Genomic DNA, 57,671 nt, shown 5'->3' with positions numbered 1-57,671 from the left:
CGCGCCGGCCGGCGCGTTCTCCAGCACCTCAAGGAAGGTCGGGCCCGCGTACCAGTCCATGTGGGTGGAGGGCCGTACGACGTTGTCGCCCGACAGCGCGGACACCGGGACGGACGTCACGCGCGCCGCGCCGAGGTCGGCGGCGTACGCGGCGAAGGTCCGCGCGACGGAGGCGAAGACCTCCTCCGAATAGCCCACCAGGTCCATCTTGTTGACGGCCAGCACGATGTGCGGCACCCGCAGCAGCGCGGCGATGGCGGTGTGGCGGCGGGTCTGCTCCACCACCCCGTGGCGGGCGTCCACGAGGACCACGGCCAGGTCGGCTGTCGACGCCCCCGTGACCATGTTCCGGGTGTACTGCACGTGCCCGGGGGTGTCGGCGAGGATGAAGCGCCGCTTCGGCGTGGCGAAGTAGCGGTAGGCCACGTCGATGGTGATGCCCTGTTCCCGCTCGGCCCGCAGCCCGTCGGTCAGCAGCGCGAGGTCGGTGAGCGGCCGTCCGGACTGCCGGGAGGCGCGCTCGACGGCCTCCAGCTGATCGGTGAAGACCGACTTCGAGTCGTGGAGCAGCCGCCCCACCAGAGTGGACTTGCCGTCGTCCACGGAGCCGGCGGTGGCGAACCTGAGCAGCCCGGTCGGCTGGACGGACACGGTCTGGGTCACGGTCTGGGTCACGGTCATGGCTAGAAATACCCCTCGCGTTTGCGGTCCTCCATGGCGGCCTCCGACGCACGGTCGTCGGCGCGGGTCGCTCCCCGTTCGGTGATCCGGCTGCGAGCCACCTCGGCGACCACCTCGGCGACCGTCCGGGCGTCCGAATCCACCGCGCCGGTGCACGACATGTCGCCCACCGTCCGGTAGCGCACCAGCCGCCGCTCCACCGGCTCACCCGATACCGGGCCGCTGCCCCACGCGCCCGCCGTCAGCCACATGCCGTCCCGGCGGAACACCTCCCGCTCATGGGCGAAGTAGATGCCCGGCAGCTCCACGCCCTCTCGCTCGATGTACTGCCAGATGTCGAGCTCGGTCCAGTTCGACAGCGGGAACACCCGGTGGTGCTCGCCCGGCGCCTGCCGGCCGTTGTACAGCTGCCACAGCTCCGGACGCTGCCGGCGCGGGTCCCACTGGCCGAACTCGTCGCGCAGGCTGAACACCCGCTCCTTGGCCCGGGCCTTCTCCTCGTCGCGGCGCGCCCCGCCGAGCACGGCGTCGAAGCCGCCCGCGCCGATGGCGTCCAGCAGCGGGACGGTCTGCAGCTGGTTGCGGACGCCGTCGGCGCGCTCGCGCAGCCGACCCGACGCCAGGTACTCCTCCACCGACGCGACGACCAGTTCGAGACCCGACGCGGCCACCGCCCGGTCCCGGTACTCCAGCACCTCGGGGAAGTTGTGGCCGGTGTCCACGTGCAGCAGCGTCAGCGGCGGCCGGGCGGGCCAGAACGCCTTGCGGGCCAGGTGCAGCATGACGATGGAGTCCTTGCCGCCGGAGAACAGCAGCACCGGCCGCCGGAACTCCCCGGCCACCTCGCGCATGATGTGCGCCGACTCGGCCTCCAGGACGTCCAGGTGCGACAGCGGCTCCACCGCGCCGGCCGCGCCGGACCGCTGCCGCGCCGCGACGGTCGTCGTCATATCAGCCCCCTCGTCGTGAGCAGTCCGCACAGTGCGGCGACGGACTCGTCGACGCTCTGGCAGTGGGTGTCCAGCACGAGGTCGGGCGCCTCGGGCACCTCGTACGGGTCGTCGGCCCCCGTGAGGCCGCGCACCTTGCCCGCGCGCTGCCCGGCGTACAGGCCCTTGACGTCCCGTCCGGCGCAGACCTCCACCGGCGCGGCGACATGGACCTCCAGATAGGGGGTTCCGCTGCGCTCGTGGCGCTCGCGCACCGCCGTCCGGGCGTCCGCGTACGGCGCGATGACCGGGACCAGGGTGAGGACGCCGTGCCGGGAGAGCAGGTCGGCGACCAGGCCGACGCGCTGCACGTTGGCGTGCCGGTCCTGGCGGGAGAAGCCGAGGCCCGGGGAGAGGACCGGGCGCAGTTCGTCGCCGTCGAGGATCTGGACACGGCGGCCGGCCAGGCGTCGCTCCAGGGCGGTGGCGACGGTGGTCTTGCCCGAGCTGGGGAGGCCGGTCAACCAGACGGTGGCTCCCTCCTGCCGGGGCGTGGTCGGTGGGCGGGGGGCTGTTTTCGGCATGCGCTGGTTCTCCGTTCAGGTGTGGGGTGGCTGTTCGGGGCGGCTGCGGAGGGTGCCGTCGGGCGGCGGTTTCGCGGTGGTTCAGCCCACGAGTTCCATGACGTGCAGGGCCGCGCCGTCCTGCCGGGTGGTGCGGTAGTGGTCGGCGTACCGGGCGAAGGTCTCGGGGCCGACCGGGGGGCGGCCGAGGCCGGCGGCCGCGGCGAGGCGGTCCGCGTTGGCGCGGGCGGCCGGCAGCGGCTCGTACCTCTGCAGCGCGGCGATCCGTTTCCCGTCCTGGGCCGCGTCGCCCGACGGTTCGGGCAGCAGGGCCAGGAGAGCGGCGGCGTCGCGGTCGCCGTCGACGGCCGCAGACGCCTCGACCGCGGTCCAGAAGGCCTCGTACGACACCTCCGTGAGGCCCAGTTCGCGCCGGAAGGCCAGGAGCAGTTCGTCCAGCCGGGTCGGCCGCGGGCGCATGGGATGGAAGTAGCCGTACGCGCGGCGCAGGACGGCGGCCGTCACCAGGGCGCCGGCGTGGTCCACGGGCAGGTAGTCCATGACCGCCGGGCTGCCGAAGCTCAGTCCGGTCCGGGCGCAGGCGCGGACCAGGAGGTCGGGCAGGCCCCAGCGGCTCGGGATGCCGTGCCGGGAGTGCGGCATCACGTCGCCGAACCGGTGGACTGTCAGCGGCAGTCCGTGCTCGGCCGCCCGCTGGAGCAGGAGTTCGCCCACCCACTTCGACCGGCTGTAGCCGTCGGTCGGCGGCAGGTCCGCCGCTGCGGGCTCTTCGAGCGGGCGGCTCTGGGGCAGGACGCTCAGGGTGGAGAGGAAGTGGAACGGCTTGAGCCGGGATCGCGCCGCGAGCCGGATCAGTTCCAGGGTGCCGCCGACGTTGACGGCCCGGTGCGCCGCGTAGTCCCGGGTGAAGTTCACCGTCGCACCGCAGTGGACGACGGTGTCGGTCACCTCGGCCAGCCGGTCGAACTCCGCCCCGCTGAGCCCCAGTCGAGGCTCACCGAGATCGCCGGGCACCGCCACGATCCGCCGTGACCACGCCTCGTCCCACAGCCGGTACCCGGCGAGCTGCGCGGTCAGCCGCCAGCGCGCGGACGGGGCGTCCTCGGCGCGGACGAGACAGTGAACCGTCGCCGGGGTGGATGCCAGGAGGTCGTGCAGGAGCTGGGCGCCGATGAAGCCGGTCGCGCCGGTGAGCAGGATGTTCTGGGGCGGCGGCGCCGTTTCTGTCGCCGTCTCCCCCAGCCGCTCCAGGCCGGCGAGCCGCTCCAGGCCGGCGCCGATCCCGGCCGGCAACTCCGTGTCATTGCCGGCCAGTTCGAGGAACGACTTGACTTCCAGCTCCGGCGCCGCAGCCGCGGCCGACGTCCCCCGCCCGGCGATCCGGGCGAGCTGCGCCCCCAGCGTCGGGTGGAGGAACACATCGCGGGCCGACCACTTCATAGTGGTGATCTCCTTCAGCCGGACGGCCAGCCGCTGGGCGCTGAGAGAGTCGCCGCCGCAGGCGAAGAAGTCGTCGTCGAGGCGTATCTCGGAGCGGGGCAACAGCCGCAGCCAGGCCGCGCGCACCGACTCGCCGGTCTCGTCCGCCGCCTCACCCCGGGCTCCCGGTACGGGCGCGCGCCGCGCGGGGGCGAGCAGCGCCGCCAGTTGCCGCCGGTCGGTCTTGCCGTTGGGCGTCAGCGGCATATGGTCGAGCACCACGAAACGGCGCGGCACGAGGGCCGGCGGCAGGATCTGTCCGACGTGCTCCCGGAGCCCGGCGTCCCCCACCCCCGCGCCCCGCAGCACCACGAACGCCGTCAGCAGCGGATTGCCCTGGTTGTCGTCCACCAGCGCCTTGGCGTCCCGGACCAGCGGATGCGTGAGGACGGCGGCCTCGACCTCGGTGAGTTCGATGCGAACCCCGCCGATCTTGACCTGGTTGTCCCGCCGGCCGCAGAACTGAAGCACCCCGTCGGGCCGGTGGAAGCCCAGGTCACCGGTCCGGTAGAGGCGGGTGCCGGGGATCTCGGGGAAGGGGTTGGCGACGAACGCGGCGTTCGTCTTCTCGGGGTCCTTGAGGTAGCCGAGCCCCAGGCACTCGCCGCCGATGCAGATCTCGCCGATCTCCCCGGGCGTGACCGGCCGCAGCTCCTCGTCCAGGACCACGGCGTACGTGTTGTCGATGGGCCGGCCGATGGGCATCGGGTCCAGGTCCGTGTCGGACACCTCGTGGAAGACCGAGCCGATCGAAGCCTCGGTCGGGCCGTAGGTGTTCACCACGACCACCCCCGGGACCAGCGCCCGGAAGGTGTGCACGGCGGCCGCGGTCATCTCCTCACCGCCGATGAGTACCGTACGCAGGCTGCGCAGCCGCGTCGCTCGGGCGGGTTCGGACGCGAGCAGTTCGACCAGGGTGGCGAAGACCGAGGGGACGAAGTCCGTCATGGTCACGCCATGCCGGTGGATGACGTCGATCGTCGCGGTGAGGTCGAGGATGCCCGACCGCTTCGGGATGACCACCTGGCTGCCGGTGGTCAGCGGCCAGAGCAGCTGCCACAGGGAGGAGTCGAACTGGTGGCGGCTGTTCTGCAGGACGACCTCGTCGGACCGGTCGCTGAGGTGCGCGGTCATGTGCTGGAAGCGGTTCAGCAGCCCCCGGTGGATGTTCACGGCGCACTTGGGCAGTCCCGTCGAACCCGAGGTGTAGAAGCCGTAGATCGGATCGTCGAGGTCCGAGGGGCCCGTGTCCGGCGCGGGGGCGTCCTCCGGCAGGGCGAGGACGTCCACCGGGAGGACCGGGACGCCGAACGGACGGTCCACGAGGCCGGGGGAGCAGACCACGAGCTTCGCGTCGAGCGTGGCGAGCATCTCGCGCAGCCGGTCCGCGGGCACCTGGTCGTCGACGGGGACGAAGGGCGCGCCCAGCTTCATCGCGGCGACCATGGCGACGGGCAGCTCAAGGCCGCCCTCCACCGCGAGCGGCACGAAGTCGCCCCGGGCGACGCCGAGTTCGGCCAGCCGGCCGGCGAGGGCGGCGGCCCGCCGATCGAGACCGCGGTAGCTGAGCGTGTCCGTGCCGAAGGTGACCGCGGTGGCCTCCGGGGCCGCCCTGACCCAGGACTCGAAGAGCTGGAGCACATTCCGGTCCTTCGAATACCGGACGGACCGGCCCGCGAATTCAGGCGTCAACTGCTGATTCAACACTCTCGACTCCATACGCGCTCCCTGAACGTCCTGCTTCCCGAAGGGCCGGCGGGGCGGCCTCACCGGAGCGAGCATAGGGCACGCCTTTTCCCTCCACACATATTCAGGCGATTACACCGGCGTACGGGAAATGATTACCCGGCGGAATCCAGCGGGTTCTTCCCCGGGTAATTGACAGCCGGAAAAAAACGGCAGTACTGTTGCGCCGAATTTCATGTGTCCGGTATCGAAGTGGAGGGGTCGACGATGGATATCGAAGAACTGTGGGGCAGGAAAGTCGGAATGCTCGTCTCCGGCGGACTGTCCAGCGTGGCCGTCGCGGCCTGGCTGGCCGCGCAGGGCGTGGAGACGATCGCCTACGTCGCCGACATCGGCCAGACGGGTCCGGCCCCCGACGCCGCCCTGTACGAGGCGCTCGGTCGGCTCGGGCTCACCGTCCGGGCCGTCGACCTGCGGGCCGAGATGGCCGAGACCGCGCTGCGGCTCGTCGCCCACGAGGCGTCGTACGACGGCGGCTACTGGAACACCACCGGGGCCTCGCGCGCCGTGCTGGTCAGCGGGCTCGCCGGGGCCCTGCGCGCGGACGGGTGCGAGATCCTCGCCCACGGCTGCGTCGGCGGCGGCAACGACCAGGCCCGGTTCGCCCGCTACGGCGCGGCCCTGGCGCCCGACCTGGAGGTCTTCGCGCCCTGGACGGCACCCTGGATGCGCGAGCGCTTCCCCGACCGCGGGAGCATGGCCGCGTACCTGGACTCGGTCGGCTTCCCCGAGCAGCTGGCCGGCTGGGCGACGTACTCGGTCGAGGGCAATCTGGCCGGCTTCTCGCACGAGAGCGACCTGCTGGAGTCGCTGGCCACGCCGCCGACCGCCGTGTCGCCGCTGATGACGGTCTGGCCCCCGCAGGCCGCCGACGAACCGCAGACGGTCCGCATCCGGTTCGAGCGCAGCAGGCCGGTGGAGATCGACGGCGTGCCGGTGTCGGGGCTGGAGGCCGTGCTGCGGGCGAACGCGAACGGCGGACGGCACGGCATCTCGCTGCGCAGCACCGTGGAGAACCGGGTCAACGGCACCAAGTGCCGCGGCGTCTACGAGGCGCCCGGCCTCGACGTACTCGGGCAGTGCCTCGCGGCGCTGCGGCAGGCGTGCCTGGACAAGCCCGGCACGCTGCTGATGCGCGAGCTGTCCGGCGCGCTCGCGACCGCCGTGTACGAGGGCCGCTGCTTCGACGCCGCGGGCCGCGCCGCCGCCGAGGCCGCGGACATCCTCGCCGCCGAGGTCAGCGGCACGGTGGTGGCCGAGCTGTACCGCGGCACGGTGACGGTCCACACGCTGACGGACCTCCCCGGCAACCGGGGCACCGCCCGCCAGACCCGCTTCACCCAGGGCGGTCACCACTGGCAGCTGGAGGCCGCGAGCTGATCGTGCCGTACGGGGGTGGAGAGAAGGACCCCCTTCTCTCCACCCCCGTACGGCACGATCGGTCACTGGGACCAGGCGGTCGGCACCCGGTCCCAGCGGTGCCCGCGCAACGTCGCCGTCAACTCGTCGGACAGCGGCTCCCGGCCGCTCACGCCCAGATTGGACCGTACATGCCCGAGGCTGCGCATCCCGGGGATGACGGTGCTCACCGCCGGGTGCCGCAGGATGAAGCGCAGCGCCAGCTCGGGGAGCGTCATCCCCGGCGGCAGTACCTCCTTCAGCGCCTCGGCCCGTGCCACGCTCGCCTTCAGGTTCTCCGGGACGAAGTACGAGGTGCGCCAGTCACCGGCCGGCCAGGTCGTGTCCTCGGTCAGCGTCCCCGTGAGCGTGCCCTCGTCGAACGGGACCCGGGCGATGACGGCGATGTCCTTTTCCACGCAGACGTCGAAGAGTTCGTCCTCGGGCGCCTGGTCGAAAATGTTGTAGATCACCTGCACGGAATCGACGAGGCCGGTCTCCAGCGCCTTGAGGACATTCTCCGGCTCCCAGCGGTTGACGCTGATACCGAAACCTTCCACGAGCCCTTGGTCCTTCAGTGCGCGGATCGGTTCCTGCCAGCGTTCGTCGTCGGCCCAGGAATCCTCCCAGACGTGCAGCTGAAGAAGATCGATCGATTCCGTTCCCAGGCCTTCGAGGCTCTTGTGCGCGTATTCCATGATGTGGTCGGCGGGGAATACTTCTTCGAGTTTGGATTCCCGGCCGGACGGCCACACGCGGTTCTTCGGGGGGATTTTCGTCGCCGTGTAGAGGCGGTTCTGCGGTTCGTCGGCCACCAGCCTGCCGAGCAGCTCCTCGCTGTGGCCGCGGCCGTAGATCCAGGCCGTGTCGAAGAAGTTGCAGCCGAGACGCACGCTCTCCCGCAGCGCCGCGTCACCCACCGTGTCGTCGGCGCCGGCCCATCCGCCCTCACCGCCTGCGATGCCCCACATGCCGTAGCCGACTTCGCCGACCTGCCAGCCGAGGCGTCCGAACCGTCGGTACTCCATGACCACTCCGTTTCACGAAAAGGGAAGGGGCGGCGGCCCGGTCGGACCGCCGCCGTGCGATACGTCAGTACGCCGCCGTGTGATCGGCGGTCAGCCGCGCCAGCGCCTCCAGGAACAGGTCCGCCAGCCGCTGCCCGGTCGCGGCGGCCGTCGCCTCCGGGTCGACCCTGACCTGGAGGTCGAACACCTCCTCCTGGAGCGGGCGCCGGTTCACCTCCACCACGACGGGGAAATTGGTGCGGTCGGCGAAGCGCCACCCGTCCGCCTCGACGCCCCGCAGCGTGCCGATGGCGTCGAACGCGTGCAGATCCGTGAAGTTGAACATCGTCTCGAAGGGCGCCCGCCCCAGGTCCCGCTGGATACGGGCGAGCGGGTACGCGCGGTGCGGCAGATGCGCGCGCTCGGCCTCGAAGGCGGCCGTGACCAGCTCGCCCCAGGTCCCGCCGCGCACGACGAGCCGGACCGGCAGCACGTTGATGAACACCCCGAGGACCAGCTCGGCGCCCTCCCGCTCGGGCCGGCTGCTCCCGCAGATCCCGCCGACCACGTCGGGCGCCTGCGACAGGGCGCTCAACGTGTGCAGATACGCCGCGAGATGGACGCTCTTCACCGGCACCCGCAGCTCGTTCGCGACCCGCCGCACACCAGCCGTCAGGTCCGCCGGTATCGTCCGCACGGTCAGCGCCTCCGCCTCCGCCTCGCCGCGCCCCGACCCGTCCGGCGCCGGCAGCGGCAGGACGGCGGCACCGGCCAGCAGCCCGGACCAGAAGTCGCGGGAGTCCGCCGAGGCGACGGCCCGCTGTTCGTGCGCGATGAAGTCGCGGTACCTGACACCGGACAGAGCGGGCAGCGCGGGCGCGGCGTCGTACGGCGTCGGCGTCGGGGCCGTACGGCGCGCGTACTCGGTGAGCAGTTCGGTGACGAGGCGGGCGTAGCTCCAGCCGTCCACCAGGATGTGGTGAACCGAGAGGGAGAGCTGGAAGGAGTGCGGTGAGCGCAGGCCGACGTGAACGCGCAGGAGCGGCGCCGCCGACAGGTCGAAAGGTACGCCGGCCTCCCGCGCCCACCAGCCGGCCAGCGCCTCCTCCTGTCCCGTACGGTCCAGCGCGCTCAGGTCCTCGACCTCGACGGGTACGACGGCCCGCGCGTGCACGAGTTGGAGCGGTTCGGGGAAGTCGGCGAGGTCGAAGGAGGTGCGCAGGACGTCGTGCCGGTCGCACAGGACGGCAAGGGACTCCTCCAGCGCGGCCCGGTCCCAGCGGCCCCGGATCTCACAGCTGGTCAGATCGTGGTAGAGGCCCGTGTCCCCGTCGAGTTCGCAGTGGTAGAGCATGCCCAACTGCACGGCGGACAGTGGGTAGGCGTCCACCACGCCCGCGGGGACCAGCGCCGGGTCGAGGTCGGCGAGCGTCGTCGACAGCCGGGCCTGGTCCTCGGCCGGAGGGGGTCCGGCGGACTCCGGGCCGCCGAGGAAGGCGACCAGGTCGCGGAAGACGGGGTGCAGGAAGACCTGGGCGACCTTCATCTCGACGCCGCCCGCGCGGCAGACGCCCACCAGCCGGATCGCCGTGATCGAGTCGCCGCCCAGGGTGAAGAAGCTGTCGTCGGGCCCGAAGGCGTCGGTGCCCAGCACCTCGGCCCAGGCGGTACGCATGGTCTGTTCGATCCGGTCCCGGGTGCGGTTCTCGATCACCGTGGACATGGCTGGTCTCCTCGTGTGCGCTGGTGAAGGGGGTGGTGCGGGCGGCTCACTCGGCGGCGGAGGCGACCCAGACGTAGTACTCGGAGCCGGGCTCGAAGGGGGACTCGTCGAAACCGCCGTGCTCCCGGTCGATCCGGAAACCGGCCCGGCCGAGCAGCTCGCGGATCTGCTCCGGGGAGCGGTAGTAGTTCGTCCGCAGGCTGTGCCGGCTCTCCAGGACCAAGCCCTCCTCGTCGAGGACCTCGCTCACCCGGCGCCGGGTGATCTTCTGCGCCGCGGTGTCGAAGGTGTTGAAGTCCCACATGGCGATCCGCTGCCCGGTACGGGGGTGGCGGATCTCTCCGGCGAACAACTGACGCCGGTCGTACTCGGCGACGACCTCGTCGCTGAAGATGGGCACACCGGTGGCGAACCTGCCGCCGGGCTGCAGGTGTTCGCGTATCGAGGTGAGGGCGCTGAGCCAGTCCTCGGTGGTCTCCAGGTGGTACATCGGCTGACCGGCCGCGAGGACCAGGGCGAACTTCTCGCCGAGCCGGAAGGTGCGGAAGTCGCCCTCCACCAGTTCGACGCGTCCCTCCGGCAGGTCGGCCGCCGCCAGGGCCGCGCGGCCCTGTTCCAGCATCGACGGCGATATGTCGACGCCCACGGCACGCTCGACCAGTTCGGCGCAGGGCAGCAGCACCCGGCCGGTGCCGCAGGCCAGTTCGAGCAGCGGGCCGCCGAACTCCTCGGTGCGGGCCAGCTGGAACGGCAGGTCGAGGGTATTGAGGTCGGCCCACAGGACGTCGTACAGCTCGGCTTCGTGGCGGTACTCGTCCTCGGCCGTCTCGCTCTGTGCTTCCCCGAAGGACGCTTCGAAGGCTTCGGTGGTGATGTTCTGATCGGTCGTCGGCACGCTCACGGCGTTCACTCCAGGTTTGTCGGGCGGGCTGTGGCCCGGATGTCAGATCGCGGCGAGGGTCGCGGCGACCCGCCGTACCACCGGGTCCCGCAGGACGCCGAAGTGGTCGCCGGGGACGGTGACGACGGCGAGGTCGGGTCCGTCGGCCAGGGCGGCCCATGGTTCGGGGTCGGCCGGTGAGTCCGCGGCGCGGATCATCGTGACCGGGCCGGTGTGCCGCGCCGGGCGGTGGGCCCGCATGACCCGGGTGGCGCGTTCGAACACCCGGTACTTGACGTGCAGATCGGCGGGGGACAGACCCAAGTCCCGCCCGTTCAGGCGCAGTTGGGACACGGTTGAGGCCAGCGCGTCCACCGCCGGGAGCTCCCAGGTCGACGCGGTCAACGCGGGGTGCCCTTCCGTGCCGCTCCAGCCCAGCAGGTCCTCGACGAAGGCCCGCAGGGTCTCGGCCGGCGTCCAGGCCCCGGCCTCCTCGGGCCACGGCGCGGAGTCGATCAGTACGACGGGCGGCGCCGGCCGGTCCGTACCGGCGGACCACTGCCGCGCCATCTCATGGGCGACGACCCCGCCGAACGACCAGCCCGCCACCGCCGCCGGCGTACGCAGCCCCTCGGAGGCCAGCAACTCCCGGTAGTGCCGGGCCAGTTCGGCGAGGGTCGGCTCGGGCCCCGCGCCGTCGAGCAGACCGTCCGCGGCGATCGCCCAGACCGCCCGCCCCGGCGGCAGCCGCCTGCCCAGCTCCGCGTAGCAGAAGACGCCGCCGCCGATGGGGTGGACGAGCACGAGCGGATCACCCGCGCCGGGCTCCCCGTCCCTGAGCACGACCACACCCCCGCCGGCGGCCCGGCGGCTGCGCATCAGCTCCAGCAGCGCCCGCTTCGTCGGCGACAGCGCCTCCGCCCCGGTCGGCGGCGCGGTACGGGCGCCGCTCACGCCTCCACCGCGATCCGGCGCTCGAAAAGGTACGAGTAGAACGGAAGCTGCTCCGCGTGGATCTCGGCCAGGTGGGCGTTGCTCTCCACCGTGTCCGTGTACTGCTTCTCGCGCCGGACGAATCCGGTGCTCTCGCTCGCGTCCACATGCCAGCGCTCGGTCTTGCGCCATTCCGACGGCACACCGGACTGCCAGGTCAGGGCGTCGGCACGGAAAATCAGACCGATACGCGCGCAATAGGAACGGACCGTCGCCTCCGGGTGGTCGAGCAGATCGTCGGAGTCGACGACGACCGGCGGCGCGCCCTGTGCTTTCTCCACGGCCGTGTACAGCTCGTGCAGTCGCGCGAATCCGACATCGGCGCGGTCGAGGTCGGGATTGAGCGCGTAATGGGAGGCGATCACCTCCGCCGGATCACGAATGACGAACGTATGCGCGCCCTCTCGCAGGAACCTCTCGTCGGCCAGCACCTCCGGATAGTGGAAGTCCGTTGTGTCCTTGAAGAACACCGGCTTCTCCCTGCTCAGCTCCCGCATCTTCTCGATGAGTTCGGACGCCGTGCGCACAGTGCGCCCGGCGATCTCGAACTCGCCGAAACCCGCCAGAATGGAGAAGGGCTCATGCAGAACGACCAGGTCGTCGCGCTGCATCATCATCCGCAGGAAAGCGGTGGACCGGGATCTCGGCGCACTCCACAGAGCGATGATCCGCGGCTGCTCTCGGACATCTTCGCTGTCATCAGTCATTTTCGACCCGCTTCCCCGGAAGTCCAGTAGCCGTGATGTACGGCACCCACTGTTCGCCGCACCGGGGTCATGCTAGACGGACGGGGCGAGGAAAAGGAACACCGTACAAATGCTTACCCGGACTTCCCTTACGGGTAAGCGTCATGATTACCCGGGGGGTAATCATGACGTTGAGAAAAGGTCCTCGGACTACGCTTTCCTCATTCTTCTGCGTACCGGGGATTCAGCACGCGAAGGAAGGCGCGGAAGGGTTCGGAAACTATTCTGGAAAACAATTCGCGCCCGTTGGGCGGCAGGCTTTAAGGAGTTCCGCGGTGAGTGAGTTGATCGAAAGGCTGGCGCGCCTTCCGGAGGACCGAAGGACCGAGCTGCTGACCCGGCTGCGTGCGGGCGCCCGGCAGACGTCCGCCGCGCAGCCGGCGCCGCGCCGGACCACCGGACCGGCGCCGCTCTCCCACGGCCAGCAGACCCTCTGGTTCCTCGACCGGCTGGCGCCCGGCCGGGCCACCTACAACGTGGGCACCGCGTTCCGGATCGGCGGCCGGCTCGACGTCCCCGCCCTGCGAGGGGCGCTGGCCTCCGTGGTCGCGCGACACGAGGTGCTCAGAACCGGATTCCGCGAAGAGGCGGGCGAGGCGCGCCAGTTCGTCGTACCCGACCTCGTGGTGGAACTCCCCGTGCGGGACCTGCGGACCGAGGCCGAGCCGGAGGCCGAGGCCGAGCGGATCGCGCGGGCGCTGGCGCGGGCGCCGTTCGACCTGGCGCGGGCACCCCTGTGGCGGGCCGAACTGCTGCGGACGGCCGACGACGAACAGATTCTGCTCCTCGTCGTCCACCACGCCGTCTTCGACGGCTGGTCCAGCGGCGTGTTCGCGGGGGAACTCGCCGCCTACTACGCGGCCGGCACCGGCGACGCCGCCGCGGCCGGCCGGATCGAACCCCTCCCCGTCCAGTACGGCGACTACGCGCAATGGCAGCGCGACCGCCTCACCGGCGACCGCCACCGCCAGCTCACCGACTTCTGGCGGAACACCCTCGCGGGCGCGCCCACCCTGGAACTGCCTGCGGACCGGGCCCGGCCGGCCGAGATCTCCTACCGCGGCGCGTGCCGCACGGCCGCGCTGCCGCCCCGGACCGGCGCGGCCGTCGACGAACTGGCGAGGTCGGCCGGGACCACGCCCTACGTCGTCCACCTGTCGGCCTTCCTCCTGCTGCTGCACCGCTGCACGGCCCAGGACGACCTGGTGATCGGGACCCCGGTCGCCGGCCGCGACACCGTGGAGGCCGAGAACCTCATCGGCTTCTTCGTCAACATGCTCCCCCTGCGCGCGGACCTCTCCGGCGATCCCACCTTCCGGGAACTGCTCGACCGGGTCGCCGCCGTCACCCGGGACGCGCTCGGCCACGCCGAACTGCCCTTCGACGCACTGGTGGAGGCGGTACGCCCGCGCCGCGACCCGTCCCGCTCCCCGGTCTTCCAGGTGGTTTTCGCCTACCAGAACGCCGGCTCCCCACTCACCCTGCCGGGCCTCGACGTCGACCAGCGGCTGATCGATCCGGGGACCTCGCGGTTCGACCTGAGCTGGAGCGTGGTGACGGGAGCCGAAAGCACCGAGGTCGCCGTCGAGTTCAGCACCGACCTCTTCGACCCGGAGACGATCGCCCAGTTCCAGTCGGCCTACCGGGAGCTGCTGGCCACGGTCACCCGCGACCCGGGGTGCCGCGCCTCCCGCGCCGCCCTCATGTCCGCCGAGGAGCGCGAGGAACACCTCACCCGCTGGAACGGCCCCGCCCTCGCCGTACCGCCCCTCTCGGTCCCGGCCGCCTTCGAACGCCACGCCCGCGCCACCCCGGACGCGACCGCCCTGGTCACCGGGGACGAGCAACTGACGTACGGAGAACTCGATGTCCGGGCCAATCGACTGGCCCACCTGCTGCGTGAGCGGGGGGTGAAGCCGGGCGGCCGGGTGGTGCTGTGCCTGCCGCGCGCCGCGGACCTCGTCACCGCCGTCCTCGCCGTACTGAAGGCGGGCGCCGCGTACGTCCCCGTCGACCCGGCCTATCCGGCCGCCCGTATGACGGCGATACTCGACGACGCGGCACCGGATCTGATCGTCACCCATGAGGCCCTGGCGGACCGGCTGCCCGCGGACGGCACCGGGGCGCTGCTCCTCGACCGGTCGGCGGACGTCCTCGCGAGCCGCCCGGCCGACGCACCGGACCGGGGCCCGGATCCGGCCGACCTCGCCTACGTGCTGTACACCTCCGGCACCACCGGCGTCCCCAAGGGCGTCCTCGTCGAACACCACTCGGTGGTCGGCTTCGTCGAGGCGGCACGCGAGCTGTTCGACCTCACCCCGGCGGACCGGGTCCTCGGATACGCCGCCGCGAACTTCGACGTGTCGGTCGGCGAGATGTTCAACGCGCTGCTGACCGGCGCCCGCCTCCACCTCGCCACGGACGCACAACGGCTCGACGTCGACGCGCTCCAGCACCTCATCGAGAGTGCCGGCATCACCGTGACCGACCTGCCCCCGACCGTCATGGCGCTGCTGAAGCCGGAGCGCTTCCCCTCCTTGCGGATCGTGTTCGTCGGCGGCGAGGCGTTCCCCGGTGAACTCGTCAACCGGTGGAACCCCGGCCGGCGCTTCTTCAACGGCTACGGCCCGACCGAGTGCACCGTCACCATGGTCGTGCACGAGTGCGAGGGGCAATGGGCCTCGTCCCCGCCGATCGGCCTGCCCATCGCCGGCCACGTCGCCCACGTCGTCGACCGCCACCTCGAACCCGTCCCGTACGGCGTGGCCGGGGAGCTCCTCATCGGCGGCGAGGGACTGGCCCGCGGCTACCTGGGCGCCCCCGAACTCACCCAGGAGAAGTTCGTGCCCGACCCGTTCGGGTCCGCCCCGGACGGCCGGCTCTACCGCACCGGCGACCTGGTCCGGCGCCGCCGCGACGGCAGCCTGGTCTTCCTCGGCCGGATCGACAAGCAGGTCAAGATCCGCGGACTGCGCATCGAACTCGGCGACGTCGAAGCCGCGCTGGCCGGCGCCACCGGCGTGGACCAGGTCACGGTCGTCCCCTGGACCGACCCGCGCGGGGACCGCCACCTCGTGGCGTACGTCGCGCCCGACTCGGTGGACGTCCCCGGGCTACGGACCGAGGTGGGGCAGCGGCTGCCCCGCTACATGGCTCCCTCGTACTACGTGACCCTGCCCGCGCTGCCCCTGACGGTCAGCGGGAAGGTCGACCACCGGGCCCTGCCCGAACCCGAACTCGACGGGGGCGACCCGACCGCGCACACGGAACCCAGGAACGACACCGAACGCACCCTGGCCGGGGTGTTCGCGGGACTCCTGCGGCGCGAGCGCGTCGGCGTCGACGAGGACTTCTTCGAACTCGGCGGCAACAGCCTCCAGGCCGTGGCGCTGATGTCCCGGATCACCGCGCTGTTCGAGGCGACGGTGTCCCTCTCGGAGTTCTTCCAGGCGCCCACCGTCGCGGGACTCGCCGCGCTCGTCGACACCTCACGCGCCTCGGCCGCGGCCGAGGACGACCTGATGACGAGGATCGAGCAGATGTCCGAGGCCGAGGCGGCCCGCCTGCTCCAGGCGGAGAGCGGAGCGACACGATGACCGTCGGCGAACTCACGTACCCCCTGGCGGCGGGGCCCGCTTCGCCGCGCGCCCAGGTCCAGGAAGCCCTCGCCGACCCCGAGGTCCGCGACCTGCTCGACCGCCTCGCCGACCCCGGCGTGCGCGAGCCCGACGTCCGCCCCCTGTACCGCGCCCTCGGCCGCCGCGGCCTGCTGGCCGTCAACTGGCCCGAGGAGTACGGCGGCCTGGGCCTGGGTCTCGCCGACGCCGCCGCGGTGGCCGAAGAACTCGTACGGGCCGGGGTCCCCGACACTCTGCACGTCAACTCCGTCCAGATCGTCGGCCTGTTCCTGCTCATGGCCGGCACCCCCGAGCAGAAGGCCCGCCACCTGCCCGCGCTCGCCGACGGCAGCGCCTTCGCCAGCGTCCTCTACACCGAGCCGGGCACCGGCTCCGACCTGGCCGCACTGGAGACCGTGGCGACCGTCTGCGACGGCGGCTTCGAGCTGACCGGCACCAAGTCGTACAGCCTCAAGAGCGACATCACCGACATCGCGTTGTGCGCCGCCCGCACCGGCGAGCCCGGGGGCCGCTACCGGGGCATCACCCTCTTCCTCGTCGACCTCCACGCGCCGGGTGTCCGACGCGAGGTGATTCACGGCATCGCCGACGAACAGTTCCATCGGATCAGACTGGACGGGGTCCGGGTGCCGGCCGCCGACGTGATCGGCCCCGTCGGCGGCGGCTGGCCCCTGCTCACCAAGGCGCTCGCCGTCGAACGCACGGGCCTGGACTACTCCCTCAAGGCCGAACGCTGGTACGCCGCCGCCCTCGCCGAACTGCGCGACAGCGCCGCCACCGAGGAGAACCTGGCGGAGATCGGCCGGTTCGGCGCCGAGGTCGAGGCGGGCCGGCTGCTGTCCTGGGACGTGATCGACGCGATCGACGCGAGTGCCGGTGCCCCGGACGATGTCGCGACGGCCACCGCGAAGTATCTGACCAGCGAGACGGCCCAGGGGGTGGCCTGCTGGGCGAACCGACTGACCGGCGGGGCGCGGACTCGCCCCGGCGCCCGGTCGGCGGTCCTCGAAGCGGCCTATCGGGAGGCGCCGGGTCTGACCCTGTCGGCGGGTACCTCCGAGGTGATGCTCCAGATCATCGCCTCGGCGGGTACCCAGGGCGCGCAAGGTGCTCAGGCCGACCGGGCCGGCGCCGATCCGCTGCTGCGGCAGCTGCGCGCGGCGGTCCGCGACCGGCTCGGCGCGGCCGTTCTGGGCCGGGACAGGGACACGGCTCGGGCGGTGCACGGCCCCGCCGCCCTGCCGGGTGCCGCCTGCCCCGGCTGGCCCCAACTGGTCGAACTCGGGGTCCCCGGCTTCGACGCGCCGGCCGTGTCGGGCGGGTTCGATCTCGGGCTGGGGGCTTCGGCAATGGTGTGCGAGGAGCTCGGGCGGCTTGGATTGGGCGGGCCCTACCGGGACGTGGCTCTGGCCGCCGACCTGCTGCGTGCCGTTCCCGGTCTCCAGGAGTGGCCGGCGGGCATCGCCGCGGGAACCGTCACTGCTGCGGCCGGCACCCCTGACGGCGCGGCCGTAGTCCTGTCGACGGACAACGGCTGGAAAATCTCCGGCACTTGGGAGATCGACGACGCGGATGCCGACCTTCTGCTGCTGACGCTGCCGGCCGACGCGGTGACGGGTACGTCGGCGGGCTCGCGTGGGACGCCGCTCACCGGCGCCGGGGACACCGTCGTACCGCTGCCCCGGAACCGCCCCGGCCTGCGGTTCGAGATGACGGCGGACGGCACGGCCCGGCTGTACCTCGACGGCGTGGTCGTGCGCCGGGAGGAGGCTGTGCCCGTCCCGGACGGACTGCTCGCCCGGCGCAGGGTCCGTCAGGCGGCCTATCTGCTGGGCGTCGCGACGGGGGCCCATGAGGAGGCGAGCGCCTACACCACGCGGCGCCGGCAGTTCGGTGTGCCGCTCAGCGACCATCAGGCCGTCGCCTTCGCCCTCGCCGCGCTCAAGGCCAGGCTGATCGCGGCAGGCCTGGTGGTCCGGCGGGCAGCGGCCCTGGCGGACCAGGGCCGCACGGCCGCCCGCGCGGCGGTCGACGCGCTCGCCCTCACCGCCGAACTCGCCCTGGAGACCACCCGGACCGCCGTCCACGTCTGCGGGGTCCACGGCCTCACCGCGGAACTCGGTGTCCAGCGTCACTACCGCCTCGCCCGCGTGGAGGCGGTCCGGCTCGGCCCGCCGCAACGGCTGTGGCGCGAAGCCGCCCGCCTGCGGCTGGAGGGCGCACCCGCCGACCTCGACCTGCTGACGGACCTGAGCTTCACCGCGCGGGGCCCGCACACGGGCTGACCCGACCCGAACCGTCCGACCGACCTCACCGCCCGCCGCTCGTACACCCATTGACCCGACCCGTCCTTTCCGCCCCGGACCAGGAGCCCCCACCATGCCCCCTTCCCCTTCCGTCCCCGATGCCTCCCATCTGGTGGTCGTCAACGCCGAGGAGCAGTACTCGATCTGGCCGGGCAGGCGCCCCCTCCCCGACGGCTGGCGGGCGGAAGGCGGGCCCGGGACCGAGGCCGAGTGTCTCGACCGCATCGCCCGGGCCTGGACGGACACCAGGCCGCTGAGCGCCCGAACCTTCACGGGCACCGCCCGGTGACCGGGAGCCCGTGCCCGGACGTGGCGGACCTGCCGGCCGCGACGGAGGCCGTCGTCGTGGCGTTCCCGCACGCGGGCGGGTCGGGGGCGGCCTACCGGGGCTGGCAGCGAGCGCTGGGACCGCGGATCGCACTCCTCGCCGTGACCCACCCCGGCCACACCGGCCGCTTCACCGAACCCCTGCTGGAGACCTGCGAGGAACTGGCGGACGAGGTGGCACCCCGGCTCACCGCCCGCCCCGGTCTCCCCCTGGTCCTCTTCGGCCACAGCATGGGCTCCCTGGTCGCCTTCGAGGTCGCCCGGCGCCTGGAGCAGCGGTACGGGATCAGCCCCGCGCACCTGTTCGTCTCGGGATCTCCGGGACCGGGGAGACCGGCCCGCGCGACGGCGTCGTACAGGCTCCCCGACGACCGACTCATCGGGTGGCTCGAAGAGATGGGCGGCTGTGACGAGGCGATCGCGCGGGACCGGGAGCTGATGGCCTTCCTGCTGCCGGTGCTGCGGGCGGACCTGCGGGCCGGGGAGAGCTACCGGCCCTGGACCGGCAGCGGCGTGAGCTGTCCGGTCACCGCGCTGACCGGCGCGCAGGACCCCTCCGTCACCCCGGCCGAGAACCTGGCCTGGCAGGAGGCGACCGGCGCGGCCTTCCGCCAGCACATCTTCCCCGGCGGCCACTTCTACCTGCACGAGGACGCGGCCGTCGTCGCCACCGTTCGCCGCACCGCCGAGGACTCGTACCGACTTCCCACCGAGCACAAGGAATTGACGTCATGACTGTTTCAGGTGTGTACGGGGCCTTCGCCCGGGCCGCGAGCCGGTGGCCGGACCGCACGGCGGTGTCGGACGACAGCCGGTCCCTGACCTACGCCGAACTGGAGCGCGCGGCCGAGGAACTGGCCGGGCGGCTGCGCGCGGCCGGAGCGGGCCGGGGCACGCTGGTGGGGCTGTGCGCGGACCGCGGCGTCGGCCTGATCGCCGCGATGCTGGCAGTCCTGCGCACCGGCGCCGCCTATGTGCCGATGGACCCCGGCTACCCCGACGAACGCCTGCGGCTGACCCTGAGCGACGCCGGTTGCGGCATCCTCCTCGGTGGCCCCGGCCTCGACGAACGGCTCGGCGTCCACGACATCCCGTTCCTCACGGTCGACCCGCCCGCCGCCGGGCACGAGCCGGCCGGCGAACCCGAACAGGTCTGCGCGACGGACGCCGCCTACGTCATCTACACCTCCGGCTCGACCGGCCGCCCCAAGGGCGTACGGGTCACCCACGCCAACGTCCTGCGCCTGTTCTCCGTCACCGAGGAGAAGTTCGCCTTCGGCCCCGAGGACGTGTGGACGATGTTCCACTCGGCGGCCTTCGACTTCTCCGTGTGGGAGATCTGGGGCGCGCTGCTGCACGGCGGCCGGCTCGTCGTCGTCCCGTACGCCGTCACCCGGGACCCCGACGCCATGTGGGAACTGCTGCGCGCCGAACGGGTCACCGTCCTGAGCCAGACCCCGACCGCCTTCACCCACCTGATCGCCGCCGCCGGGGCCGCGGGCTTCCCCGGGACATCCCTGCGCACGGTGGTGTTCGGCGGCGAGGCCCTGCACGTCGCGACGCTGCGCCCGTGGATCGACCGGTACGGCACCGACGCGCCGAGTCTGATCAACATGTACGGCATCACCGAGACCACCGTCCACGTCACCCACCGCCCGGTCACCCGAGCCGACCTCGACCGCCCCGGCAGCCCCATCGGCGCCCCGCTGGCCGACCTCACCCTGCACCTGCTGGACGACCGTCTCGAACCGGTGCCGGACGGCGAGACGGGCGAGCTGTTCGTGGGCGGCGCGGGCGTCGCCGACGGCTACCTCAACCGGCCCGACCTCACCGCGCAGCGCTTCCTGCCCGACCCCGCGGGCGGCGGCGGACGGCTCTACCGCACCGGCGACCTCGCGGCCCGCAGGCCCGACGGCGAGCTGGAGTACCGGGGGCGCCGCGACCACCAGGTCAAACTCCGCGGGTTCAGGATCGAACTCGGCGAGATCGAGCGGACGTTGACGAGCCACCCCCTGGTCGCAGCCGCCGCCGTCGTACTGGACGAGACCGACCCCGGGCACCCCCGGCTCGCCTCCTACCTCGTCCTCTCCCCCGACGCCGACCCGGATGCCACCGAGCGGGACCTGCGCGACCACCTCGCCCGGCACCTGCCCCCGCACATGGTGCCCGCCACCTCGACCGTCCTCGCGGCGCTGCCGCTCACCTCAAACGGCAAGCTCGACCGCGCGCAGCTGCCCGCACCCGACCGCGCCCGGACAGCGGCCGAGCCCGAGGACGGGCCGCAGGGCGAGATCGAGACATCCGTCGCCGCGCTCTTCGACGAGGTGCTGGGGTGCGGCCCGGTCGCACGGCACCGCGGCTTCTTCGACCTCGGCGGCGACTCGCTGTTGGCCGTGCGCCTGATGGCCCGGCTGCGCCGCGCCTTCGCCATGGACCTCCCTATCCGGGCCCTGCTCAACGCACCCACCGTCGCCGGGCTCGCCCAGGCCGTCGTCGAAGCGCTCGTGGCCGAGATGGACGAGATGGACGAGGAAAGCCTCGGTGCACTGCTGGCCGCCGAGGAAACGCGGGATCTCGAGCCCGGCAACCCCACCCCGCGCCCCGACGCGCCGGCCGTACAGGCCTGACGAAACTCTCCCCAGAAGGACACCGTGACCACCTCGCGAGAACCGTCGCTGCTGCGGCAGCGCCCCTTCCGGCTGCTGTACGTGGGTCAGACCTCGTCCGTCATCGGCGACGCCATCGTGCCCATCGCCCTCGCCTTCGCCGTGCTCGACCTCACCGACTCGGCGTCGGTGCTGGGCATCGTGCTCGCCGCGCGCATCGTGCCCACCGTCGCCCTCCTGCTGGCGGGCGGGGTGATCGCCGACCGGGTCGGCCGCCGGAGCCTGATGCTCGTCTGCGACGTCGTCAGGTTCTGCTCCCAGCTCCTGCTGGGCACCCTGCTGCTCACCGGCCACGCCTCCATCACCACCATGATCGTGCTCCAGCTGGTCGCCGGCACCGCCGCCGCGTTCTTCCAGCCGGCCTCGACCGGGCTGATCGCCGAGGTCGTCGCACCCGGCGACCTCCAGCGGGCCAACGGCATGATGGGCCTCAGCGAGAACACCGCCTGGACCATCGGCCCCGCCATCGGAGGCATCCTCGTCTCGTTCGTCTCCCCCGGAGCGGCCCTGATCGCCGACGGGCTGACGTACGGCATCAGCGGCATCGCCCTGTACCTGCTGCGCCTGCCGGCCAAGACGCGCGGCGCGGACGGGCCCGCCCCCTCGATGATCCACGAACTGCGCGAGGGCTGGGAGGAGTTCAGGTCCCGCACGTGGCTGTGGACCCTGGTCGCCTGGTGCGCCGGCTTCCATCTCCTCGTCCTGCCCGCCTGGCAGGTGTTCGGCCCCTCGGTCTCCAAGGCCGAACTCGGCGGCGCCTCCGCCTGGGCGGTCATCACCACCTGCGCGGGCCTCGGCTCGATCATCGGCGGCATCGTCGCGCTGCGCATGCGCCCGCGCTTCATCCTGCGCGCCTCGTTCGTCCCGCTCGGCCTCTACGGCCTGCAACTGCTTGCGCTCGCCGCTGCCGCCCCCGTCCCGCTCATCGGCGCCGCCGCCCTGATCAGCAACATCGGCCTGTCCATGTTCAACGTCTTCATGCTGACGGCCATGCAGCAGAACGTGCCGCTCGCGGCGATGAGCCGGGTCAGCTCCTACGAGTGGCTGGGCAGTATCGGACTGCTACCGGTCGGACAGGCGCTGATCGGGCCGGCCGCACTGGTCACCTCACCTACGACGATGCTGATCGCCGGGGCCGTGTGGATGTTCGGCACACCGGCGTTGCTGTACGCGGTGCGCTCGGCGCGGGATCTGCGGGCGGTGAGCGAGAGCGCGCCGGACGCCCAGGTCGCCGCTGTCGGCTGACCCCCCGTATGCCCCTTCCCCCTCGGCCCTGTCCGCGCCACCCGCCGGAGCCGATCACCCCACAGAGATGAGTTGGCACAGATGAACAGCAGTCGGAGCTCTGGACACCAGGACCTGCTCAACACGGTCGCCGAGGCCGCACGCCTGCACGCCCACCGGCCCGCGGTGATCGACCGCGCGGGCACGACCACGTACGCCCACCTGATGATCCGCGCCCGGCAGTGGTCCGAGGACTTCCGGGCCCGGGGGGTGCGCCCGGGGGACCTGGTCGCCCTGCTCCTGCCGCCAGGGCGGGACGCGATCGCCGCCGCGCTTGCCGCGTTCATGACGGGCGCCGCCTACGCGCCGATCGACCCGGCGCAGCCCGCGCGGCGCATCGGCCGGATGCTCCAGGGCTGCCGCCCCGCGCTGTGCCTGTCCGTCGCGGGCGCGGACGTCGACGGCCGCCCGACCGTGGCGCCGGAGCAGCTCGCCGGCGGCTGGGCAAAGGACACCACGACACCCCTGGACCTCACGGACCTCCCTGATGTTCCGACCCGTCCCGCCGATGTCGCGTACGTCATCCACACCTCCGGCTCCACCGGGAACCCGAAGGGCGTGCAGGTCGAGCACCACGGCGTGCTGGAACTGATCGACGACTTCGCGGACCGGGCCCCCGTACCCGAGGTCCACCGCGGCGCCGCCTGGTCCAGCCCCGACTTCGACGCCTCCATCTGGGAGGTCTGGCCGGTGCTGACCCACGGCGGCACCGTCGTTGTCGTCCCTGAGGAGGACCGGCTGGACGCGGCCGACTACCTCGGCTTCCTCGACCGGCACGCGATCCACACCGCGTACATCCCGCCGTCCTTCCTGCCCGACCTGCGCGCCCGTACGGCCGCCGACCCCGCGTTCTGCCGCGAGCTGACCCGCCTCATGGTCGGCGTCGAACCGATCCCGCTCGGCCTCCTGCAAGACCTCATGCGTCACCGCTCGGGACTCACCGTGGTGAACGCCTACGGCACCGCCGAGACCACCGTGATCTGCGCGGTGTTCACCGTTCCGAGGACCGGCGGCGATCCGCTGGCCCGTACGCCCATCGGCACCGCCGTCCGCGGCAGCCGGCTGGCCGTGATCGACGAATCGGGCGCGCTCTCCGCCGACGGGCACGGTGAACTCGTCGCGATCGGCGGGTGCGTGGCCCGCGGTTATCTCGGCGCGAGCGGCGAGGCCGCGGCGCGCTTCTTCACCTGGCCGGACGGCGAACGGGCCTACCGCACCGGTGACTTGGTCAGCACCCTGCCGGACGGCAACATCGTCTTCGGTGGCCGTGCCGACCGGCAGCTCAAGGTCCGGGGGTACCGCATCGAGCCGGGGGAGGTGGAGGCGGCCGTTCACGCGGTGGTGGATGTGCAGGAAGTCGTGGTGGGTGCGCGGGATCTGCCGGGGCATGGGCCGGCGGTCGTCGCATACCTCCGGCCGCGGCCGGGAGAGGGTCTTGACGAGCGGGCGGCGCGGGCGCGGCTGCGGCAGCGGCTGCCGGCGTATGCGGTTCCGGCGGCGTTCGTGCTGGTCGAAGTGGTGCCGTTGACGAAGAACGGTAAGACGGATCATGCGGCGTTGGCGGCGTTGCCGTTGCCGTTGTCCTTGCCAGGTGCGAGCTCGGGTGCGGGTGCGGGGATCTCGCCGGTGGGCGGGTCCGCCGCGGGCGCTTTGTCGCTGTCCGGTTCCGTCACGGGGCCCTCGCCGCTGGGTGCCGGTGCCACCGCCTTGGACCTCGTGATCGACAGCTGGCAGGCCGTGCTGGGTGCCGCCCCGGTGTCGGCACGCGACGGTTTCGTCGACATCGGCGGAACCTCCCTGAGCGCCGTCCGGGTGGCGACCCGGCTGCGGGAGCTGACCGGTCGCCGGGTGAGCGCGGCGGACGTCCTGACCACCGCCGACGCCGAGGGGCTTGCCGCGCGGATCGAAGAGGCGCCCTTCACCGAGACGCAGGCGGTGCCCGCTGCCCCGCAGGGTGCGGTACGGGGACCGCTGAGCCCTGCCCAGCTGGCCATGTGGATGCACGAGACGGTCACCGATAATCCGGAGCTGTACATCGAGAACGCGTGCTTCGAGCTACGGGGATCGCTGGACGCCGGGCTGCTGACTGCCGCGCTGGAGGCGACCTTCGCCGCGCATCCGGTGTTCGGGTCGACGGTGACCGCGGACGGTTCGCTGCCTGTGCAGCAGCTCGGGGTGCACCGGATCGCGGTGCGGCGGGTGTCCGCTGCCGAAGCGGGCGATACGGCGTCGGCAGCCGAGGCGTTCGTCCTGCGCGAGTCGAGGACCGGCATCGACCTGTCCGGTGGCCCGCTCACCCGCTGCCTGCTGATCACGGTGGCCGAGGACCACCACATCCTGCTCTTCGTCTGGCACCACCTGGTCGTGGACGCGGTGTCCTTCCAGGTCTTCCTCGACGACCTGCACCGCCGCTACGCGGACCCGGCCTTTCTTCCCGAGCCGTCCCCGGTCACCGCCTGCGACCTCAACGCGCGCGAGACGGCGGCTCTCGACCATCCGGCCACCCGGGCGAGGGCGGCCGAGGCGGTGACCCGCCTGAAGGGGGTGGAGCTGCTGCCGCTGGCCGGCCGCAGGATCGTCCTCGACGCGGCGGACGCGTGCGGCCTCCCGGTCGAGATCGCCTTCGGCACCGCCCTGCCCGCGCCCACCGCGGTGGGCCGGATCGGTACGACCCTCCCGGCACTGCTCTCGGCGGCGTTCCAACGCGCGGTCGGTGAGACCCTGGGACTCCAGGATTTCCCGCTCGGCCTGGTCACCGCCGGCCGCACCGAGAACCACTCCTCCCGGGCGACCGGCTGCTTCGTCAACACCGTGCTGCTACGCGCCGACGGCGACCCGCACACCGCACCCGAGTCCGCGGTCCTCGCCGCCGCGGAGCAGCTCGCACAGGCGGTCTCGGAACAGGACCTCCCCTTCAGCGCGGTCGCGGCGGAACTCCTGCGTGACGTGAACCCGCGCCCGCGCAGCTTCCCGGAGGTCTGCCTGAGCATGAGCACCGCGATCCGGCTCGAACTGCCGGGGGCCACCTGCGTACGCCGCCGACTGAGGCATCCACAGCCGAAGTTCGACCTGGCGCTCATTGTCGAGTACGCGCAGGGAGGGCTGTCGGGCGAACTGCACTACCGGAGGCAGTTGATCGACGATGCCACCGCCGGGCGGGTGGTGACGGCGTTCGCCGGGCAGCTGGCGGTACTCACGGCGGGTGTTACGGCTGCGGAAGCGGAATTCGTCGGGTGAACGGTCGCCGGTCGCCGCTGGGCCGTTTCCGGTCGCTCGGCGGCCGGCGGCCGGCAGGCATGGCGGTGCCGAAGAGTCACGAACCGCCCTCTCAGAGCGCGCTGCCCGGCTTCGGCAGCGGCTTGCCGTACCAGAGTTCGATCAGGCTGGCCGCGATCGAGATGCCGTACGGCGGGAGGACCTCACCGGATTCGAAGCCCGCGCGCAGGTCCTCGCGGGAGAACCAGCGGGCCTCGTGGATCTCGTCGCCGTCGACCTCGATGTCGTGGGAGACGGCGCGGGCCATGAAACCGAGCATGAGGCTGGACGGGAACGGCCACGGCTGGCTGGCGACGTACTCGACCTGGCCGACGAGGATGCCGGCCTCCTCGAACACCTCGCGGCGCACCGACTGCTCGATGGACTCGCCGGGCTCGACGAAACCGGCGAGCGTCGAGAAGCGGCCCTCGGGCCAGTGGACCTGGCGGCCGAGGAGGATGCGGTCCTCCTGGTCGGTGACGGCCATGATCACGGCCGGGTCGGTGCGCGGGTAGTGCTCGGCGCCGCATGCCTGGCAGCGGCGGATGTGGCCGGCGGCCGCTATGACGGTGCGCTCGCCGCAGCGGGAGCAGAAGCGGTGCAGGCGCTGCCAGTTCTCGAGGGCGACGGCGTGCACCATGAGGCCGGCGTCGCGGGGCGAGAGGAGCAGGCCGGCTTCGCGCAGGCCCGCGGGGCGCGCGGACTGGTCCATGCGGCCGGGCAGGGCGTCCTTCTGGAGGGCGAAGTAGCTGGTGCCGTCGTCGTCGCTGCCCAGGAAGTAGCGGTGCGCTTCGGTGAGAGGGGCTTCGAAGGAGGGGGTCATGACGAGTTCGGTACGCCCGTCGGGCGTCTCGTCGATGAGGACCTGACCGCCGGAGACCACGAAGCAGCGGGTCGTGGGGTGGCTCCACGCCGCGGCGAGCCAGGCCTCGTCGAGCCGGTGGTGCGCGGCCCGGTCGATGCCGCTGGGGGCGGTGAGCGAGATGGGACGGTCGGCGATGTGGTCGGTCCAGGTGGTCACAGGTGCTTCCAACTCCCCCGGTGGAACGGATATTTCGACGGGCGGTTCGGCGGGACGTGGGTGGTGGCGCTTGGGGGGCGGCGGTTTTCGAACAGGTTCGCGCGGGTGCCGGGCAGTGGTTTCATCGTGCCCCTGGGCGTCTGCCGGTCCGCGCCGGGCAGAGTCTTCAGGCTTCATGGCGCCAGTTTTCGGCGAGGTCGCCCCACAGGTAGGCGGTGGTCTCGACGCCCTTGAGCAGCAGGTCGATCTCCACCTTCTCGTTGGGCGCGTGCCAGCCGTCGGACGGGACGGAGATGCCCAGGAAGAGCACGGGGGCACCGAGGACGTCCTGGAGGTCGGCGGCCGGGCCGCTGCCGCCCTCACGCGTGTAGCGGACGGGTTTGCCGAAGGCGCGGCTCATGGCACGTACGACGGACTGCAGGGCGGGGTGGTCCAGAGGGGTCAGGCACGGGCGCGTGGCCGCCGCGAACGTGATCTCGTACCGGATCCCGGCGGGGACGTGGGTCGTGGTCCAGTCGCGGACGATCTTCTCGATGTGGTCGGGGTCCTGGCCGGCGACCAGCCGGAAGGAGAGCTTCACCATGGCCGAGGCCGGGACGATCGTCTTGCTGCCGGGCCCCTGGTAGCCGCCGCCGATGCCGTTGACCTCGGCGGCGGGGCGCGTCCAGACGCGCTCCAGGGTGGTGTGTCCGGCTTCACCGTGGGTGGCGTACGACTTCGCGCTGCGCAGCCACTGCTCCTCGTCGAAGGGAAGTTCGGCGAAGAGTGCGCGCTCCCGGTCGGTGAGGTCGCTGACGCCTTCGTAGAAGCCGGGGATCGCCACACGCGCGTGGTCGTCGTGCAATGCGGCGACGAGCCGGGCGACGGCGGTCGCCGGGTTGGGCACCGCGCCGCCGAAGGAGCCGGAGTGGATGTCCTGGTCGGGTCCGTGGAACTGGATCTCGCACTCGGCGAGGCCGCGCATGCCGGTGCACACCGTGGGGGTGTCCTCGGCCCACATACCGGTGTCGGAGACGATCACGGCGTCGGCGGCGAGCCGGTCGGCGTGCTCCTCGACGAGGGAACGGAAATGGATGGATCCGGACTCCTCCTCGCCCTCGACCAGCATCTTCAGATGGACGGCGGGCGCGGTGCGGCCGGTGGTGGCGAGGTGGGCGCGGACGCCGAGTGTGTGGAAGAACACCTGGCCCTTGTCGTCGGCGGCGCCTCGCGCGTGGAGGCGATTGCCCCGGACGACCGGTTCGAAGGGGTCGCTGTCCCAGCCGTCCTCGCCTGCCGCGGGCTGCACATCGTGGTGGCCGTAGACCAGGACCGTGGGGGCGCCGGGGTCGTCGGCGGGCCACTCGGCGAAGACCGCCGGGGCACCCGGTGTCGCCCAGACCTCGACGGTAGGGAAGCCCGTTTCCCGGAGTTTGGCGGCAAGCCAGTCGGCGCTGCGGCGTACATCGGCGGCGTGGTCGGGCTGGGCCGACACGGACGGGATGCGCAGCCACTCGGCGAGGTCGTCGAGGAAGGCGGCGCGGTGCTGCTCGATGTACGTGCGGACGGCGCTGTCCGGGGCCTGGCTCATGGTCATGAGCTTATCGGCCCGCGCTGACATCCTCGTCCGGCAGCTCGAACGCGGCCGGCTCGTCCAGGAGCAGCCGCTCCAGCGCGGCCCGGTCCGGGAGATCGTCCGGCCGTACGGTTTCGCCGGTGCGCACGTAGAGGAAGGCGGCCTCGACGGCTTCCAGCGGCACGCCCTGCTGCTCGGCCCAGGCCAGCCGGTAGACGGCGAGCTGGAGCGGGTCGGCGGTGGGGGCACGATGGGTCTTCCAGTCGATGATCTCGTACGTGACATCGGCGCCGTCGCCCTCTTTGTAGACGGCGTCGATCCGGCCCCGTACGACGCGTCCGGCGATGTCGAGCTGGAAGGGTGCCTCGACCCGGTAGGGCGTGCGGTGTGCGTACGCGGTGTTTTCGAAGGCGTCCTTGAGGGTTTCCAGGTCGCGTTCGTCGGCGATCTCGGCGTCGCTGCCGGGCAGCTCGTCGTGCTCCAGCATGGGGAGCCGCAGTGCCTCGAAGCGGGCCTCGACCCAGGCATGGAAGCGGATGCCTCGACGGGCCGCGGGCTGCGGGGGGCGTGGCATGGGGCGGGCCAGCTCCTGGGCGAGAGCGTCCGGGTCGGCGGCCAGGAGCATCAGTTGCGACGCGGTCATCGACAGGGGCAGGGGTACGTCGGTGACGCTCTCCCGCGCGCGCAGCAGTTCTCCGGCGAGGGCGTCGAGGTCACGGTCCCAGGAGGCGACGGCGCGGGCCTCCTCGGGTGTGAGATCCGCCTCGGCGGGGTGTCTGCGGGCGTGGGGAACGGTGGGCGGGCGGTCGTGGCCGCGTCCGGTGTGGGGCACGCGTGCGTGGGGCGACGTCGGTGCGGGCGGTTCGGGCCGGTCCGTGGTCCAGGCGTCCCAGTCCGTGTCGTCCGCTGCGGGGAAGGGGGCGTCCTGATCGGGATGGCCGTGGGCGAGGTACGCGTCGTCGAAGGGTTCGTCGTCCTCGTACGGAGGCTCGTCGTCCGGCGGCGGGGGCCAGTCCGGGTCGTCGTAGGTGTCGGGGTCGGGCGCGGCCGCGGGGCGACCTTCGTCGTGGGAGGAGAGGGTCTCCAGGTGGGCGAGGACCGTCTCTGCGGCCGCCCGACGGCGGCGGAAGGCGGCGTCGTCCAGGGGCAGGGGCCACAACTGGTCGGCGGTCGTCGCGTGCAGGGCGGGATTTTCCTCGTCCTGCGCCGGCTCGTCCGCCCACACCTCGATCTCGCCGTGTCCGGCCGTGCAGTGGTCGTGGAGGGCCCGCAGGAAGTCGGAGGGGCCCCGGGGCTTCTTCTGTGAGGGCCCCCACCAGTGGCCCGAGCCGAGCAGGAGGGAGCGGGGACGGGTGAAGGTGACGTAGCCGAGGCGGAGCTCCTCGGTGTGCTGGTGGTTCTTCATCGCCTCCTGGAAGGCCTTCATGCCCCGGGAGTCCCAGGCCTCGATGTCGGGGAGCGTGTCGGTGTCGCCGCGCAGTCCGTGGGGCAGGACCTTGGCCTGGGAGGTCCATTTCTCGCGGCCCTGGGCGCTGGGGAAGGTGCCGGTGACCAGGCCTGGGACGGCCACGACGTCCCACTCCAGGCCCTTCGACTTGTGGGCGGTGAGCACCTTGACGGTGTTCTCGCCGCCGGGCAGCGCGTTGTCGAGGCCCTTCTCGTACTGCGCCGCGGTGCGCAGGAAACCGAGGAAGGCGAGCAGGCTCGCCTCGCTCTCGTGGGCGGCGAACGAGGCGGCGATGTCCAGGAAGTTGGAAAGGGTCTCGCGGCGGCGGGCGGCCAGGGCGTGCGGGGACGCCGACAGCTCCACCTCCAGGCCGGTGACGGCGAGCACGCGGTGCAACACGTCCATCAGGGGGTCGGCGAGGGAGCGGCGCAGGTCGCGCAGTTCGGTGGCGAGCCGGGCGAAACGCACGCGCGCGTCCGGTGAGAAAGGCAGACCGTCGTCATCGCCCTCCCCCCTCATGGAGGTCTCCAGGAAGGTGTCGAGGGCGTCCGCGAGCGATATCACCTCGGAGGGGTCGACCCCCTCGACCGCCTCGGCGAGCCGACGGTCCGGGTCGTCCGGGTCGCCCACGCGCGCGTGGGACACGAGAAAACGGGCCCGGCGGCCCAACAGGGCGAGGTCGCGCGGGCCGATGCGCCAGCGCGGGCCGGTCAGCAGCCGCACCAGGGAGGCGTTGGCCCCGGGGTCCTGGAGGACCTCGCAGACGGACACCAGGTCGGCGACCTCGGGCAGGTGCAGCAGCCCGGAGAGGCCCACGACCTCGACGGGGACGTCCCGGGCGACGAGCGCCCCCTGGATCTCGGCGAAATCCGTGGCGGTGCGGCACAGGACGGCGATCTCGCCGGGTGCCTTTCCGGTGCGTACGAGGTGGGCGATGGAGTCGGCGAGCCAGTCGATCTCCTCGGCGTGGGTGGGCAGCAGCGCGCAGCGCACCTGGCCGTCGCGCTCGGCGCCGGGTGCGGGGCGGAGAGCCTCCACGCCCGCGTGCATGGCGCGCAGGGGCTCCGCGAGGTCGTTGGCGAGGTCGAGAAGGCGGCCCCCACTGCGGCGGTTCTCACTGAGTGACTGGCGGGCCGCCGAGCCGCCGTCGGCGTGGGCGAAGTGCTCGGGGAAGTCGTCGAGGTTGGCGACGGAGGCGCCGCGCCAGCCGTAGATCGCCTGGCAGGGGTCGCCGACCGCGGTCACGGGATGGCCGGTGCCGTCGCCGAACAGGCCTGCCAGGAGGATGCGCTGGGCCACCGAGGTGTCCTGGTACTCGTCGAGAAGCACCACCCGGAACTCGTCGCGCAGGACGCGGCCCACTTCGGGAATGCGGGCCAGCGTCGCGGACAGGGCGATCTGGTCGCCGAAGTCCAGGAGGTCGCGCTCGCGCTTGGCGGCCCGATAGCGGGTCACCAGTTCGGCGAGTTCACGGCGGGCGGCTGCCGTCTCGGGAACCTTGCGCAGGTCCGCGTTGGTGAGTTTGGTGCCCTCCAGAGCACTCAGCAGCTCGGCGTCGTACGCGCGCAGTTCCTCGGGGCGCACGAGGTGTTCGGAGAGTTCGGCGTCCAGGGTCAGGAGGTCGCTGACGAGGTCCGGGAAGGAGCGGGTGAGTGACGGGTACGGGCCGGGGGCTTCGCGCAGGACGCGCGCGGCGAGCTGGTAGCGGGTCGCGTCGGCGAGGAGGCGGGCGGTGGGTTCGAGGCCGATGCGCAGGCCGTGGTCGGTCAGGAGGCGGCCGGCGAAGGAGTGGTAGGTCGAGATGACGGGTTCGCCGGGTGGGTTGTCGGGGTCGATGACGTCCGGGTCGGTGACGCCTGCCTTGACGAGTGCCTTGCGGACGCGTTCGGCGAGTTCCCCTGCGGCCTTGTTGGTGAAGGTGAGCCCGAGCACCTGTTCGGGGGCGACCTGGCCGGTGCCCACGAGCCACACCACGCGTGCCGCCATCACCGTCGTCTTGCCCGACCCCGCTCCGGCCACGATCACCTGCGGGGCGGGCGGCGCGGTGATGCAGGCCGTCTGCTCCGGGGTGAACGGGATGCCCAGGAGCTCCTTGAGCTGCTCGGGGTCGCTGATACTGGCTGGCACGTCACAGAGGCTAGCGGCGGCCACTGACAGTCGGTGTCACTCGACCACCTGCCGGCCTTCCGGGCGGACGCTGCACGAGGCCCTGAAGGAGCAGTGCGCGCAGTGCTGGCCCGCGGTCGGGGTGAACCGTTCGTCGAGCACCTTGCCGGCGGCGGTGGCCAGCAGGTCGCCGATCCACTCCCCCTGCCCTTCTGCCCCCGCCCCTCCCTCGATGGGGGCCTGTGCCTGCACCTTGGGCAGTGTTTCGCCACCGTCCCTTTTCGCGGCGCCCTGGCGCAGCTGGACGAGTTCGGCGCCGCCCGGTTCGGGCCGCACGCCGTCGAAGGCGTCGTCGACGGCACCTTCGCGGACGGCGAGCTGGTAGACGGCGAGCTGGGGATGGCGGGCCACCTCGGCGGCGGTGGGTGCGTGTTTGCCGGTCTTGAAGTCGACGACGTAGGCGCGGCCGTCGCCGTCGGTCTCGACGCGGTCCATGGAACCGCGGATGCGCACTTCGTAGTCGCCGGCTTCGAGGGTCACGTCGAAGTCGTGCTCGCTGGCCACGGGGGTGCGGCCGGTGCGCCTGGAGTCGACGTGCCACGTCAGGAAGCGTTCGAGCGCCACGCGCGCGTGCTCCTTCTCCTGCGCGGACTTCCAGGGTGCGTCGAAGGCGAGCGCGTTCCACACGGAGTCGAGGCGCTCCATGAGGACGGCGAGGTCGGCGGGGGTGTGTCCGGAGGCGACCTCGTCGGCGAGGACGTGCACCACGTTGCCGAAGCCCTGGGCGGCGGTCGCGGGCGCGTCCGCCTTCACCTCCCGGCCCAGGAACCACTGCAGGGCGCAGGTGTTGGCGAGTTGGTCGAGGGCGCTGCCGGAGAGCACGACGGGCTGGTCGCGGTCGCGCAGCGGGACCTTGCTCTCCGTCGGCTCGTACATGCCCCACCAGCGGTAGGGGTGCGCCGACGGCACGAGCGGGCGGCCCTCCTCGTCGGTGAGCGCGGCGAGCCGGGCCAGGCGGCGGGCGGCTGCCTCTCTGAGGGAGGCGGACACACGCGGGTCGACCGTCGTGGCGCGCAGTTCGGCGACGAGGGCGGCCACGGAGAGCGGGCGGCGCGGGCGGCCCGTGACGTCCTTGGGTTCGACGCCGAGTTCGGTGACGAAACGGGAGGGCTGGTCGCCGTCGTCGGCGGGGGCCTTCACCGCGGTGACGACCAGGCGTTCACGCGCGCGTGTGGCGGCCACGTAGAACAGCCGCCGCTCCTCGGCGAGCAGTGCTCCCGGGGTGAGCGGTTCGGCGAGGCCGTCGCGACCGATGCGGTCGGCCTCCAGGAGGGAGCCGCGGCGGCGCAGGTCGGGCCACAGGCCCTCCTGGACGCCGGCGACGACCACGAGGCGCCACTGGAGGCCCTTGGCGCGGTGCGCGGTCATCAGGCGTACGGCTTCGGGGCGTACGGCGCGGCGGGTGAGGGTGTCGGCGGCGATGTCCTCGGCGTCGGTCTCCTCCAGGAAGTTGAGAGCGCCGCGGCCGCCGGTGCGTTCCTCCGCGCGCGCGGCGGTCGCGAACAGCGCGCACACGGCGTCCAGGTCGCGGTCGGCGTTGCGTCCGGCCGCGCCGCCGCGCCTGGCCGCCCGCTCCAGCCGTCCTGGCCAGGGTGTGCCGTTCCACAGGTCCCAGAGGGCCTCTTCGGCCGTACCGCCGCCCGCGAGGCGCTCACGTGCCTTTCGGAGCAGCGCGCCGAGGCGCTGGGCGCCCCGCGCGTACGTCGGGTCGTGGGCGACCAGGCGTTCCGGTTCGGCCAGCGCGCGGGCCAGGAGTTCGTCCGAGGGCGGCGGTGCGGGGTTGCCCGCGGTCCTCTCCTCCTCGCGCAGGGCGCGGCCGAGGCGGCGCAGATCGGCGGTGTCCATGCCGGCGAGGGGCGAGGTGAGCAGGGTCAGGGCGGTCTCGGTGCCGAGCCAGCCGGTGTCCCCGGGCACGGCGACTTCGGAGGCTTCGCCCGCGTCGCCACCCGCCCCTTCGGCGTCCCTCTCCCCGACCGCGCCCGACGCCTCCGCGGTCGCCACGGCTCGAAGCGCCGTCAGGAGTGGTGCCACCGCCGGTTCGTGGCGCAGGGGCAGGTCGTCGCCGTCGATGTCCAGGGGAACCCCGGCGGCCGTGAGGGCGCGCCGGATCGTGGGGATCGTACGACCGCCGGCCCGCACCAGGACGGCCATCTCGCCCCAGGGGACACCGTCCTCCAGGTGGGCGCGGCGCAGGATGTCGGCGATGTTGTCCAGCTCCGTACCGGACGTCGGGTACGTGCAGACCTCGACGCGGCCTCCGTCGCGGACCGGGGTGAGTTCGCGGTGGGCGCGGACCTTCTCGGCGGGGAGGCGGGTCAGCGGCATGCGCTGGGTGAGGAGGCGGGTGGCGGTGAGCGGGGTGGCGGCGGAGCGGCGGGAGGTCCTGAGGACCTCGACCGGGGCGGGGCGGCCGTCCGCGCGCGGGAAGGCGTCCGGGAAATCCAGGATGCCGTTGACGTCCGCCCCCCGGAACGCGTAGATCGACTGGTCGGGGTCGCCGAGGGCGACGAGTGTCCGGCCGCCTCCGGCGAGCGCGTGCAGGAGCCGTACCTGGGCCGGGTCGGTGTCCTGGTACTCGTCCACGTAGACGGCGTCGTAGCGGGCGGCGAGCTGCCCCGCGGTGTCGGGGCGGGTCGCGAGGAGCACCGCGCGGTGGACGAGCTCCGCGTAGTCGAGCACTCCTTGCATGTCGAGTACGTCGAGGTACTCGGCGAGGAAGGCGGCGGCGGCCCGCCAGTCGGGGCGGCCGATGCGCCGGGCGAAGGCGTCCAGGGCGTCCGGGCCGAGGCCCAGTTCACGGCTGCGGGCGAGAACCGCGCGGACCTCGTCGGCGAAGCCGCGGGTGGTGAGGCAGGCGCGCAGTTCGTCCGGCCAGCGCACATGGACGAGGCCGAGCCGCTCCAGGTCGGGCTGGCCGGCGAGCAGGCCGCGTACGGCCACGTCCTGTTCGGGGCCGGAGAGCAGCCGCAGGGGTTCCACGAAGAGGTCGCTGTCCTGGTGGGCGCGGACCAGGGCGTAGCAGAAGGAGTGGAAAGTGGTCGCGCGGGGAGCGCGGGCGGCGCCGATGCGCAGCGCCATGCGGTCGCGCAGTTCGACGGCCGCCTTACGACTGAACGTGAGGACGAGGATCCGCTCGGGGTCCGCGCCCCGGGCGATCCTGGCCGCCACGGACTCGACGAGGGTGGTGGTCTTCCCGGTTCCCGGACCTGCGAGGACGAGCAGTGGTCCCCGCGCGTGGTCAACCACCGCGCGCTGTGCGGCGTCCAGATGAGGGGGAACCTGCCGTGTGGGCGGGGTACGCACCAGTCGGTAAGCGCCACGGGTCCCCTGTCGCCCCTGGGGGTGCGGCAGGCGCCTGGTGGAGGAAGAGGAGCTCACGTGGTTCGCCGGTCCTGGAGGGTGTACTGGTTGGCTGAGCGCCACGCGTGGGAAACGGTGGCCGGACGGTGAGGGGGGTAGGTGCGGCTGACGCTACGCCGACGGACGGTTCGGAAGCAGGGCTTCCGCATGTTCCCTCCGGCCCCGAGCGCCACCCGGGCCCCTCGCCCCACGAACGTACGCCATGGCACGGACGTGCCCGGTTTACCCCGTACGGGCCACAGGCCCCCCTGACGCCCGCCGGATGGCGGAAGCTGTCAGGTGTGACCCTCCGCCCGCTCGACGCCGTCCCACCGCGCCCGTCTCATGTCGAGGCGCGGAAGGTGCCCCACGGCGGCCGTGCTCGCCTCTTTCAGGGGTGTGCCTTCCGCGCGGTAGTGGTCGAGGGCGTCCAGTTCGTGCCCCGGGAGCAGCACACCGTCCGCCCGGACTACCCGCCACCACGGAACGGCCCCTCCGTAGAGGGCCATCACGCGCCCGACCTGGCGGGGCCCGCCCTCCTCCAGCCATTCGGCCACGTCGCCGTACGTCATGACACGCCCGGGCGGGATCAGTTCCGCGGCCTCCAGGGCCCGCTCGGCGTACTCCGGCAGGGCGTCCACCGGAAGGCTCTCGTCGCTCATCCGGCCCATCCTGCCCCACCTCACCGACAATGTGATGAGGCGGCGACCGCGGATGTTCCTCGCCCCGGAGCGACGCTTGCGGCAGACTGTGCGCCCCCGCATCGCACCCTGATGCCCCTGTGTGTCAGTGGGGCATGCCACCATCGTGCGGGCGGTGACCGGTGATACGAGACCAAGAAGAGACCATGGAGCATCAGGGCGTGCACCCCGAAGACGCGGAGGGCACCTCTGAGGTCTCGCCGCGCCCCGGTGCCGACGGCACCGGCCACGAGCACGAGCGGACACCGGCCGGAGCGGCCGCCGACTGCGACGACGACGCCCACGTCGAAGAGGTCGAGGGCGACGAACCGCTGCTCCCCGCGCGCGTGCACCGCCCGTCCGATCTCATGCGGTTCCTGGCGGGCGTCTTCGCCGTCGTCGTGTTGCTGGCGATCGCCGCCTTCGCGCACGGCACCACCTCGGGACTCGAACAGGACATCAACAAGGGCACCGGCCAGGCACCCGACCTGCTGATCAAGATCGCGGGTCTGGCGTCCAGCATCGCGATCCTCCTGGTGCCGGTCGCCTTCGCCATCGAGCGGCTGATCAAGCGGGACGGGCTGCGAATCGCCGACGGTGTCCTCGCGGCGGTCCTCGCGCACGGGGTGACCCTCGCCACCGACCTGTGGGTCGCCAAGGGCGCCCCGGACTCCATCCAGGAGGCGCTGACGCAGCCCTCCCCCGGCGACATCCACGCTCTCACCGACCCGGTGCACGGCTATCTCGCGCCGGTCATCGCGTACATGACGGCCGTCGGCATGTCCCGTCGGCCGCGCTGGCGGGCCGTGCTGTGGGTCGTGCTGCTGCTCGATGCCTTCTCGATGCTGGTCACCGGCTACACGACACCGTTCTCGATCATCCTGACGGTGCTGATCGGCTGGTCGGTGGCGTACGGGACGCTGTACGCGGTCGGCTCACCGAACGTGCGTCCCACCGGGCGCAACCTGATGGCGGGCCTGCGGCACGTCGGTTTCCGCCCGGTGAGCGCGGCCCGCGAGGAGGTGCCGGAGACGTCGGACAGCGGTGACCGGGGCCGGCGCTATTTCGTCACCCTGGAGGACGGCCCTCCGCTGGACGTCACGGTCGTCGACCGCGAGCAGCAGGCGCAGCACTTCTTCTACCGCGTGTGGCGCAACATCACGCTGCGCGGCCTGGCCACGCGCAGCAGCCTCCAGTCGCTGCGCCAGGCGCTGGAGCAGGAGGCTCTCCTCGCGTACGCGGCGATCGCCGCCGGCGCCAACGCGCCCAAGCTGATCGCGACCTCGGAGCTCGGCCCGGACGCCGTGATGCTCGTCTACGAGCACACCGGAGGCCGCACTCTGGACTCGCTGGACGACGAGGAGATCACCGACGAGCTGCTGCGCAACACCTGGCACCAGGTGAAGGCCCTGCAGTCGCGGCGCATCGCGCACCGCAGACTCGTCGGCGAGGCGATTCTGGTGGATCGTTCCGGCAAGGTGATCCTCACCGACCTGCGGGTGGGCGAGATCGCGGCCGGGGACCTGCTGCTGCGCATGGACATCGCCCAGCTGGTGGCGACGCTGGGCCTGCGCGTGGGTGCCGAACGCGCGGTGGCGTCCGCGGTCGGGGTGCTCGGCCCGGACGCGGTGGCGGACTGTCTGCCGCTGCTCCAGCCCATCGCGCTGTCGCGCTCCACGCGCGCGACGCTGCGCAAACTCGCCCGCGAGCGCGCCCAGCGTCAGCGCGAGGCGGTCCTGGAGGCTTCCCAGCAGGCCAAACAGGCCCGGCTTGAGGCAACCCGCCCCGACACCGCGCCCGCTGAACTGGAAAAGCCCGACAAGAAGGCCGTCCGCGCGGAGCAGCGGGCCGAGAAGCGGGCCATCGACGAAGCCCTGGAGGGGGCCCGCGAGGAGGATCTGCTCACCCAGATCCGTCACCAGGTACTACTGATCAGACCGCAGGCACCGGTCGAGCCGGCCCGGCTGGAACGAGTGAGACCCCGCACGCTGATCAGCTTCATGGCCGGTGCGTTCGGCGCGTACTTCCTGCTCTCCCAACTCACCCACATCGAGTTCGCCACCCTGTTCGACAACGCCGAGTGGGGCTGGGTCATCGCGGCCGTGCTGTTCTCCGCGTTGAGCTACGTCGCCGCGGCGATGAGTCTGCTCGGTTTCGTGCCGGAGCGGGTGCCGTTCGTACGGACCGTGGCCGCGCAGGTCGCCGGGTCGTTCGTGAAGATCGTGGCGCCCGCGGCGGTGGGCGGAGTCGCCCTCAACACTCGTTTCCTGCAACGCTCGGGCGTACGGCCAGGGCTCGCGGTGGCCAGCGTCGGCGCGTCGCAGTTGTTCGGACTCGGTTGCCACATCCTGATGCTGTTGTCGTTCGGCTATCTCACGGGCACCGAGAAGACACCCTCGCTGTCGCCGTCCAGGACGGTCATCGCCGGTCTGCTGACCGTCGCGGTGCTGGTCCTCGTGGTGACGTCGGTGCCGTTCCTGCGGAAGTTCGTCGTCACGCGCGTGAGGTCACTGTTCGCCGGTGTCATCCCGCGCATGCTGGACGTTCTCCAGCGTCCGCAGAAGCTGGTCACCGGTATCGGCGGCATGCTGCTGCTGACCGCGTGCTTCGTGATGTGCCTGGACGCGTCGATCCGGGCCTTCGGCGACGAGTCGACCTCGCTCAGCCTCGCCAGCGTCGCCGTCGTCTTCCTCGCCGGAAACGCGCTGGGGTCCGCGGCGCCGACCCCCGGTGGTGTGGGCGCGGTCGAGGCGACCCTGACGGTCGGCCTGATCGCCGTCGGCCTCCCCAAGGAGGTCGCCGCCCCCGCCGTACTCCTCTACCGACTGCTGACCCTGTGGATTCCGGTGCTGCCGGGCTGGCTGTTCTTCAACCACCTGACGCGGAAGGGCGCCCTCTAGGGCCCCTAGGGGAGTACCTCGTACGGCTCGTGCCCCGAGCGCCCCGCGGGGTACGACCGCAGGATGGAGGCATGCCCGCTCCCTTCCGGCCGCGTGCCGCTGTCCTGACCGCCACTGCCCTTCTGCTGTCCTCCCTGATGACAGGTGTCAGCGAAGATTCCGGCTCCGCGGACCAGGATCTGTCGGCCCAGAAGCTGGGTTGGAAGGACTGTCCCGCACCGTCCGCGTCGGAGGGCGGCGGCGAGGCCCCGTCACCGCTGCCGGATGGCGCCGACTGGCAGTGCGCCACCATGAAGGCGCCCCTGGACTGGGCCGAGCCGAAGGGCGACACGATCAGGCTCGCGCTGATCCGGGCGAAGGCCGGCGGCGGTGCGAGCAAGCGCATCGGATCCCTGATCTTCAACTTCGGCGGCCCCGGCGGCTCGGGAATCAGCGCGCTCCCCTCGTTCGGCACGGACTACGCGACGCTGCGCACGCGCTACGACCTGGTGAGCTTCGATCCCCGCGGGGTCGGCCGCAGCGACGGGGTGCGGTGCGAGGACGACGAACAGCTCGACGTGTACTTCCAGCAGGACGCGACGCCCGACAACGCCACCGAACGCGCCGAACTGCTGGACAACACGCGGAAGTTCAACGCGGCCTGCGAGAAACACTCCAAGAGGATGCTCCCGCATGTGCGGACCACCGACGCGGCCCGGGACATGGATCTGATGCGCCAGGTCCTCGGCGACGCCAAGCTGCACTACTTCGGCATCTCGTACGGAACCGAACTGGGCGGTGTCTACGCCCACCTGTTTCCCAAGAAGGTGGGCCGCGCGGTGTTCGACGGGGTCGTCGACCCGACCCAGAACCCCGAACAGGGCTCGCTCGGGCAGGCCAAGGGCTTCCAGCACGCGCTCGACAACTTCGCCGAGGACTGCACCTCGAAAACCGAGGAGTGCCTGGTCGGCGACACTCCGCGGGAGGTCAAGAACCGGATCGCCAAGCTCCTCAAGGACCTCGACGCGAAGCCGATCCCGGGCGTCTTCCCGCGCGAACTGACCGAGACCTCGGCGACCACCGGAATCGCCCAGGCGCTGTACTCCAAGGACTTCTGGCCCTACCTCACCCAGGGCCTCGACGAGGCGTACGACGGCGACGGCACGGTCCTGATGCTGCTGGCCGACTCCATGAACGGGCGCAGCCGGAACGGCGAGTACAGCAACCTCAGCGCGGCGAACATCGCCGTCAACTGCTCCGACCAGAAGCCGCGCTACACCGTCGCGGACATCGAGGCGAAGCTGCCCGAGTTCCGCGCCGCCTCGCCCCTGTTCGGCGACTTCCTGGCCTGGTCCATGGTCAGCTGCACCGACTGGGCCGTGCCCGGCGCCGCCGAGCACCCCGACGTCCACGCGACCGGATCGGCGCCGATCCTCGTCGTGGGCAACACCGGCGACCCGGCCACGCCGTACGAAGGCGCGCGGAAAATGGTGGGGGCACTGGGTGAGGGCGTGGGGGTCGAGCTGACGTACAAGGGGCAGGGGCATGGCGCGTACGACGGCGGGAACCGGTGCGTGCTCAAGGCGGTGAACGGCTATCTGCTGAACGGGAAGGTACCGGCGGCCGGGACCGTCTGCACCTAGAAAAACGCAGGTCAGAAGGTTATCCACAGGCTGATACGGCCTCGGCGTGATCCGCCTACTATGGCCGGACCGCCATCCGCTGACCCGAGCGGACGGCCCGCAGGGGGGAGTTCGCATGTCTCGTTTCGTACGGTGGACAGCCGCTGCCGCCGCCGCGCTGCTGGTGGCCGGATGCAGCGGCGGCACGTCCGGCAACGGCGACGACAAGGGATCCGGCGGCCCCACTTCCCCGTCGGCCGCGTCCTCGTCCCGTGCCTCGCCCGGACTGCCCGCCTCACTGTCCTCGCAGAAACCGGACTGGGTCCGCTGCGAGGGCACCTCTGACTCCCCCACGCCGGGCAGCGACTGGCAGTGCGCGACCCTCAAGGTGCCGCTGGACTACGCGAAGCCGGACGGCGAGACCATCGGCCTGGCACTGATCCGCGCCAAGGCCACCGGAGGCAACCGCATCGGGTCCCTTCTGTTCAACTTCGGCGGACCGGGCCAGTCGGGGATCTCCGTGATGCCCTCGTACGCCGGCACGGTCTCCGCGCTGCGGGAGCGTTACGACCTGGTGAGCTGGGACCCGCGCGGAGTCGGGTCCAGCGAAGGCGTTCGCTGCCGCGGCGACAAGGAGATCCAGGCCGCCGAGTCGGTGGACCCGTCACCGGACGACGCGGCCGAGGAGAAGGCGTTCTTCCAGGACGCGGCCGACTTCGGGCAGGGCTGCGAGAAGTCCGCCGGAAACCTCATCTCGCATGTCTCGACCACCGACTCCGCCCGCGACATGGACCTGATGCGCCAGGTTCTCGGTGACACGAAGACGCACTACTTCGGCATCTCGTACGGCACCGAACTCGGTGGCGTCTACGCCCACCTGTTCCCGAAGAACGTGGGTCGGCTGATCCTCGACGCCGTCGTCGACCCGAGCGCCGACATCGTGGGACACGCGAAGAACCAGACCCGGGGTTTTCAGCGCGCCCTCGACGACTACCTGAAGTCGACGGGCCAGGATCCGGACCAGGGTTCACGGAAGATCGCGGCTCTGTTGAAGCGGATCGACAGCAAGCCGCTGCCCACTTCCTCCGGACGGAAACTGACCCAGGGCCTGGCAGTCATCGGCGTGATCGTGCCGCTGTACAGCAAGCAGAGCTGGCCGGCGCTGACCAGCGCCCTGGACGCGGCCGAGCAGGGCGACGGATCGGACCTGCTGACACTCGCGGACGGCTACAACGACCGCGACGCGTCGGGCCACTACGGCACGACGACACATGCGCAACGGGTCATATCGTGCTTGGACGACAAGCAGCGGCCGACCGCGGCGCAGGTCAGGAAGCTGCTGCCCGAATTCCGGAAGATCTCGCCCGTGTTCGGGGAGTTCATGGGCTGGGACACGGCCGGCTGGTGCCACGACTGGCCGGTGCCCGGCCAGTACGACACACCGGTGGTCGGCGCGCCGGGAGCGGCGCCCGTCCTCGTGGTCGGCAACACGGGGGACCCCGCGACGCCCTACGAGGGCACGCGCAAGATGGCCGACGAGTTGGGCAAGGGGGTCGGCGTGATGCTGACCTGGAAGGGCGAGGGGCACGGGGCGTACGGAAGTGGGAGCGGCTGTGTCGACTCCACGGTGAACGCGTATCTGCTGGACGGGACGGTGCCTCGGGACGGCAAGGTCTGCTCATGACGGCGGCGGGGGCCCCGGGCACCTGTGGTGCCCGGGACCCCCGCCGGCCGAACAGGAACGGGTTGAACGAGATGAACGGGGTGGTGAACCGTGGGTCAGTAGACCGGCTTGTGGGGCTCGATCTGGTTGACCCAGCCGATCACACCGCCGCCTACGTGGACCGCGTCCGAGAAACCGGCGGACTTCAGGACCGCGAGGACTTCCGCACTGCGGACACCCGTCTTGCAGTGCAGGACGATCTTCTTGTCCTGCGGGAGCGTCGCCAGGGCGGTGCCCATGAGGAACTCGTTCTTCGGGATCAGCCTGGCGCCGGGGATCGAGACGATCTCGTACTCGTTGATCTCGCGGACGTCGATGATCTCGATGTTCTCGCCGTCGTCGATCCACTCCTTGAGCTGCTTGGGAGTGATCGTCGCACCGGCCGCCGCCTCCTGGGCCTCCTCGGACACGACGCCGCAGAAGGCCTCGTAGTCGATGAGTTCGGTGACGGTCGGGTTCTCGCCGCAGACCGCGCAGTCCGGGTCCTTGCGGACCTTGACCTGGCGGTACTGCATCTCGAGGGCGTCATAGATCATCAGACGGCCGACGAGGGGCTCGCCGATGCCCGCGAGGAGCTTGATGGCCTCGTTGACCTGGATGGATCCGATGGACGCGCACAGCACGCCCAGGACGCCGCCCTCGGCGCAGGAGGGAACCATGCCCGGCGGCGGGGGCTCCGGGTAGAGGCAGCGGTAGCAGGGGCCGTGCTCGGACCAGAAGACGGAGGCCTGGCCGTCGAAGCGGTAGATCGAACCCCACACGTACGGCTTGTTCAGCAGCACGCACGCGTCGTTGACCAGGTAGCGGGTCGCGAAGTTGTCCGTACCGTCGACGATCAGGTCGTACTGGCTGAAGATCTCCATCACGTTCTCGGCTTCGAGCCGCTCTTCGTGAAGGACCACGTCGACGTACGGGTTGATGCCCAGTACGGAGTCGCGGGCGGACTGGGCCTTGGACCGGCCGATGTCCGCCTGGCTGTGGATGATCTGGCGCTGCAGGTTCGACTCGTCGACCTCGTCGAACTCCACGATGCCGAGCGTGCCCACGCCCGCCGCGGCCAGGTACATCAGCGCCGGCGAACCCAGGCCACCGGCGCCCACACAGAGCACCTTGGCGTTCTTCAGCCGCTTCTGCCCGTCCATCCCGACATCGGGGATGATCAGGTGGCGGGAGTACCTGCGGACCTCGTCTACGGTGAGCTCGCCAGCGGGCTCGACCAGGGGTGGCAGCGACACGGGGTCTCCGTTGGTCGGTCAATCACTACAGTTGTTCTCCCCGTAACACTGCCACGCCCTTCTTCATTCCGAGACACCCGTTCCAAGGCGCGAGACGAGATCGTCCCAGTAGCCGGGCAGGGTCTCCCAGGGGTCGGTGCGGGCACCGCGGTCCGTGCGGTCGGTGAAGTAGATCGTGGCGGCGCCCTGCCAGCGGGCGACGCGCAGCGCCTCGTCGAGATGGCCGAGCGGCAGTCCGTGCACGAAGTGGCAGAAGCGCTCCGGCGGATGCTCGGCGGTCCACTCGGCCACCTGCGACCAGCGGTAGTCGCTCCAGTGGCCGGAGAAGGTGACGAGCTGGTCGCCGTGCTCGGCGTAGGCCGGATGCGGATGGGTGCCGTGGCCCAGGACGATGTGCGTGTCGTCGTCGGCCTCACGCAGCGCGCCGACCGTGCGGTGGATCCCGGGGAGCCCGGTGCGGTCGGTCGGGCAGCGGTCCAGGAGGAAGCCGTCGGCCTGGTACCAGTCGCGGTAGCGCTGCGCTTCGGCGGCCAGCTCACCGTGCGGGCGGGCCCCCTGGGCCGCGTCGAGATGGCCGAGGACGCGGACACCCGCGTTGCGCAGGCGGCCGGCGGCCTCCAGGCAGTGCGGATCGAGCCGGGTGCCCGGGCCGTCCGCGACGTTGAGGACGACCCAGTGCAGGGGCGTGCCCGGGCGAGCCAGTTCGCCCCACTCGGCCGGGGCGACGAGGGGGTGCGCGAAGCCCGGGATGCCGAAGCCGCTGCGTACGTCGGTGCTGGCGGTGCCCGCCTTGGCGCTGGTCAGATGCGGCATGCCGCCTCCATCCAGATGTCGGCGAGGGATTCCTCCAGGTTGATCCGGGGCCGCCAGCCGAGCCGGTCACGTGCGGTGCGTACGTCGGCCTGCTGCCAACTGCCGCAGCCGTCCGGGTACGGGTGCGCGACCGGGGCGGCGTGGTCCGGGTCGGTGCGGGGGTGGCCGATGGACGCCCTCAGCGGGCCGGGCGGGCCGTCGAGTTCGTGCAGCGCGCCACCGTATCCAGCCACGCGGGCGAGGACGGAGGCGGCGTCGCGCAGGCGGACGGCACGGCCGGAGCCGATGTTGATGACGCCCTGCGCGGCCGAGAGCGAGGCGGCGTGCACGGCCCGCGCCACGTCTCGTACGTCGATGAAGTCGCGCTGCGCGCCCAGGCCGCCGAGCTTGAGCTCGCCGTCGCCGGACTGCATCGCGCGGCGCATCGCCTCGGCGAGACGGCCGAGCGGGGAGCCGGCGGGCGTGCCGGGGCCGGCCGGCGAGAAAACGCGCAGGACGACGGCGTCGAGGCCGGAGCCGAGGACCAGCTCGGTGGCGGCGAGCTTGCTGACGCCGTACGGACCACCGGGTCGGGGGACGGCGTCCTCGGCCGTGGAGGAACCGGGCTGGCTGGGACCATATTCGGCGCCGCAGCCGAGCTGGACCAGACGGGCGCCGCAGCCGCTGCGCCGCAGGGCCTCGCAGACGGTGGCGACGGCGACCGTGTTGTGGCGGGTGAGTTCGCGGGCACCGCCGCGGGTGGCGCCCGCGCAGTTGACGACCACTCCGGGGTGGACGGCGTCCAGGAAGCGGGTGAGTGCGCCGGGGCTGCCGGACGCGAGGTCGAAACGGACGTCGGCGTCGTCGCCGCGACCGAGGACGGTGAGCTGCACGGCCGGGTCGGCGAGCAGCCGGTCGGCGACGAAGCGGCCGAGGTAGCCGTTGGCTCCGATCAGCAGAACCCTCATCGGACGGCTCCCTCGGCGGATTCTCCGGCTCCGGGTCGGGAGGTGATCATCGGTGTACTCCTTCGGGGGTTGCGGGTGCGTTCGTGATCGGGGACCGGGCGGTGCGGAATCGGTCGCCTGCCGTGGTCGTGGTGCGGGGGCGTCATCCGGGCTCACCCGGCGTCGCGTGCGCCGACGCTCTGGTCAGCGAGCGGGTCGCGTGGAGCAGGAGGAGCAGGGCGGCGCCTCCACAGGCCGCGGCCGGGATGCCCGCCGGCCCCCCGGCGGCCACGACCGCGTCCAGCGGGGCGGCGAGGAAGGCGCAGCCGGGGGCGTGGGACGCGAAGGCGGTGGCCAGGGTCGCCGCCTCGGCTGCGGCCGCCGCGCCGAGGACGACCGCCGGGGCGTGGGTGGGGCCGTGCTTCGTGAGGAGGCGGGCCAGGAGGAGCAGCGCGCCCAGGGTGACGGTCGTGGTGTAGGCCGCCGGTTCGTGCAGGACCGTCGCACAGAGCGCCACGAGCACTGTCGACAGGCAGAGGAACAGGGCGACGGCGCCCAGGAGGAGGGGTTTGACGGCCGCGGTGAAGTCCGCCAGGCCACGGCTGGCGGCCAGCTTGCGACGGGCTCCCGCCGCGAAGAGGTGCGCGCACCAGGCCGCCGGCACACAGGCCAGGGTGAGGGCCAGTGCCGGGGCTGGGGACAGATCCCGGACCGCGGCCGGGACTCCGTGGGGGCCGTCCGTCAGCGCGACGGTGAGCAGGTCGTTGCCCAGGAGCGCGTACGCGAGGAGCCAGTAGGTCCACAGGCGCGTGGCGGCCGAAGGGCGGCGCGGGTACGTGCCCGGTGGCGCCGGGTGGGACCTGGCGCTCAGCGGCCCCCGGCCGAGTGCCGCGCGTACGGCCAGCGCCACGGCCAGGGCGCCCAGCGTCGCCACGGCCGGCCGGACCCGGCCCCCCGTGAGGTGCAGGCCCGTGATTGTCGCCGCGCACAGGGCGCCCGGCAGCATGGAGAGCAGGACCCAGTCGGCTCGTACGCCGGGTGCGGGCGGCGGGGTGGACTGCGGCGCCGTTTCCGCGTCCTTGGAGACCCGGGCGTACATCTCCTCGGCCAGGGAGAACACGTCCCGGTGGCGGAAGCGCGCGGCCGTTCGGTCGGTCACGCCGTGGGCCTCCAGGCCGGCGGCGATCTCCAGGGGGTCCACCGCCCGCTCGCACAGCTCACGGTGTCTGTGCATGAGCGCCTTCACGGGGTCCGCGGTTCCACGGCGGCCGGCACGGGTGGCGGGCGTCGTGGTCTGTGACGGCGTCTGTGTCGTCTCCGTGTCCCGTACGTCAGTCTCCGCGGCGCCCATGAGCCACTTCTGCGAGTGTTCGTCCCAGACTCCGGGGCTGTCCGGTGTCTCGGGGCGGTCCAGTTCTCCCAGCTCGCTCATCGCATGCCCTCCCCGGCCGGCACGGGGGTCGCCTGCACCGGTGCGGAAGCGCGTCCGGTCGCCCAGCCGGGCCCGCCCCGGGCCACCACGCCTATGCCGGCCTGCGTCCACCGGCCGGGGACGTGGGCCTCCGCCGGGACGGCGAACGGGAGCGGTTCGCCGGTGTCGTCGAGGACCACCTTGTGGACGGGACAGCGCGCGACGACCTCCAGGTAAATGCCGTGAAATGCCTCGACGTTCTGCTCGACGGTGAACAGTTCGAGGGCGCGGGCGCGGGCGGCGGCGCCCAGCCGCTCCCGGCGCGCCGGGTCGCGCAACAGCGCCACGCACGCCTCGGCGAGCGCCCGCGGGTTGCGCGGGGGCACCACGAGCCCCGTACCGCCGATGATCTCGACCACCGCGCCCACGTCCGTCGACACGGTCGCCCGGCCGCAGAACATGGCCTCGACCAGGCTGATCGGGAAGCCCTCGACCACGCTCGACAGAACGACGACCGCACCCGCCGCGTAGGCCTCGGCAAGCGTCGGGGCCTCCGGGCCGCCGATCTCCTCGAACGACACCGGGTTGCTGCCGACGGCGTGCATGCCCTCGGCCTCGTCGGGGAAGAGCTGCGCGGCCAGGGCTCGGCAGTGGCCGAGGTAGGCCTCGCTCTCGGCTCCCGTGGCCGCCCCGATGACGCGCAGGCGGGTCTTCGGTTCCTCCTTGCGCACCTCCGCGAAGGCGTGCAGGAGGGAGACCAGGTCCTTGGCGGGCTCGATACGGCCGACCCAGATCAGCGTGTCGGTGTCCCCGGTCTCCGGCGCCTCGCCCACCTCCGCGAAGTGGGACGCGTCCATGCCCGGGTACACCGTGCGCAGCTTCTCCCGGTCGGCCCCGCATCTCTCCTGCCAGCGCCGGGTGTGCGTGTTGCCGGGGGTGACGAGCTCGGCCCGCCGGTAGACCTCCGAGGCCAGCCTGCCGTGGAAGGCCGCGAGCAGGGACCGTACGGCGGGGGCGTTGTCGTCGGCGCCCGAGGCCAGGTAGTGCGCCCGCAGCGGGACGCCGTACTCGGTGACCAGCAGGGGTACGCCGGAGAAGTGGTGGGCGAGCAGTCCGGGGAGCGCCGCCGGGCCACCTGCCGCGGCGTGGCAGAGGTCCACCGAACCGAGCCCGTCGTCCCCGTACCAGTCGAGCGAGAGGGGGCGCAGGGCGCGTTCCAGGTACGCGGCGACGGTGAGCAGATCCGGGACGCGCGCCTCGCGCGCCGCTCCATGCGCGCCGGGCGCACGACAGGCTCGCTCCAGGGCGCGTACGGCGGCTTCGGAGCGGAGCGCTCCCACCAGACCGCCCTCGTCCCGGGCGAGTTCGGCGAGGCCGTACAGCGCGCTGGCGAAACGGTCCGCCTCAGCGGTGTCCACGTCCGATCCGGCCGGGGTGCTTCCCGCGCCGGGCCCGCCGCACAGGGCCGAGGCCAACTCCCCGTAGACCTCGGCGAATCGCCGCCGCGCCCGGCGCCCGTACACCACGCCGTCGTCCTCGGCCGTCCACAGTGGAGCTGTGCGGACCCGGCTGACCTGCGGCGGCAGCTCGATCCAGCCCTCGTCCTCCTGCCGCTCGCTGCGGCTGAGCGCGTAGATGTCGAACTCGTGTCCGCCGAGCCCGCGCACGAGCCGGTCGCACCAGAGTCTGGCGTCACCGCTCACATACGGATAGCCACCCTCCGTCAGCAGTCCGATGCGCACGAGCACACCCCCGATCTCCCGTATGAGGAGCCGCCGTTGACCCGGCGGCTCGCAGCGGGACGAACGTATGCGGACATGACGGTGGTGCGACGGACGGTTGTCCGTCGCACCACCAAAAGGGGTGAACGGTCGTAACTTTCGCGTGCGGTTCGCGTTCTGTCGCGCTAAGAGATCATTCGCACACGTCTGGTTACGAACATGCGTGTGGTCACGCCGGGGTCAACTCCCACTGCGACACGGTCGCTGACCAGATGCAGAGGTATGGACGATGATTCCACCGGTGTCGACGCGACCCCCGGCGCACCCAGGCGCTCCGGTCGCCCCGCACGGCACCGCATGTCAACTTCCCGGATACGGCCAGGGGTTGGCGCGGCAGTGGATCCCGTCGTGGTCGAGGAACTTGGTCTGCTGCTGCATGACCGGGGCGAGTTCGCCGTCCTTGTCGCAGGTCACATGCCCCTTGCCCAGGCGATGGCCGACCTCGTGGTTGATCAGCATCTGCCGGTACGAGTAGATCTTGTCGCCATAGGTCACGGACCCCTGCGCCCATCGATACGCGTTGATCATCACGCGGTCGGTCGCGGCCGAGTCGCAGGACACGTTGTCCTCGGTGGTGTCGAGCTCCGACTTGGCGCACCAGAAGGCGGTGGTGCCGGGGCTCGCCAGGGTGATCACGAAGTCGGGCTTGCCGGAGGAGATCCGCTCGAACGTACGGCCACCGTTGTGGGCCCAACTGCGGTTGTCGTTGAGCGTCTTCTGCACGGCCTGCGCGAACAGCTCTCCGTCGAGCCCGAGCCCCTGCTCGACGTCCACCCGGTACCGGTACTTCTGCCCGGCCCCCGGCGCCTTGGCGAATCCGCGGATCGCGTCGAACTTCCCGGAGCCCTTGAGGGCCGCTCCGAGCGTGTAGGTCCTGGCCATCTTCTGGTCGTACGTCAGCGTCGTCGCCGCGTCCGGCCCGGCGGGAAGGTCGTCGTCGCGCGCCGAGGTGGTCCCGGCGCCCTGGACGTCATGGCCCGAGCCGCGCGCGGTCTGGGTCCGTGGGCCGCCGTCGTCGTCCTGGCCGTTGGTGACCTGCCCGGCCACGACGACCGCCAGCACGGTGGTGACGGCGGCAGCCGCGATCCCGGTGAACGCCCTCTTGCCGCCCCTGCCCTTGGTCGCGGCCCCGGCGGGCGCCACATACGCGCCGGCGGCCTCGGGCGTGTCGGCGAGGTGCGGCGTCCGGACACGGGGCGCGAAGAGGTCGACGTCGTCGACCGCGGCACCGGGCAGGCCGGCTTCGTCGAAGGCGTCGACGTACGCCTGCCGGGGTCCGGACGCGCGCCCGGAGACATGCGGGGGCGCGGGCCGCTGACGCGGTAGGGCGGGACCGACCCCCGCCCGCCCGCCGAACTCGCCCCAGCCACCGCCGGATTCACGCTGCTCGGGGTGTCCGCCCTCCCGGACGCGGGGGAAGCCGTGAGCGGGAGTTCCCTCCGGGAGACGCGGCGCCCCGTGCGCCGGGGCGCCCTCGGAGACGCGCGGAAAGCCATGGGCGGGCGTGCCGTCGGGAACAGGGAAGCGGGGCGCTTCCTGCCGCCACGCCCCTTGGTTCTGGCCCTGATTCCGGCCGTGCTCCTGACCTTGGTTCTGGCCGTGCTCCTGACCCTGACCCTGTTGAGGTCGCTGTCCCTGCTGCGCCAGGGGGATGTTCGCCGTGTCGCTGCCCGCACTCCCGCTGCCGCCGGTTCGCCCGCGGCGGCTGTGACGTCCCACCTCGCGTCTCAGCTCCCAGCGTTCGCGGCGTCGGCCCTGCTGCCGACCGTCCTCGCTGCCACAGTACCGGCATCCGCCGTCAACTCACCTGCGGCCTCAAGCAGTTCACGGAACGCTGACGCCACACTCTCCGGGTACTCCATCATCGCCACATGTCCGGCGTCGGGCAGCGACAGCAACCGCGAGTCACGGAAGGCGCGCGCCGCGCGCTGGGCCATGCGGTAGGAGACGAGCTGGTCCCGGCCGCCGTAGACGAGGAGCGTCGGCGCGAGCACACGCTCCGCCTGGCGCCACAGTCCGTGCTGACCACCGAGCGTGTACGCGTTCACGATCCCGCGCGCGGACCGCGCCATCGCGTCCCAGAAGTACGGCAGCTGAAGCCGCCTCTCCATCTCTTCGACCGCGTCGCGGAATCCCTCGGGCGTCACCTGCCCAGGATCCCCGTAACAGAGCGCCGTGACCCCGCGGACGCGCTGCTCGGCGCTCCAGTCCTCAGTCAGCCGGGTGAACAGACGGGCCACGCCGGGCAGGGCGAGCAGTGCGGTCGGCACCGCGTTGCGCTGCACCCGGATCTCCGGCAGCGCGGGCGAGACGAGGGTGAGCGTGCGGACGAGGTCGGGCCGCACCGCCGCGACACGGGTCGAGACCGCTCCGCCCAACGAGTTGCCGAACAGGTGCACGGGACCGCGTCCGGATGCGTCGAGGTAGCGGATGACGGCACGCGCGTGCCCGGTGACCGAGTAGTCGCCGTCGTCCGGCGGCGGGGAGTCACCGAAGCCCGGCAGGTCCAGCGCCTCGCCGTCGACGAGCTCCTCGTTCAGCGGCATGAGCGCCGACCAGTTCTGCGAGGAACCGCCCAGGCCATGGACGTACAGCGCGGGCGGCAGTCCCTCGCGCGCGGGGGGCCGCGAGCGCACCGTCAGGGTGATCCCCGGCAGACCGACAGAGCGCAGCCGCTCGCCCTCGGCGACCCTGACGGGCGTCACTTTGGGGAGCACGTTGGTGGTGGCCGGCACGTACGGCGGCTCGGTCGAAGACATGCGGCAATGTTACGAGACGATCACGCACTGGTTCGTGTGTTCGGCATCACAGGCCGCTCGCCCGGCCCTCACAGCACCCCGATCGCATGGCGTCCCGTCACCGTGTCTCCTACGCTCGTAACAGGGCACCCGTAGGAGAACCGCACACCCGGGAAGGGAGCCCAGCATGGCCGTCGACTCCAACGACACCGAGGCCTTCGAGGAGATCACGGACCCCGAGGACAACCGGGACCACGAGGACTACGAGGCCGAGAACGGCGCCACCGAGGTCGCCGTGGAAGCCCCGGAGGGCGACGCCGCCGAGCAGCACACGGATGTCACCCCGCAGCACGACGTCCCGCTGACCGGCGAGAACACGGACCGGGCCAACGAGGCCGACCTCGCGGAACAGGCCCGCGTCGTGAAACTGGACGAGGACGACTATCGGTAGCCGTCCCCGCACTCCGCACCCAGCACAGGGTTTGTTGCCATTTGAGCAGATAGACCGGAACATACAGTCGCTCGGACGCGGAATTTCTGCGCTCGGACCGCGCACACCAGGGTTACCGAAAAGTACGATGGCGGCGCGGCGCACACCGCATGTGGACGAAATTGGGAGGCGGCGTGACAGCCATCGAGCAAACTGAGGCGGCACGCCCGCGGGGCACGCGGTTGCCGCGTCGCGCCCGACGGAACCAGCTGCTGGGCGCCGCCCAGGAAGTGTTCGTGGCGCAGGGCTACCACTCCGCCGCGATGGACGACATCGCCGAACGGGCCGGCGTCAGCAAGCCGGTGCTCTACCAGCACTTCCCGGGCAAGCTCGACCTCTACCTCGCGCTGCTCGACCAGCACTGCGAGGCCCTGATCGAGTCGGTCCGCGCCGCCCTGGCGTCGACGTCGGACAACAAGCAGCGCGTCCGGGCGACGATGGACGCGTACTTCGCGTACGTGGAGGACGACGGCGGGGCCTTCCGGCTGGTCTTCGAGTCGGACCTGACGAACGAGCCCGCGGTGCGCGCCCGCGTCGACAAGGTGACGAACGAGTGCGCGGAGGCGATCTGCGAGGTCATCGCCGAGGACACCGGCCTTTCCCGCCCGGAGTCGATGCTGCTGGCCTCCGGGCTGGGCGGCCTCTCCCAGGTGGTGGCGCGGTCGTGGCTGCACAGCGACCGCAGCGTCCCGCGCGATCAGGCGGTCCAGTTGCTGGCCTCGCTGGCGTGGCGCGGCATCGCCGGTTTCCCGCTGCACGGCACCGAGCACCACTGACCGCCCGTTTGTTCCCACTGGTTGTTCGCTCCTGGCGTTCCCACGCGGAACATGTACGTCCCCTCACCGGGCTAATGTGTGCGGGGTACGGCGCGGACGCCCGCGCACTTCACTGACCGTCGGAGGGACATAGCCGTGGAGGTCAAGATCGGCGTGCAGCACGCGCCCCGCGAGATCGTTCTGGAGAGCGGTCAGAGCGCCGAGGAGGTCGAGCAGGCGGTGGCCGATGCGCTGGCCGGGAAGTCGGCGCTGCTGAGCCTCGTGGACGACCACGGCCGCAAGGTCCTGGTTCCGGCCGACCGTCTCGCGTACGTCGAGCTGGGCGAGCCGACGGCCCGCAAGGTGGGCTTCAGCGCGCTGTAGGACACGTAGCGACACGTATGTGGGTGGGGCCCGGCGGTCTTGAACCGCCGGGCCCCACCCATGCCCGTACCCATGCCCGTACCCATGTCCGTACCCATGGCCGTACCTGTGTCCGTACCTGGGTCCGTGTCGGTGACAGTGTCGGCCGTATTCACAGGTCGACCACACGTCACCCTCACAAATGGGTTGCCTCGCGCAGGTCACGGGTATGACGGGCTGAGAACGTCACGCGCAGGCAGGCTGTGGGAGGGACCCCGCATGTTCTTGGAAGCACTCGGCTCCGCGATGCTCGGCCTCGCCCTGGCATGGGCGGCGGCCAGCCGACTGCCCGACCGCCTCCCCGCGCGCCACCTCGTCCTCACGACGGGCGTGGCCGGAGCCCTGTTCGGCGCCTTCCTCACGCACAGCGCGCTGAGCGGCGGCCACCTCGTGCTGATCCTGCTGGGCGCGGCGGCCGTCTCCGCCGCTTCCCTCTCCTTGCTGCTCCGCCCCAAAGGCGGACTCCGCCGATCATCGGCGCCGGCGTAGCCGACCGTCCGGAACCGGCAGAACCTAGGCCGCGAGTCCCAGCGCCGCCATCCTCTTCGTGTGCGCCTCGGTGATCCTGGAGAACATCCGGCCGACCTCCGCGAGGTCGAACCCGTCCGCGACGCCGCCGACGAGCATCGTGGACAGGGCGTCCCGGTCGGCCACGACCCGCTGCGACTGCGACAGCGCCTCGCCCATCAGCCGCCGCGCCCACAGCGCGAGTCGCCCGCCCACCCGAGGCTCCGCGTCGATGGCCGCGCGCACCTTCTCCACGGCGAAGCTGGCGTGCCCGGTGTCGTCGAGGACCGCCAGCACCAGCTGACGGGTGTCCGCGTCGAGGCGGGCGGCGACCTCGCGGTAGAAGTCACTGGCGATCGAGTCACCGACGTACGCCTTGACGAGTCCCTCCAGCCAGTCGGAGGGCGCCGTCTGCTTGTGGAAGCCGTCGAGCGCGGCGACGAACGGCTCCATGGCCTGCGTGGCGTCGGCGCCGATCTCCGTGAGCCGGTTCCTGATCTGCTCGAAGTGGTGGAACTCCGCCGACGCCATCTTGGCCAGTTCCGACTTGTCGAGGAGGGTCGGCGCCAGCTTGGCGTCCTCGGCTAGCCGCTCGAACGCGGACAGTTCGCCGTACGCGAGCGCGCCGAGCAGGTCCACGACGGCGGCGCTGTACTGCGGGTCGACGGCAGCCTGCGCCCAGTTCTGGGCGGCGACTCCGGTGGGTGCGGGGGCGGCGTCGGCCGCGGTCTCTGCGGGGGTTTCGGGCGTACCGGAGGCGTTGTCAGGCGTCGTCATGAAGCGCACAATAGCCCGCTGGCCCTGAGGCGTAACGCCCTGCTCAATCAGTGTGATGACCACTACGTGACCGAATCGGCCATCGCATGTGCGCGATTCCGGGGTATGGTGGTAATGCGCTCGCTGAGTTGAAAGACGTATCTCGGCGAGCCACACGAATGAGGATGCCCGGTCGGTGGCCCGATCGGCTCCGACCCGACAGCTCTCCTCATCCGTACGGCACGATGCGTACGGAATTCGGAGGGACCCTCAGCGGTACGAGCGCTCGAGCGTCGGCAGTGGTCCCGTGCCACTCGGCCCGCCCGTGAGGCGGCCGAAGTTTCCGGCCCGGTCCCGACACGACCCCCACGCTCGCCTCGCACCGCGTACACAGAAGAGGCACTGCCCTGACTACGACTTTCCGGGATCTCGGAATTCTGCCCGAGACCGCCGAGGCGCTCGAAGCCGTCGGCATCATCACCCCCTTTCCCATCCAGGAGATGACCCTCCCCGTCGCCCTCACCGGCACGGACGTCATCGGCCAGGCCAAGACCGGCACCGGCAAGACGCTCGGCTTCGGCCTCCCGCTCCTCGAGCGCGTGACCGTCCCCGCCGACGTCGAGGCCGGCCGCGCCAAGCCCGAGCAGCTCACCGAGGCCCCGCAGGCCCTCGTCGTCGTCCCGACGCGCGAGCTGTGCCAGCAGGTGACGAACGACCTCCTGACGGCCGGCAAGGTCCGTAACGTGCGCGTCCTCGCCATCTACGGCGGCCGGGCGTACGAGCCGCAGGTCGAGGCTCTCAAGAAGGGCGTCGATGTCGTCGTCGGCACCCCGGGGCGTCTCCTCGACCTCGCGGGCCAGAAGAAGCTGAACCTGGGCCACGTCCGCGCGCTCGTCCTCGACGAGGCCGACGAGATGCTCGACCTGGGCTTCCTGCCCGACGTCGAGAAGATCATGAACATGCTGCCGGCCCGCCGTCAGACGATGCTGTTCTCGGCGACCATGCCGGGCGCCGTCATCGGTCTCGCGCGCCGCTACATGTCGCAGCCCACGCACATCCGCGCCGCCGCGCCGGACGACGAGGGCAAGACGGTCGCGAACACCGCGCAGTACGTCTACCGCGCGCACAACATGGACAAGCCCGAGCTGGTCGCGCGGATACTGCAGGCCGACGGCCGGGGACTGGCCATGGTCTTCTGCCGTACGAAACGTACGGCGGCCGATCTCGCCGACCAGCTCGCCCAGCGCGGCTTCGCCTCCGGCGCCGTCCACGGCGACCTCGGCCAGGGCGCCCGCGAGCAGGCGCTGCGCGCCTTCCGCAACGGCAAGGTCGACGTCCTCGTCTGCACGGACGTGGCGGCGCGCGGTATCGACGTCGAGGGCGTCACCCACGTCATCAACTACCAGTCTCCCGAAGAGGAGAAGACGTACCTGCACCGCATCGGCCGTACGGGCCGCGCGGGCGCCAAGGGCATCGCGATCACGCTGGTCGACTGGGACGACATCCCGCGCTGGCAGCTGATCAACAAGGCGCTGGAGCTGAACTTCAACGACCCGCCGGAGACGTACTCCACGTCGCCGCACCTGTTCGAGGAACTGAGCATTCCGGTGGGCACCAAGGGTGTCCTGCCGCGCTCGGAGCGCACGCGTGCCGGCCTCGGCGCCGAGGAGCTCGAAGACCTCGGTGAGACGGGCGGACGCGGTGGCCCGCGCGGTCGCGGTGGCCGCTCCGGCCACTCCTCCGGTCCGGCGGCCGCTTCGGCGCCGTCGACGGAGGGGGAGCGCCCGGCGCGTACGCCGCGCAGTCGCCGCCGTACCCGTGGCGGTGCCGCCGCGGACGCGCCGACGACTCCGGTCACGTCGGCCGCCCCGGTCGCCGACTCGCTCGCGCCGTCGGAGCAGCCCGCTGAGCGCCGTACGCCGCGTCGCCGTCGCCGTACGCGCGGTGCTGCCCCGGAGTCGGTGGTCGCCCCCGCGACGACGTTCGTCGAGCCGTCGGCCGAGGCCGCGGTCGTGACGGCGGAGAGCACGGCCCCCGAGGCCGCGGACAGGCCGCGCCGCCGCCGCACCCGCAGGACGGCGGAGGCCGCACCGGCCCTCACCCCGGCCGAGGTCGTCGCAGAGGCCCCCGAGGCCGAGGCACCGGAGGAACAGCCGCGCCGTCGCCGTACGCGCAAGGCGGCGGAGCCCCCGCTGACCACCCCTGCCCAGGTCATCCCGGCCGAGACCCCGGCAGCCCCCGAGGCGGAGACGCCGGAGGAGCAGCCGCGCAGGCGCCGTACCCGCAAGGCGGCGGAGCCGGTTGTCGACACCGTCGAGGCCGAGGTCGTCACGGAGACCAAGCCGCGCCGCGCCACCCGCAAGACCGCGGCAACGACCGCGACGGCGACGGCGACTGCCGAAGCCGCCGACACCGCCGAGGCCGTTGAGGCCAAGCCGCGCCGCCGAGCGACCCGCAAGGCGACCGTGACCGCCCCGGCTGCCGAGGCCGCCGTCGACACCGCCGAGGCCGTGGAGGCCAAGCCGCGCCGCCGAGCGACCCGCAAGGCGACCGTGACCGCCCCGGCTGCCGAGGCCGCCGCCGACACCGCCGAAGCCGTGGAGGCCAAGCCGCGCCGCCGAGCGACCCGCAAGGCCGCCGAGCCCGTCGTGGCCGCCGTGGCGGTCGTCGAGGCCGCCCCGGAGACTCCGGAGCCCGAGGCCGCGAAGCCCCGCCGGACGCGCAAGGCCGCGGTGGCCGCCGTGGAAACGGCCGAGGCGACCGAGGCCAAGCCGCGCCGCACGGCGCGCAAGGCCACCGCCCCGGCTGCCGAGGCCGCCGTCGACACCGCCGAGGCCGTGGAGGCGAAGCCGCGCCGCCGGGCCACCCGTAAGGCCACCGAGGCCCCGGTCGTCGCAACGGAGACCGTCGACATCCCGGCCCAGCCGACCGCCGCCGAGGCCCCGGAGCCGAAGCGCCGTGTGACGCGCAAGGCGACGGCACCGGCTGCCGAGGCCGCCGTGGACACCGCCGAAGGCGTCGAGGCCAAGCCGCGCCGTCGTACGACCCGTAAGGCCACCGAAGCCCCGGTCGTCGCGGAGCCGGAGGTCACGGAGCCGAAGCCTCGCCGTGCGACGCGCAAGGCGACGGCACCGGCCGCCGAGGCCGCTGTCGACACCGCCGAAGCCAAGCCGCGCAGGACGGCCGCCCGCAAGGCGACCGCGACCGCCCCGGCTGTGGCTGTGGAAGCCGCCGTGGAGACCACCGAGGCCAAGCCCCGCCGCCGTACGGCGCGCAAGGCCGTCGAGGTCGTCGCGGACATCCCGGCCCAGGCGGCCGAGGAGGCGGAGGCCAAGCCGCGCCGTCGTACGACCCGTAAGGCCGCCGAACCGGTGGTCGTGACGGAGACGGCACCGGAAGCCGCCGAGGCGAAGCCCAGGCGCCGCGCCCCGCGCAAGGCCACGGTCCCCGCGCCGGCCACGGAGTCCGTGGAGGCCTGATCACCCCGAGGGCTCCGGCCCTCCGCACCACCGGCCACACCCAGACGGCCCGGCCCACCCCACCAGGTGGCCGGGCCGTCGGCGTTTCCCCGGCACGGCACCTGTCCGGCGGGGGCGGGAGCCTCGATGCGTGGCCCACGCCCACTCACGCGCCGCATCCGCCCGGCTCACGCACGTTGCGAGCCACCGCCGCCGATCCCCCCGACAGACGCCGTCCCCGGCCCTCGCGATCTCCGCCTCCGGAACCTCGACGAGCGCCACCGACCTGACCCACCGACAGACC

38 protein-coding genes (1 of these 38 running past the window's edge) are annotated in these 57,671 nt (G+C 72.1%); 16 read left to right on the top strand and 22 right to left on the bottom strand.

Features of this window, described 5'->3' with window-relative positions; genetic code table 11:
- The 4 genes from ADL01_RS19710 to ADL01_RS19695 all read right to left on the bottom strand — a co-directional run.
- Nucleotides 1-681: the 5' portion of a sulfate adenylyltransferase subunit 1 gene (locus ADL01_RS19710; protein WP_053743333.1), read on the bottom strand. Its footprint begins 624 nt before the window's first position; 681 of the gene's 1,305 nt are visible here — the first part of the coding sequence; its start codon is at nucleotides 679-681; its stop codon lies off the left edge, out of view.
- A gap of 2 nt (nucleotides 682-683) precedes the next feature.
- Nucleotides 684-1,631 carry a sulfate adenylyltransferase subunit CysD gene (gene cysD, locus ADL01_RS19705; RefSeq protein WP_053743332.1) on the bottom strand — a complete coding sequence of 316 codons (948 nt, stop codon included), beginning with the start codon at nucleotides 1,629-1,631 and terminating at the stop codon, nucleotides 684-686.
- Nucleotides 1,628-2,194 (bottom strand): adenylyl-sulfate kinase, encoded by a 567-nt coding sequence (gene cysC / locus ADL01_RS19700; RefSeq protein ID WP_053743331.1) that lies wholly within the window; start codon nucleotides 2,192-2,194, stop codon nucleotides 1,628-1,630. The genes cysD and cysC overlap by 4 nt, the downstream gene beginning before the upstream one ends.
- A gap of 81 nt (nucleotides 2,195-2,275) precedes the next feature.
- Entirely contained in the window at nucleotides 2,276-5,392 is a 3,117-nt protein-coding gene (locus ADL01_RS19695; RefSeq protein ID WP_159049580.1) for a non-ribosomal peptide synthetase, read from the bottom strand.
- 234 nt (nucleotides 5,393-5,626) lie between these two features.
- Between ADL01_RS19695 and ADL01_RS19690 the strand changes: the two genes are divergently transcribed.
- Nucleotides 5,627-6,799: an argininosuccinate synthase domain-containing protein gene (locus tag ADL01_RS19690; protein WP_078960634.1), complete on the top strand. Its 1,173-nt coding sequence runs from the start codon at nucleotides 5,627-5,629 to the stop codon at nucleotides 6,797-6,799.
- Nucleotides 6,800-6,861: 62 nt separating this feature from the next.
- On the opposite strand, the gene ADL01_RS19685 is transcribed toward ADL01_RS19690, so the two are convergent.
- From ADL01_RS19685 to ADL01_RS19665, 5 genes are all read right to left on the bottom strand, one after another.
- Entirely contained in the window at nucleotides 6,862-7,845 is a 984-nt protein-coding gene (locus ADL01_RS19685; protein ID WP_053743328.1) for an aldo/keto reductase, read from the bottom strand.
- A 64-nt stretch (nucleotides 7,846-7,909) separates the two neighbouring features.
- Nucleotides 7,910-9,547 (bottom strand): condensation domain-containing protein, encoded by a 1,638-nt coding sequence (locus tag ADL01_RS19680; protein ID WP_053743327.1) that lies wholly within the window; start codon nucleotides 9,545-9,547, stop codon nucleotides 7,910-7,912.
- 46 nt (nucleotides 9,548-9,593) lie between these two features.
- Nucleotides 9,594-10,448, bottom strand: coding sequence for a class I SAM-dependent methyltransferase (locus tag ADL01_RS19675; RefSeq protein ID WP_053743326.1), 855 nt, complete (start codon nucleotides 10,446-10,448; stop codon nucleotides 9,594-9,596).
- A 42-nt stretch (nucleotides 10,449-10,490) separates the two neighbouring features.
- Nucleotides 10,491-11,381: an alpha/beta fold hydrolase gene (locus ADL01_RS19670; RefSeq protein WP_053743325.1), complete on the bottom strand. Its 891-nt coding sequence runs from the start codon at nucleotides 11,379-11,381 to the stop codon at nucleotides 10,491-10,493.
- The gene (locus tag ADL01_RS19665; RefSeq protein ID WP_053743324.1) at nucleotides 11,378-12,127 is read right to left on the bottom strand and encodes a sulfotransferase family protein; all 750 of its coding nucleotides are present in this window, start codon (nucleotides 12,125-12,127) and stop codon (nucleotides 11,378-11,380) included. The genes ADL01_RS19670 and ADL01_RS19665 overlap by 4 nt, the downstream gene beginning before the upstream one ends.
- Before the next feature lie 314 nt (nucleotides 12,128-12,441).
- Here ADL01_RS19665 and ADL01_RS19660 point away from each other — a divergent pair, with 314 nt between their 5' ends.
- The 7 genes from ADL01_RS19660 (at nucleotide 12,442) to ADL01_RS19630 (ending at nucleotide 25,624) form a co-directional block, all read left to right on the top strand.
- Nucleotides 12,442-15,762: a non-ribosomal peptide synthetase gene (locus ADL01_RS19660; protein WP_053743323.1), complete on the top strand. Its 3,321-nt coding sequence runs from the start codon at nucleotides 12,442-12,444 to the stop codon at nucleotides 15,760-15,762.
- Nucleotides 15,759-18,089, top strand: coding sequence for an acyl-CoA dehydrogenase family protein (locus ADL01_RS41075; protein WP_063783554.1), 2,331 nt, complete (start codon nucleotides 15,759-15,761; stop codon nucleotides 18,087-18,089). The genes ADL01_RS19660 and ADL01_RS41075 overlap by 4 nt, the downstream gene beginning before the upstream one ends.
- Nucleotides 18,090-18,183: 94 nt before the next feature.
- Entirely contained in the window at nucleotides 18,184-18,399 is a 216-nt protein-coding gene (locus ADL01_RS19650; protein WP_053743322.1) for an MbtH family protein, read from the top strand.
- Between the two features lie 20 nt (nucleotides 18,400-18,419).
- Nucleotides 18,420-19,172, top strand: coding sequence for a thioesterase II family protein (locus ADL01_RS19645; protein ID WP_053743321.1), 753 nt, complete (start codon nucleotides 18,420-18,422; stop codon nucleotides 19,170-19,172).
- A complete protein-coding gene (locus ADL01_RS19640) occupies nucleotides 19,169-21,064 on the top strand; it encodes an amino acid adenylation domain-containing protein (protein ID WP_078960631.1) in 1,896 nt (631 codons plus the stop codon). The genes ADL01_RS19645 and ADL01_RS19640 overlap by 4 nt, the downstream gene beginning before the upstream one ends.
- A gap of 24 nt (nucleotides 21,065-21,088) precedes the next feature.
- Nucleotides 21,089-22,348 (top strand): MFS transporter, encoded by a 1,260-nt coding sequence (locus ADL01_RS19635; protein ID WP_053743319.1) that lies wholly within the window; start codon nucleotides 21,089-21,091, stop codon nucleotides 22,346-22,348.
- Nucleotides 22,349-22,429: 81 nt separating this feature from the next.
- Nucleotides 22,430-25,624 carry an amino acid adenylation domain-containing protein gene (locus ADL01_RS19630; RefSeq protein ID WP_053743318.1) on the top strand — a complete coding sequence of 1,065 codons (3,195 nt, stop codon included), beginning with the start codon at nucleotides 22,430-22,432 and terminating at the stop codon, nucleotides 25,622-25,624.
- Nucleotides 25,625-25,715: 91 nt separating this feature from the next.
- Here ADL01_RS19630 and nudC read toward each other — a convergent pair whose 3' ends face one another.
- The 5 genes from nudC to ADL01_RS19605 all read right to left on the bottom strand — a co-directional run bounded on the left by nudC (nucleotide 25,716) and on the right by ADL01_RS19605 (nucleotide 35,832).
- Nucleotides 25,716-26,663 (bottom strand): NAD(+) diphosphatase, encoded by a 948-nt coding sequence (gene nudC / locus ADL01_RS19625; RefSeq protein ID WP_053743317.1) that lies wholly within the window; start codon nucleotides 26,661-26,663, stop codon nucleotides 25,716-25,718.
- 166 nt (nucleotides 26,664-26,829) lie between these two features.
- On the bottom strand, nucleotides 26,830-28,239 hold the full coding sequence (locus ADL01_RS19620) for a dipeptidase (protein ID WP_053743316.1): 1,410 nt from the start codon (nucleotides 28,237-28,239) through the stop codon (nucleotides 26,830-26,832).
- 4 nt (nucleotides 28,240-28,243) lie between these two features.
- Nucleotides 28,244-31,792, bottom strand: coding sequence for an ATP-dependent DNA helicase (locus tag ADL01_RS19615; protein ID WP_053743315.1), 3,549 nt, complete (start codon nucleotides 31,790-31,792; stop codon nucleotides 28,244-28,246).
- Nucleotides 31,793-31,828: 36 nt separating this feature from the next.
- Complete coding sequence (locus tag ADL01_RS19610; RefSeq protein WP_078960629.1) at nucleotides 31,829-35,209, bottom strand: ATP-dependent helicase; 3,381 nt, start codon at nucleotides 35,207-35,209, stop codon at nucleotides 31,829-31,831.
- Nucleotides 35,210-35,466: 257 nt separating this feature from the next.
- Nucleotides 35,467-35,832 carry an MGMT family protein gene (locus ADL01_RS19605; RefSeq protein ID WP_053743313.1) on the bottom strand — a complete coding sequence of 122 codons (366 nt, stop codon included), beginning with the start codon at nucleotides 35,830-35,832 and terminating at the stop codon, nucleotides 35,467-35,469.
- A gap of 185 nt (nucleotides 35,833-36,017) precedes the next feature.
- On the opposite strand from ADL01_RS19605, the gene ADL01_RS19600 reads away from it, so the two are divergent.
- From ADL01_RS19600 to ADL01_RS19590, 3 genes are all read left to right on the top strand, one after another.
- Entirely contained in the window at nucleotides 36,018-38,750 is a 2,733-nt protein-coding gene (locus tag ADL01_RS19600; RefSeq protein WP_053743312.1) for a lysylphosphatidylglycerol synthase domain-containing protein, read from the top strand.
- 71 nt (nucleotides 38,751-38,821) lie between these two features.
- Entirely contained in the window at nucleotides 38,822-40,372 is a 1,551-nt protein-coding gene (locus ADL01_RS19595; protein ID WP_053743311.1) for an alpha/beta hydrolase, read from the top strand.
- A gap of 115 nt (nucleotides 40,373-40,487) precedes the next feature.
- On the top strand, nucleotides 40,488-42,035 hold the full coding sequence (locus tag ADL01_RS19590; RefSeq protein WP_053743310.1) for an alpha/beta hydrolase: 1,548 nt from the start codon (nucleotides 40,488-40,490) through the stop codon (nucleotides 42,033-42,035).
- A gap of 95 nt (nucleotides 42,036-42,130) precedes the next feature.
- Here ADL01_RS19590 and moeZ read toward each other — a convergent pair whose 3' ends face one another.
- From moeZ to ADL01_RS19555, 7 genes are all read right to left on the bottom strand, one after another.
- On the bottom strand, nucleotides 42,131-43,309 hold the full coding sequence (gene moeZ, locus ADL01_RS19585; RefSeq protein WP_053743309.1) for an adenylyltransferase/sulfurtransferase MoeZ: 1,179 nt from the start codon (nucleotides 43,307-43,309) through the stop codon (nucleotides 42,131-42,133).
- 63 nt (nucleotides 43,310-43,372) lie between these two features.
- Nucleotides 43,373-44,122, bottom strand: coding sequence for a spherulation-specific family 4 protein (locus ADL01_RS19580; protein WP_053743308.1), 750 nt, complete (start codon nucleotides 44,120-44,122; stop codon nucleotides 43,373-43,375).
- Nucleotides 44,110-45,069 (bottom strand): NAD-dependent epimerase/dehydratase family protein, encoded by a 960-nt coding sequence (locus ADL01_RS19575; RefSeq protein ID WP_053743307.1) that lies wholly within the window; start codon nucleotides 45,067-45,069, stop codon nucleotides 44,110-44,112. The genes ADL01_RS19580 and ADL01_RS19575 overlap by 13 nt, the downstream gene beginning before the upstream one ends.
- Nucleotides 45,070-45,211: 142 nt before the next feature.
- Entirely contained in the window at nucleotides 45,212-46,480 is a 1,269-nt protein-coding gene (locus ADL01_RS19570) for a hypothetical protein (protein WP_053743306.1), read from the bottom strand.
- Nucleotides 46,477-48,201 carry a DUF3492 domain-containing protein gene (locus tag ADL01_RS19565; protein ID WP_053743351.1) on the bottom strand — a complete coding sequence of 575 codons (1,725 nt, stop codon included), beginning with the start codon at nucleotides 48,199-48,201 and terminating at the stop codon, nucleotides 46,477-46,479. Before ADL01_RS19565 ends, ADL01_RS19570 begins: the two co-directional genes overlap by 4 nt.
- A gap of 339 nt (nucleotides 48,202-48,540) precedes the next feature.
- Nucleotides 48,541-49,959 (bottom strand): DUF3152 domain-containing protein, encoded by a 1,419-nt coding sequence (locus tag ADL01_RS19560; protein ID WP_063783552.1) that lies wholly within the window; start codon nucleotides 49,957-49,959, stop codon nucleotides 48,541-48,543.
- A gap of 8 nt (nucleotides 49,960-49,967) precedes the next feature.
- The gene (locus ADL01_RS19555; protein ID WP_053743304.1) at nucleotides 49,968-50,999 is read right to left on the bottom strand and encodes an alpha/beta fold hydrolase; all 1,032 of its coding nucleotides are present in this window, start codon (nucleotides 50,997-50,999) and stop codon (nucleotides 49,968-49,970) included.
- 166 nt (nucleotides 51,000-51,165) lie between these two features.
- Here ADL01_RS19555 and ADL01_RS19550 point away from each other — a divergent pair, with 166 nt between their 5' ends.
- The 4 genes from ADL01_RS19550 to ADL01_RS19535 all read left to right on the top strand — a co-directional run bounded on the left by ADL01_RS19550 (nucleotide 51,166) and on the right by ADL01_RS19535 (nucleotide 53,135).
- Nucleotides 51,166-51,429, top strand: a complete 264-nt coding sequence (locus ADL01_RS19550; protein WP_053743303.1) for a hypothetical protein — start codon at nucleotides 51,166-51,168, stop codon at nucleotides 51,427-51,429.
- Nucleotides 51,430-51,602: 173 nt separating this feature from the next.
- Nucleotides 51,603-52,244, top strand: coding sequence for a TetR/AcrR family transcriptional regulator (locus ADL01_RS19545; RefSeq protein WP_053743302.1), 642 nt, complete (start codon nucleotides 51,603-51,605; stop codon nucleotides 52,242-52,244).
- A 135-nt stretch (nucleotides 52,245-52,379) separates the two neighbouring features.
- Nucleotides 52,380-52,607 carry a DUF3107 domain-containing protein gene (locus ADL01_RS19540; RefSeq protein WP_053743301.1) on the top strand — a complete coding sequence of 76 codons (228 nt, stop codon included), beginning with the start codon at nucleotides 52,380-52,382 and terminating at the stop codon, nucleotides 52,605-52,607.
- A 258-nt stretch (nucleotides 52,608-52,865) separates the two neighbouring features.
- A complete protein-coding gene (locus tag ADL01_RS19535) occupies nucleotides 52,866-53,135 on the top strand; it encodes a hypothetical protein (protein ID WP_053743300.1) in 270 nt (89 codons plus the stop codon).
- Between the two features lie 24 nt (nucleotides 53,136-53,159).
- On the opposite strand, the gene ADL01_RS19530 is transcribed toward ADL01_RS19535, so the two are convergent.
- A complete protein-coding gene (locus tag ADL01_RS19530) occupies nucleotides 53,160-53,939 on the bottom strand; it encodes a ferritin-like fold-containing protein (protein ID WP_420719730.1) in 780 nt (259 codons plus the stop codon).
- 470 nt (nucleotides 53,940-54,409) lie between these two features.
- Between ADL01_RS19530 and ADL01_RS19525 the strand changes: the two genes are divergently transcribed.
- Nucleotides 54,410-57,388 (top strand): DEAD/DEAH box helicase, encoded by a 2,979-nt coding sequence (locus ADL01_RS19525; RefSeq protein ID WP_053743299.1) that lies wholly within the window; start codon nucleotides 54,410-54,412, stop codon nucleotides 57,386-57,388.
- Nucleotides 57,389-57,671: the final 283 nt, after the last annotated feature.

Source organism: Streptomyces sp. NRRL WC-3618 (assembly GCF_001280005.1).
Lineage (GTDB): Bacteria > Actinomycetota > Actinomycetes > Streptomycetales > Streptomycetaceae > Streptomyces.
Note: the sequence above shows the minus strand (reverse complement) of the source record. Positions and strands in the feature narration are given on the sequence as shown.

What these genes read in the sequence shown, in the direction of transcription:
- cysD (WP_053743332.1), bottom strand. Translation starts at nt 1,631, where the DNA reads ATGACGACGACCGTCGCGGCGCGGCAGCGGTCCGGCGCGGCCGGCGCG.
- cysC (WP_053743331.1), bottom strand. Translation starts at nt 2,194, where the DNA reads ATGCCGAAAACAGCCCCCCGCCCACCGACCACGCCCCGGCAGGAGGGA.
- ADL01_RS19695 (WP_159049580.1), bottom strand. Translation starts at nt 5,392, where the DNA reads ATGGAGTCGAGAGTGTTGAATCAGCAGTTGACGCCTGAATTCGCGGGC.
- ADL01_RS19690 (WP_078960634.1), top strand. Translation starts at nt 5,627, where the DNA reads ATGGATATCGAAGAACTGTGGGGCAGGAAAGTCGGAATGCTCGTCTCC.
- ADL01_RS19685 (WP_053743328.1), bottom strand. Translation starts at nt 7,845, where the DNA reads ATGGAGTACCGACGGTTCGGACGCCTCGGCTGGCAGGTCGGCGAAGTC.
- ADL01_RS19680 (WP_053743327.1), bottom strand. Translation starts at nt 9,547, where the DNA reads ATGTCCACGGTGATCGAGAACCGCACCCGGGACCGGATCGAACAGACC.
- ADL01_RS19665 (WP_053743324.1), bottom strand. Translation starts at nt 12,127, where the DNA reads ATGACTGATGACAGCGAAGATGTCCGAGAGCAGCCGCGGATCATCGCT.
- ADL01_RS41075 (WP_063783554.1), top strand. Translation starts at nt 15,759, where the DNA reads ATGACCGTCGGCGAACTCACGTACCCCCTGGCGGCGGGGCCCGCTTCG.
- ADL01_RS19650 (WP_053743322.1), top strand. Translation starts at nt 18,184, where the DNA reads ATGCCCCCTTCCCCTTCCGTCCCCGATGCCTCCCATCTGGTGGTCGTC.
- ADL01_RS19640 (WP_078960631.1), top strand. Translation starts at nt 19,169, where the DNA reads ATGACTGTTTCAGGTGTGTACGGGGCCTTCGCCCGGGCCGCGAGCCGG.
- ADL01_RS19630 (WP_053743318.1), top strand. Translation starts at nt 22,430, where the DNA reads ATGAACAGCAGTCGGAGCTCTGGACACCAGGACCTGCTCAACACGGTC.
- ADL01_RS19620 (WP_053743316.1), bottom strand. Translation starts at nt 28,239, where the DNA reads ATGACCATGAGCCAGGCCCCGGACAGCGCCGTCCGCACGTACATCGAG.
- ADL01_RS19605 (WP_053743313.1), bottom strand. Translation starts at nt 35,832, where the DNA reads ATGAGCGACGAGAGCCTTCCGGTGGACGCCCTGCCGGAGTACGCCGAG.
- ADL01_RS19600 (WP_053743312.1), top strand. Translation starts at nt 36,018, where the DNA reads ATGGAGCATCAGGGCGTGCACCCCGAAGACGCGGAGGGCACCTCTGAG.
- ADL01_RS19595 (WP_053743311.1), top strand. Translation starts at nt 38,822, where the DNA reads ATGCCCGCTCCCTTCCGGCCGCGTGCCGCTGTCCTGACCGCCACTGCC.
- ADL01_RS19590 (WP_053743310.1), top strand. Translation starts at nt 40,488, where the DNA reads ATGTCTCGTTTCGTACGGTGGACAGCCGCTGCCGCCGCCGCGCTGCTG.
- ADL01_RS19580 (WP_053743308.1), bottom strand. Translation starts at nt 44,122, where the DNA reads ATGCCGCATCTGACCAGCGCCAAGGCGGGCACCGCCAGCACCGACGTA.
- ADL01_RS19575 (WP_053743307.1), bottom strand. Translation starts at nt 45,069, where the DNA reads ATGAGGGTTCTGCTGATCGGAGCCAACGGCTACCTCGGCCGCTTCGTC.
- ADL01_RS19570 (WP_053743306.1), bottom strand. Translation starts at nt 46,480, where the DNA reads ATGAGCGAGCTGGGAGAACTGGACCGCCCCGAGACACCGGACAGCCCC.
- ADL01_RS19555 (WP_053743304.1), bottom strand. Translation starts at nt 50,999, where the DNA reads ATGTCTTCGACCGAGCCGCCGTACGTGCCGGCCACCACCAACGTGCTC.
- ADL01_RS19550 (WP_053743303.1), top strand. Translation starts at nt 51,166, where the DNA reads ATGGCCGTCGACTCCAACGACACCGAGGCCTTCGAGGAGATCACGGAC.
- ADL01_RS19535 (WP_053743300.1), top strand. Translation starts at nt 52,866, where the DNA reads ATGTTCTTGGAAGCACTCGGCTCCGCGATGCTCGGCCTCGCCCTGGCA.
- ADL01_RS19525 (WP_053743299.1), top strand. Translation starts at nt 54,410, where the DNA reads ATGACCCTCCCCGTCGCCCTCACCGGCACGGACGTCATCGGCCAGGCC.